Genomic DNA, 56465 nt, shown 5'->3' on the forward strand with positions numbered 1-56465 from the left:
GCAAGCCGTTCGGCAAGGACCGCGCCGGCTTCGAGAAGGTGCTGCAATCAGCGCTCGATCAGCACGGCATCGAGCTGATCTGTCTCGGCGGTTTCATGCGGCTGTTCACGGCTGAATTCACAAAAGCCTGGTACGGGCGGATGCTCAACATCCATCCCTCGCTGCTGCCGTCATTCCCAGGCTTGGACCCGCATGGCCAGGCCTTGCGCGCCGGCGTCAAGCTGTCCGGCGCAACGGTGCACTTCGTCATCCCCGAGACCGATGCCGGCCCAATCGTGATGCAGGGTGCGGTGCCCGTGAGCGATCACGACACGGCGGACACGCTGTCGGAGCGTATCCTCGAAGTCGAGCACCGCATCTATCCCGCAGCGCTGAGCCTGCTCGCGACCGGCAAGGTCCGGATCGAGGGCGACGTGTGCAAGACCGCGGGCAGCGGGCCGTCGGAGAATTTTCTGGTTGCGCCGTTGGTGCGGTGAAGCGCCGTCGCACGAAATACTTCTCATCCCCAAAACAAAAACCCCCGGCAGAGCCGGGGGCAACGTCATGATCTCTTGCGCAGACCGCGAGAGAAGTCAGGAGACCTTGAGATTCTCCGCGGATGCCTTGCCGCGGTTCTCCACGAGGTCGTATTCAACCACCTGGTTTTCATTGAGGGTGGAGAGTCCGGCGCGCTCGACGGCGGAGATGTGGACGAAGACGTCCTTGTCACTGCCGTTCGGCTTGATAAACCCATATCCCTTGGTCGGGTTGAACCATTTGACGGTGCCCTTTTGCGGCATCCTCAGTCTCCTCCGCTAGATACAAAAACGACGCGGCCGCTTTTCGCGTGCCACGCCACAAACGGGCTTCCGGTAGTCTGTTCGAGTCTTGAGTCTCAATGTCGCGAAACGCACAGTCGAGCGGCCAATTCCGATTGTGTCCGATATTGCAACATGAAAATCGCCCGTTAGCAAGCCGCGCGCGAATTTCAAGTCCGGGCCGGGTGCCGTCATCTGCAATTTACGACCTGTGGCCGGGGAACCACAATCGAGGGCAATCGCCTTGGCGATGAGGTCTGGACCGATTGACCCTCGGGGGCAGTTCAGCACAAATCGTCGCATGCAGTGTGGCGCGTGTTGCATTTTTGCGCGCCGCCATTTTGCTTTGGGATTCATTGTCATGCGCTGCACATTGCAGCTTTCCGGGAAGCGGCGGGTGATTGGCGGAGACCGGGTTCGTCGGACGGCGGCCAAGGTCGCGAGTGCCATCGTGCTTGGCTTGGTGACGACGGCTGCTCCCGTTCTCGCTCAGGTCGCCCCGCCGCTGCCACCGCCACCGCCTCCCACGCCGTCGGCCACCTCCACCAATTACGACCAATCGGCCGGCAACAGCGCGCTCAATCTCGGGTCGAACTTCCTGGAGCGGCTCGGCAACCAGGCATCTGGCGGCGTCAACCGGGCGTTCCGAACCAATCCCGGCGGCGGCGGCGGCGCATCGGCCAGCGCGGAAGATCCGCGCTACCGCACCTGGTTCGAGGGCTACGGCATCTCGGTCCGGACCGATGCGCAAGGAGACTTTGTCGGCGACAAGCGGAAGACCTTTGGCGGTGTCGCGGGCTTTGGCGCGCGGCTCGCACCGGGCGTCAATCTCGGCTTCTCCGTCGACCAGAGCCACACCGACATCGACGTTCCGCTCGCGCTCCAGTCCGCGACGCTGGACCTGACTCAACTCGGCTTCAGTGGCTCCGTCGACAAGGGCCCCTGGACCTGGGCTTTCGCGCTGGTGCACGGTTTCGGCAAGGTCCGCTCCAGCCGGGATACCGGCCTCGGCCTTGCGACCGCGGGTTATCGCGCCGCAGTCGACGGCGCGTTGACCGAGATCAGCTATTACTGGACCAAGGACCAGATGCGCATCGTGCCGAAGGGTGCACTGGAATATGTCCGCGCCACCAGCGTCGCGTTCCAGGAGGTTGGCGGCCTCGATCCACTCAATGTCGGCTCGACGGCGCTCTCTCGCGCGCGCGTCATGATCGGAGCCGAGGTCGGACGCTACTTCATCTTCGACCAGAAGATCCTGGACCTGTCCGCCTACGGCAAGTTCGTCGACAATTTCCATCAGAACCTGGGATCGGTGCAGGTCAGCCTCGGGACCCAGAGCATCGTCGTGCCCGGGATCGGCGAGAGCCGCTACGGCATGGATGCCGGCGCCTCGGCCTCGCTCAGTCTGACCAACACGGCGCGGCTCTACGTCAACTACGACGGCAAGTTCCGCAGCGAGCTGACGTCGCATCAGGGCACGGTCGGCTTCGAATATCGGTGGTGAGGCGAAGCCTGCCCACGTCCGCCCAGGGCCGGATCTGGAAAACTGCGAAGCGGTTTTCCGAAGAGATCATGTTCAAGCTTTAAGTCGGCATCGCCGCGACATAACCCGTCAATCCAAAGCCCTCGCGCGCGGCCGTCATCATTGGCGCCAGCGCGTTCGGATGGATGAACTCGTCGCGGAAACAGGGATGGATCTTGGAATCGAAGATCTTCTTCAGCCAATCGACCACGATCTTGTGGCGCTCGGAGGCGCGGAACTCCTTGTGATAGGTGAGCCAGAGATCGGCGTGGTGGCTGACGCCGAGATCGACGGCAACGAGCGGGGCGCCGAGCGCGATCGAGACCGTCGGCAGGAACCCGATGCCGGCGCCGCGCTCCACCGCATAGAGCACGCCGACCGAGGAATTGGTCTTGATCCCAACGATGCCCTCGAGCGACTTCAGTCCGAGCACGCGGGCGTAGGCGCCGTCGTCGACCTGCGGGGCGCTCTGCTTGATGATGCGATGGTTCTTCAGCTCGGCCAGGGTCGCGGGCACGCCGTAGAGGTTTTCGTACTCCTTGGAGACGAAGGGATAGATGTGCAGCCGGCCGAGCTTGGCGACGATCAGATCGGGATTGGTCGGTGGCTCGAGCTGGATCGCGATATCGGATTCGAGCCGCGCGACGTCGGCCTGTTCCATCGCGCAGCGCAGGTCGACGGTGATCTTGCGATAGGTCTTCTGGAAGTCGATCAGTCGCGGCAGGATCCAGAAATTGCCGGGGCCTTCCGTCACCGCGACGCGCACGGTGCCTGACATGTCGTTCGACGATCGCGAAGCACGCCGGAACACGTTGAAGGCATGACGCTCCATATGCGCGACGTCGGCGATCATCGCGCTGCCTTCGTCGCTGAGCGTGAGCCCGCTCTGGTCGCGCAGGAACAGCTTGCAGTCGATGCTCTCTTCGAGCCGGTCGATCCTGCGCATCAGGGTGGTGGAGGTGAGCCCGAGCTCCTCGGCGGCGTTGCGGAAACTTTTATATTTTGCGCAAGCTAAAAACAGTTTCAAATCGTCCCAGGACATATCCAGGGCTTCTTCACGGTGCTGCATCATCGCAGCACCCCGGTGCAATAACTGCTGCATACGCCAGATCCCCAGCCGCTAAGCTCTTGGTCATAGCGGGGCACGAAAGCCGCGAACGATAGAGGGGTGACATGGGTATGGAAAGGGGCTCGTTTGCCGCAAGGCATGATTTCGACGCGCTGCCGCTCAGTCCGGATGTCGACGTCCGCCGCGCCCAATTTTCCGAAATCGCCGCGCTTTCGCAGTTGGCCCACCGGCTGGTGCCGGGCGTTCGGATCGGGGCGGCGGAGCTTGCAAAATATTTCGCCTTCGATCCCGAGAGCATCCTGACTTTCAGCCGGAAGGGCAACCTCGTCGGCGGCATGGCCTTCCTGTTTCTCAACGATCGCGGGCATGATGCGCTGCTGCTCGACGAGATCTGCCTCACCGCGCCGGAGACGCGCCATCTCGCGTCCGCGAAGGAAGACGTTTCCGCCATCTACATCTGGGCGATCGCGGCGACAGGGCGCGGCGTCGCCGGTCTTGGCAAGGCCGCGGCTCATCTGAGGCAGCTAAGGTTTCGCAACGCGGATTGCTATGCGCAGCCGTCAACCGTGGCCGGACGCGACATCATGAAGGCGACAGGATTCGAGCCTGTTCCAAGCTTCCAACCCGACCTCTGGTGCTACGAGCGGCCCTGGCATCGGCAGCCGATGCGCATGCCGGGCGGGATCATTCAAGCAAGGAGTTTTGCAGATGCACGGTACTAGGATTCCTCTCGCGAAGCCCGATTCCCGCGCCATCACCATTCGCCTCGCACGCGATCTTAGCGATCTCATGCTGGTCACCTCGATCCGCTCGGCCGTCTATCTCGCCGAGCAGGATTGCCCGTTCGACGAGGAGTTCGACGGCAACGACATGGTCGCCGCGCATTTCATCGGCTATGTCGGCAACGAGCCTGCGGGCTGTCTGCGGGTGCGGTTCTTCGGCGATTTCGCCAAGGTGGAACGGCTTGCGGTGCGGCACCAATATCGGCGCTCGCGGGTCTCGTTCAAGCTGGTGCAGGCGAGCGTCGACTATGTGAAGCGCAAGGGCTTTCGCAAGATCTACGGCCAGGCGCAGGATCGGCTGGTCGATTTCTGGGCCCATTTCGGCGCCAAGCCGCTCGGCCACAATCGCAAGATCACTTTCTCCGACTTCTCCTACACGGAAATGCTGCTGGAGATCGAACCGGGCCCGGATGCCATTACGCTGGACAGCGATCCGTACGTGATCATCCGACCCGAGGGCGATTGGGACCGGCCGGGCGTGCTCGACGCCTCGGCGGGACGGGCCGTGACGTCGCCGCTGCGGGACGTCGCGCTCGCTGGCCGTTGAAACTGGTGCAGCTGCGCGCAAAAACATGCTGGTTTCCATCACCGACGATCCGCCGATCTTGGTCTGCGCGGATCTCCAGGTCGAATATCTGACCCCCGGACGTCGCCACGTCATCCTCGACGGCGACGCCGCGACAGCGCGCTGCGTGGAACTGTTGACGTTCTGGCGCGACAATCTCTGGCCGGTGATGCATTTGAAGCGCATCGCGCAGGCGGCCTGGTTCAATCCGGCATCCAAGCTGACCGATTGGATCGCGGAGGCGAAGCCACGGCCGGGAGAAATGACGTTCGAGCACCCGCTGCCGTCGGCCTACAGTTCGGCGCGTTTTGTGGACTACATGTCCAATATCCGCAATGTCCGTTGCGTGCTCGCGGGCTTTTCCTTGGACGAAACTGTCCTGGCTACCGCTATTGACGGGTTTCACCGCAGTCATCGCTTCCAGGTGGTGGCTGACGCGGTGGCCTGCCAGCAGCCGGGGACAGGCGATGCTGCCGCCTACAAGCATGCGGTAGTGAATGTGATCGGGAATTTTGCTACAATCCAGTCCAGCGCCGAACTGATCAGAACCAGCGGCGCCGTTGCGGTGTAGGCGGCCGCGATCGACGGATGGAGTGGGACATTGTCACGGGGAGATCAGCTCGAGGAGCTGGCAAGCGACCTGTCGCGTGCCGCCGAGGCGGCGCGCCGTCTCGGTCTGCCCACGACGGTGTATCTGCTCTCGATGGCGCTGGTGGAGGTGCGGGAGGCCGCTGCCGCCGATGGCGATGGAAATGACGACGGCGCGACGTGACAGCTGCCCGATGTGCGGCTTTGTGCAACGCTGCTGAGCGCTTGCTGCCGACGAATTGACGTTGCAAGTTTTGCGCGGTGGCAATAGCCAAGGAGCTGGATCATCGAGTGATGACGCTGGCCGCGCCGGCGACGTGACGCTTTCAAGGATGCCTGCAAATGTCCATGTTGCCCAATTCGCAAGAGGCCCGGGATGTGGCCTATCAGCTCCATCCCTACACCAACGCGCGCGCCCATCAGCAGGCCGGTCCCCTGGTGATCGAACGCGGCGAGGGCCCTTACGTGTTCGACGCCTCGGGCAAGCGCTATTTCGAGGCGATGGCAGGCCTGTGGAGCGTCGGGCTCGGCTTCAACGAGAAGCGGCTGGTCGAAGCCGCGCACAAGCAGATGCAGGCGCTGCCATTCTATCACACCTTCTCCGCCAAATCGCACGGGCCCTCGATTGATCTCGCCGAGAAGCTGGTGGCGCTGTCGCCGGTACCGATGAGCAAGGTCTTCTTCACCAACTCCGGCTCGGAGGCCAACGACACCGTTCTGAAGTTGATTGCCTATCGCTCCAATGCGCTCGGCCAGCCACAGCGTAAGAAGGTGATCAGCCGGATGCGCGCCTATCACGGCGTCACGATTGCGTCCGCCAGCCTCACCGGGCTGCCGAACAACCACCGCTCTTTCGACTTGCCGCTCCCGAACATCCTGCACACGGGCTCGCCGCATTTCTACAAGGACGGCGCGCCCGGGGAGAGCGAGGAAGCCTTCGCGACGCGGCGGGCCGAGGAGCTCGATGCGCTGATCCAGAAGGAAGGCCCGGACACGATCGCGGCGTTCTTCGGCGAGCCGGTGATGGGCGCGGGCGGCGTCATCGTGCCGCCGGCGACCTATTGGGACAAGATCCAGAAGGTATTGAACAAGTACGACATCCTGCTGGTTGCCGACGAGGTCATCTGCGGCTTCGGCCGCACCGGCAAGATGTTCGGTTGCGAAACCTACGGCATCAAGCCCGACGCGATCGTGGTCTCCAAGCAGATCACGTCGAGCTATTTCCCGCTGTCGGCCATCATGATGAACGATCGCATGTTCGAGCCGATCGCCGATGAGAGCAACAAGATCGGCGTGCTCGGCCACGGCTTCACCGCGGGCGGCCATCCGGTCGGGTCGGCGATTGCGCTGGAGAATTTGAAAATCATCGAGGAGCGGGGCCTCGTTGCGCATGCCGCCGAACTCGGTGGCTACATGCAAGGCAAGCTGCGTGAACTCACCAGCCATCCGCTGGTCGGCGAGGTCCGCGGTGTCGGCATGATCGCTGCGATCGAACTGGTGCTGGACAAGGCGCGCAAGACGGCTGCCGCAACGCCGGGCGCCGTCGGCGGCATGGCCAGCCGCATGCTGCAGGAGCGCGGCGTGATTTCGCGCAACATGCTCGACGCCATCGCCATCTGCCCGCCGCTGATCGTCACCAAGGCCCAGATCGACGAGCTGGTTGCGGCGATTTCAGGTGTGCTGGACGACATGAAGCCGGAAGTGGCGAAGCTGACGCCGGCGTAAGGGAAGCGTTTCAACGCGAGCGGAGCGTCTCACCACACTCTCGGTGTCGTCCTGGCGAAAGCCAGGACCCATACCGCGCGATCTAGCGAGACGGGTGGTAGTAGTCCCGAACGACGAGTCTTCGCCAAACTCTTGCATGGAGTAATGGGGACGACGTTGCGGAGGGTTGGCGGCCTATTCCGCCCGCTGAACCCCGATCACGCGGCCTTTCTCCACCGCCAGCGCCAGCTCGCCGCGCTTCAGTTTCAGTGCGGCCTCGCCGAACAGCTCGCGGCGCCAGCCGCGTAGCGCCGGCACGTCGGCCTCGTCGTCGGCCGCGATCTCCTCGAGATCGTCGACGGTTGCAATCACCTTGCTGGCGACCGCGTGGCGCTCCGCGGTCATGCGCAGCAGCACCTTCAACAGCTCGACGATCGCGGCGCCATTGTTGTTGTTGCGCGGCTTTTCCAGCTTCGGCAGCGTGGCGTGATCCCGCGCCAGCCCGCGCTCGACCGCGGCGACGATATCGGCGCCCCATTTGGATTTCTCAAAACCCTTCGGCACCGAGCGCAGGTTTGCGAGCTTCTCGATCGTATTCGGCGCGTGGGTGGCGATGTCGCTGACGGCCTCGTCGCGCAGCACGCGGCCGCGCGGCACGTCGCGGCTCTGCGCCTCCTGCTCGCGCCAGGCGGCGACCTCCATCAGGACTGCGAGGTCCTTGGGCTTGCGCACCCGCGTCTTGAGCCGTTCCCAGGCGCGCTCGGGGTGGAAGTCGTAGGTCTTGGGCGAGGTCAGGACCTCCATCTCGATCGAGACCCATTCGCTGCGCCGGCGCTTCTTGAGGTCGGCATCGAGCGCTGCGAACACGTCGCGCAGATGCGTGACGTCGGACACGGCGTAGTGCATCTGCTCCTTGGTCAGCGGCCGGCGCGACCAGTCGGTGAAGCGATGAGTCTTGTCCGGGCGGTGCCCGGTGACCTTCTCGACCAGCGCGTCGTAGGCGATGCTGTCGCCGTAGCCGAGCACCATGGCCGCGACCTGGGTGTCGAACACGGGGTGCGGGATGATGCCCGCCTGATGCCAGATGATCTCGATGTCCTGGCGGGCGGCGTGGAACACCTTCAGCACGGCCTCATTGGCCATCAGCTCGAAGAACGGCTTGAGGTCGATGCCGGCGGCCAGGGTGTCGATGACGATCGCTTCCTCGGCGCTCGCCATCTGCACCACGCACAGCAGCGGGTAATAGGTGGTCTCGCGCAGGAACTCGGTATCGACGGTAATGACGGGGTGCTTGGCCAGCCGGCTGCAGGCAGCCGCAAGGTCAGCGGTGGTGGTAATCAAATCCATGAACGGCCCATGACAAGTCCATCAGCCGTTCTGCCGAAAGCGCTGTGATGTCAAGGGGCTCGAAGCGAATTCGAGCCTTGCATTTGGGCCGGAATCGCATTTTCCGACGAAAATCCTATTCGTAGCGGACCCGCCGGGAGGGTTTGCGCGCGCAGGGCAGCGCCACCACGACCACGCACATGGCGACCAGCGCCAGCCCCAGGAACTCGAAAACCAACAGATCCACGGCAATGTCCCCCAGCAACATTGCTAAACTTGTCCGGGGGGAATTGAGGGTCTGTTAATTCTCGTGGTTACCGGCGGCGGGCTGGGCCGGATGGTGGACGCGGGGTTAACGGGGGCACCATGCGATGCAGCGCCGCGGCATCCGGCGTCACGTCATGAGCTTCGGCAGGACGGCCGCCAAGGCGTCCACGGCGGCGCGAACTTTCGGCGGCATCCGGGGCGAGCGGGGCCAGAGCGCGTGGCAGTCGTAGAGAAATCCCGGCTGACCGCTCAACAGATTGATGAGCGTACCGGCGCGTAGGCGTTCGCGGACCAGCCAGTATGGCAGCCAGGCCAGCCCCATCCCCTGTGTAGCGGCGTCCGCAATCGCGTCGAGATCGTCGAGCCTGAGCCTTCCCGCCGGCATGATTTCGCTCGGAGGCTGGCCTTCGCGGGGAAACAGCCACGGCCGGACGCGTCCGGAGCGGCGATAGATGATCGCTTGGTGTGCGGCGAGATCGTCGAGCGATTTCGGCTTGCCGTTGGCGCGCAGATAGGAGCGCGAACCGCACACCGCCATGCGCTGGCTTGCGATGCGCCGCGTCATCAGGCCGGATTGATCGTTTAGATCGCCGGTCCGGATCGCAAGATCATAGCGGGCCTCGATGATGTCAGCGATCGGGTCGCCGAACGAGAGATCGAGCTCCAGATGGGGATATCGTCGCGCGAGCTTCATCAGCAAGGGGGCGATGCAGTGCCGGCCCAGCAGGGCGGGCATGGTCACGCGAAGCCGGCCACGCGGCTCGGACAATTCGTCGGAAGCGACGGCATCGGCGGCCTCGGCTTCGGCGAGCACAGTGCGGCAGCGCTCGTAATAGGCTTGGCCTGTCTCGGTCAGGCTCTGGCGCCGTGTGGTGCGGTTGAGGAGGCGGACGCCCAAGCGTTGTTCGAGGAAGCGAACGTGCTTGCCGACCATTGGCCCCGACATTTCGAGCGCATCGGCGGCAGCGGCGAACGAACCCACGTCAACCGCCTTGACGAAGACGGCCATGCTGGTCAGGCGGTCCATGATTGCAAACTCCTGGTTTCGACTGTTTGGCCGTTTGATCGCTTTATCCGCTGCCCTGCGGTTGGCATAGCTCCATTCAATTCAATCGTTTTGGAGTGTGTTCATGGCGCGCGTCGTTCGCTTCCACAGACATGGTGGCCCCGAGGTGCTGCGCATCGAGATCGTTGACGTCGCGCCGCCAGGAAGGTGCGAGGTGCAGATCAGGGTCAAGGCCCTCGGGCTCAATCGCGCGGAAGCGCTCTTGCGAGCGGGGACCTATATCGAGACCGCGACCTTTCCGTCCGGCCTTGGTCTCGAGGCCGCCGGCGTCGTCGAGGCGATCGGCGAAGGCGTGAGCGGCTTCTCGCCGGGCGAGGTCGTCAGCATCGTGCCGCCCGTGTCGATGGTGCGATGGCCGGCCTATGGCGAGCTCGTCACGTTTCCCGCGGAGTTCGTCGTGAAGCACCCGCCCGAGCTCGGCTTCGACGCGGCGGCCGCGACATGGATGCAATATCTGACGGCGTTCGGCGCTCTGGTCGATATTGCTGGGCTAAAGCGAGGGGAGGCAGTGGTTATTACAGCAGCGTCGAGCAGTGTCGGGCTTGCAGCGATTCAGATCGCGAACCGGATTGGTGCGATGCCGATTGCAGTGACGCGAACTTCGATCAAGCGGCAAGCCTTGCGCGATGCTGGCGCCGCCGACGTCATCGCCTCGGTCGAAGAAAACATCCGGTCGCGCCTGGAGGGCATTGTCGGCTCAAACGGCGTTCGTGTGGTGTTCGACGCGGTCGGCGGCCCGATATTTGAGCCGCTCACCGCCGCGATGTCGCCGGGTGGCGTTCTCATCGAATATGGCGGCCTGAGCCCCGAGCCGACGCCATTTCCGCTGGTCAACGTCCTGACCAAGAGCCTGACGCTGCGCGGCTATCTCGTGCACGAGATCATCCGCGACCCCACGCGGCTTGCGAAGGCGAAGGCGTTCATCCTCGATGGGCTTTCGGGTGGTGCCTTGCGTCCGATCATCGCCAAAACGTTTCGCTTTGACGAGATCGTCGAGGCGCACCGTTTTCTGGAGTCAAACATGCAGGTCGGCAAAATCGTGGTGACGATCTGAGCGAACGATCGTCTTGGACAAACGATTTCCGCACCCGCATCACGGATTACGCCTTCGGCTCCTCCACCCTGCGCACCGAGCTCGCCTCACGTCCCGCAGAACGTCTGCAGCACCCGCTGGTCCGGCAGCGGGGGATCGGCGTAGGCGGCGTAGTCCGGCTGGTCATCGAACGGCTTTGCCAGCACCTTCACCAATTCCTCGAACGGCGCGTAGTTGTTATCGTTGACCGCTGCCTGGATCACGGCCTCGATGCGGTGGTTGCGCGGGATGAAGATCGGGTTGACGGCGTGCATGGCTGCTTGCCGTTCGGCTGCGCTCTGCGGCTCCAGCGCCGTGCGCTCGTGCCAGCGCCTGGCCCACTCGTCGAACGCCGCGGGGTCCATGAATTGCGCGCGTGCATAGTCGGCAGCAGGATCGCCAGCGGCGTCACCGAGTTTGCGGAAGGTGAGGGTGAAGTCGGCCTGGTTCTTGGCCATGGCGTCCAGCAGGTCCTGGGTCAGCGCGTCGTCGCCGTCGCGCTCCGTGAACAGGCCGACCTTCTTGCGCAGGCCCGCCTGATAGGCGTCGCTGAACGTCTCGGAGAAGGTGCCGAGAATGTCCTGGGCCTCGGCGACCGCCTTTTCCTGATCGTCGGAGAACAGCGGCAGCAGGCATTCGGCCAGCCGGGTCAGATTCCACAGCGCGATGCGCGGCTGGTTCGCATAGGCGTAGCGGCCCATCTCGTCGATCGAGGAAAACACCTGCGCCGGATTGTAGGCATCCATGAAAGCGCAGGGGCCATAATCGATGGTCTCGCCCGAGATCGAGCTGTTGTCGGTGTTCATCACGCCATGGATGAAACCGACCAGCAGCCAGCGTGCGACGAGATCGGCCTGGCGCGCGACGACGCCACCGAGCAGCGCGTGATAGGGCCGCTCGGCGCCGAGCAGCTCCGGATAGTGCCTCGCGATGACATGGTCGGCGAGCCGGCGAATGGCATCGGTGTCGCGGCGAACGGCGAAGAACTGGAAGGTCCCGACGCGGATGTGGCTCGAGGCGACGCGGGTCAGCACCGCGCCTGGCAGCGCGGTCTCGCGGATGACGTGCTCGCCGGTGACGACGGCAGCGAGTGAGCGCGTGGTCGGAATGCCGAGCGCGAACGTCGCTTCGCTGACGATGTATTCGCGCAGCACCGGCCCGAGCGCGGCACGGCCGTCGCCGCGGCGGGAGAACGGAGTGGGACCCGAGCCCTTGAGCTGGATGTCGCGGCGGATGCCGTCCTTGTCGATGACCTCGCCGAGCAGGACCGCCCTTCCGTCGCCCAGCTGCGGTACGAATTGCCCGAACTGGTGGCCGGCATAGGCCATGGCGATGGGATCGGCGCCGGCCGGAACCGTCTTGCCGGCCAGGATTTCGGCGCCCTCGGGGGTCTCCAGCACATCAGGATCGAGTCCGAGCTGGAGCGCCAGCGGCCGGTTCAGCTTGATCAGCCGTGGGGCTGCGACCGGGGTCGGCGCGACCCGGGCGAAAAAGCTGTCCGGCAGCGCCGAATAGGAGTTCTGGAACGGGAAATGGACTGTCATGGCCTCAAGATAGGCGTGGAACGCCTGATGGCAAAGGCTTGAGCCCAGATTGGGCAAAAATGGGCACTTCCAGCCGAAAACGGGCCGTTCCCTTGGTTGCCGCCCCCGGTCTCGTCGGGTAAACCCTGCCGCAACTTTGGGCCGGCCGTTTCGGCGGTTCGATTCGATCCTCCGACATTGAATTTGGGACGACCATGCATCGCTACCGGTCACATACATGCGGCGCGCTCCGCGAGGGCAACATTGGCGAGACAGTTCGCCTCTCGGGCTGGGTCCATCGCGTTCGCGACCATGGCGGCGTGCTGTTCATCGACCTGCGCGACCATTACGGCCTGACCCAGTGCGTGGTCGATCCGGACTCGCCGGCGTTTTCGCAGGCCGAGAAGCTGCGCTCGGAATTCGTGGTGCGGATGGACGGCAAGGCCCGTCGCCGCCCCGAAGGCACCGACAATGACGATTTGCCGACCGGCAAGATCGAGATCTATGTCAGCGAGATCGAAGTGCTGGGCCCGGCCGGCGATTTGCCGCTGCCGGTGTTCGGCGACCAGGAATATCCCGAGGACATTAGGCTCAAGTACCGCTTCCTCGACCTGCGTCGCGAGAAGCTGCACCAGAACATCATGACGCGTGTCGAAATCATCAAGTCGATGCGTCGGCGCATGGAGGGGCAGGGCTTCTTCGAGTTCAACACCCCGATCCTGACCGCGTCCTCGCCGGAAGGCGCGCGCGACTTCCTGGTGCCCTCGCGCATCCATCCCGGCAAGTTCTATGCGCTGCCGCAGGCGCCGCAGCAGTACAAGCAGCTGCTGATGATGTCCGGCTTCGACCGCTACTTCCAGATCGCGCCGTGCTTCCGCGACGAGGACCCGCGCGCCGACCGTCTGCCGGGCGAGTTCTACCAGCTCGACGTCGAAATGAGTTTTGTGACTCAGGAAGATGTCTTTGCGGCCATGGAGCCGGTGATCACGGGCGTCTTTGAAGAGTTTGCCAAGGGCAAGCCGGTGACCAAGGGCTGGCGCCGGATTCCGTTCGCCGAGGCGCTGCGCAAATACGGCAGCGACAAGCCGGACCTGCGCAACCCGATCGAGATGCAGGACGTCTCCGAACACTTCCGCGGCTCCGGCTTCAAGGTGTTCGCGCGCATGTTGGAGGACCCCAAGAACCAGGTCTGGGCGATCCCGGCGCCGGGTGGCGGTTCTCGCGCCTTCTGCGATCGCATGAATTCATGGGCGCAGGGCGAGGGCCAGCCCGGCCTCGGCTACATCATGTGGCGCGAGGGCGGCGAAGGTGCCGGTCCGCTTGCCAACAACATCGGCGCTGAGCGCACCGCCGCGATCCGCGCCCAGATCGGCGTGAAGGAAGGCGATGCCGCGTTCTTCGTCGCCGGCGATCCCGACAAGTTCTGGAAGTTTTCAGGGTTGGCCCGCAACAAGGTCGGCGAGGACCTGAACCTCACCGACAAGGAGCGGTTCGAGCTGGCCTGGATCGTCGACTTCCCGATGTACGAGTACAATGAGGAAGACAAGAAGGTCGACTTCTCGCACAATCCCTTCTCAATGCCACAGGGCGGTCTCGATGCCATGAAGGGCCAGGATCCGCTGACCATCAAGGCATTCCAGTACGACATTACCTGCAACGGCTACGAGATCGCCTCGGGCGGTATCCGCAACCACGTGCCGGAAGCGATGGTGAAGGCCTTCGAGATCGCCGGCTATGGCGAACAGGAAGTCGTCGATCGCTTCGGCGGCATGTACCGTGCCTTCCAGTACGGCGCCCCGCCGCATGGCGGCATGGCCGCCGGCGTCGACCGCATCGTCATGCTCTTGTGCGGCACCAACAATCTGCGCGAGATCTCGCTGTTCCCGATGAACCAGCAGGCCATGGACCTCTTGATGGGCGCGCCGTCGGAGCCCAGCCCCAAGCAGCTCCGCGAGCTGCATGTGAAGGTGAATCTGCCGCAGAAGTGAGGCTGTCTCCACGGCGTCGTTGCGAGTAGCGAAGCAATCCAGAATCTTTCCGCGGAGGGACTCTGGATTGCTTCGCTTCGCTCGCAATGACGGGGAGGGATTTTCGCCGGTCCAATTGCCGTCCCCGCGCGCAGCGTCGTTCCTTACAGCCCCGTCGACGCCTCGATCCTGAATTGGGCAAGCGCGCTCTGTGGGTCGGTTTGCAAGAGCTGCATCAATTGCATCAGCGGTGCCTTGGCGCGCGGGGACAGCTTGATGGAAAGCGTCTGGCCCGGCGTCTCGACGAAGCGGGCGATCGCGTCCACGGCCGCGTTCGCATCCGGATTGGCGGAAGCAACTTGCTCGCGTTTAGCCGTGATGCTCTCGACGAGCGCCTGGCGTGCGGTATCGCGGCTTACATTCTGCATGCGCGCGAACTGCGCCGCGACGAGATCGACGACGCCGCTATCGCGCAATGAGAATTCGAGTGTGCCCGCCTCGATGCGTGCCGCCTGGCCCATGAGCTGAGCGGGATCGATCGAAAACACCTCACGCGGCACGTTGCCGAGCGCAATACGCAATTGCGCGCTTGCGATCCCGCCGATGTCGAGCGTCGCCGGCGTCAGAACGAAGCTGTTGGACTGTTCGGTCCAGGCAGCGCCGAGATCGAGGTCGACCGCGAGCTTGTCGATCCCGCTGGCAATCAATGGAAGCTGCTTCGGGTCGGATGGATCGGTGGGCGTGACAAATTTGGCAACCACATGCGCCTTGCTCGGGATTGAGCCGACCAGCTGCCCCCAGTCTAGGCTCAGTGTGTCGATCATGACCAGCTTCTTGGTGGTCTTGAACGGCGCCGTCACGCCCTTGATCTCTGCGCCTGCGAGCACGCCGAACAGCCCGAGCATCTGATCCGGCGAGGGCGCCCGCCCGGGAGTGGTGAGGCTTGCTGCCCAGCGCATCAAATTCGCCGTGCTGAAGGATTTCAGCGCGAAGCGCTCCATCTTGAACTGGCCTTGCGGAGATGGTGTGTCGACGCCTTCGACCGCGAACTCGCCGTCGCGATATCGGATGGCATTAACCGTGGCCGTTCCTTGCGGCGTGCCGACCGACATCTTGCCGATTTCGGCCTTACCGATGCGAAGACCCTCATAGACTCCGGCGAGCTTCTCCAGCAGCTCGCGTGCCTGTGCCGGCGTCGGCGGGACCGATTGATCCCGCGGCAGCGCGGCAAATATCTCGGCCAGCCGGAATTTCGACGGCTGCACGGCGATGTCTTCCATGGTGAAGCCGTCGATATCCACTCGCATCCCCTGTGCCGATTTGAGCGCATAGGGACCTGTCGAGACCTGCCGGTAGACCCGGCGATAGCTGTCGTCGCTGGCCGTCTGCGGATCGAGCGCGGCGAGGATCGCGCTTGAATCGAAATCGTTGACGATGATGTTCGACAATTCGCCCGTCAGCTTGTCCGGCTTGCCGGGCTGCTTCACGTCGACCGAGATCACGGCGCGGTCCGACTTCATCGCGTCGATCTTGCCGTGCTTCAGGTTCTGGATCGCCAGTCCGGAATAGGTGACCTCGCCGCTGCCGGCGGCGCCGGAATCGAAGCTGATCGTGAGGGTCGGGGCCGTGAGCGACGATGCAGCGACACTCGCATATTGGCCGAGCACGTAGCGGTACAGGTCGACCAGCGAGCCGTCCGCCGGCACCTGATCCGCGTGAACAGGACCGGCATAGTCGCGCATGACCAATTGCGGGATCTTGTACGCGACCTTGAGCTTGGCAGCGCCGATCTGGTCCAGCGTAACCTCGAGCCCGGTGATGTTGATATCGTCGGCCGAGAACCTTGTCTCGTCGATCTGGCGAACGCCCGTGCCCTTGATAGCGGCGATCCTGATCTGCGCCTGCGGTGCCTTGCCGGGCGTAACTGCGATGTCCTCGATCGTGAGGGTGCGCGTGGGCAGATCGAAGGCGATCTTGCCGTAGCTGGCCTTGCCGCCTTGCTTGCGGATTTGCTCGAACGCGGCCTCCACCTCGGCGGTGGTGCGATGCTGGACGTAGAGATTGAAGCCGAACCATCCGCCCGCGACCACCACGGCCACGACGATCAGGCCGATCAGGATTCGCTTCATTCTCAGCTCCAGTTGCTCGCGTTGCAGGACGCAACTTGCCATATTCGCAAAGCAATGCGGGGTCCAGGGAAAGTGAGCGCTATCAGATATTTGACCGGGCGCCCTGTTGATGGAGCCGCAATCGGATGTTGCCACCGGGGCGCCCGGCGTGCTTCATCCCGTTTCCATGACCCGGAAATACCACCCGAAGGCGGGCCGGTCAGGACAACGTAGTTTGAGGCCGGTAACGCGAGGCGAGACACCGCATGTCGTCTTATTCCGATGATCTCCACCAGGCGGCGCTGGCCTATCACCGTCTGCCGCGCCCCGGGAAGCTCGAGATTCAGGCGAGCAAGCCGCTCGCCAACCAGCGCGACCTCGCGCTGGCCTATTCGCCCGGCGTCGCCGCCGCCTGCCTGGAGATCGCCAAGAACCCGGCGGAAGCGGCGACGCTGACGATCCGCTCCAATCTGGTCGCCGTGGTTTCGAACGGCACCGCCGTGCTCGGCCTCGGCAATATCGGTCCGCTGGCCTCGAAGCCGGTGATGGAGGGCAAGGCGGTCCTGTTCAAGAAATTCGCCGGCATCGACGTGTTCGACATCGAAATCGCGGCCGACACCATCGAGCGCGTGGTCGAGACCGTGGCCGCGCTCGAGCCGACCTTCGGCGGCATCAATCTCGAGGACATCCGCGGACCGGAATGCTTCGAGATCGAGGCGCAGCTCAAGGAGCGCATGAAGATCCCGGTCTTCCACGACGACCAGCACGGCACCGCGATCATCGTTGCCGCCGCCGTCACCAACGCCCTGCGACTCAACGGCAAGAAGCTCTCCGACGTGAAGATCGTAGCATCGGGGGCAGGGGCCGCGGCGATCGCGACCCTGAACCTGCTGGTGTCTATGGGGGCGCAGCGCAAGAACATCTGGGTCTGCGACATCGACGGCCTAGTGCATGAGGGCCGCAACACCACGATGGACCGCTGGAAGGCGGTCTATGCGCAGAAGACCGACAAGCGCACGCTCGCCGACGTCATCGGCGGCGCCGACATCTTCATCGGCCTGTCCGCACCGGGCGTGCTCAAGCCCGAGATGGCCAAGGCGATGGGCGACAAGCCGCTCATCATGGCGCTCGCGAATCCGACGCCGGAGATCATGCCGGAGGAGGCGCGCAAGGTGCGCCCCGACGCCATGATCTGCACCGGCCGCTCCGACTTTCCGAACCAGGTCAACAACGTCCTCTGCTTCCCCTTCATCTTCCGTGGCGCGCTCGACGTCGGCGCCAGCGCCATCAACGAGGAGATGAAGCTCGCCGCCGTCGAGGCCATCGCGCAGCTCGCGCGCGAGGCGCCGTCCGACGCGGTCGCGCAAGGCTTTGATACCGGCGAGACGCAAGGGTTTGGCCCGGGCTCGCTGATCCCGTCTCCGTTTGATCCGCGGTTGATTTTGCGAATCTCGCCGGCGGTCGCCAAGGCTGCGATGGATTCCGGCGTCGCGACCCGGCCCATCACCAATTTCGACGAGTACACCGCGCTGCTCGAGCGCTTCGCTTTCCGCTCCGGCCTCGTCATGAAGCCGATGTTCGCGAAGGCCAAGACCCAACCGGTGCGCGTGATCTACGCCGAAGGCGAGGACGAGCGCGTGCTGCGCGCCACCCAGGTGGTGCTGGAGGAGAAGCTGGCGACGCCGATCTTGGTCGGACGTCCGTCGGTGGTCGAGGCCCGCATCGAGCGCTTCGGCCTGTCGATCAAGGCCGGCAGGGACTTCGATCTCGTCAATCCCGAGGACGATCCGCGCTACCGCTCCTACGTGCAGTCCTATGTCGAGGTCGCCGGCCGCCGCGGCGTGACGCCCGATGCGGCGCGCACGGTGGTGCGCACCAACAACACCGTCATCGCGGCGCTCGCAGTGGTGCGCGGAGAGGCGGACGCCATGCTTTGCGGCGTCGAGGGCCGCTACATGAGCCATCTGCGCCATGTCCGCGAGATCGTCGGGTTCACACCGGGGATCAGCGACTATGCGGCGCTGGCGCTGCTGATCACCAGCAAGGGCGCCTTCTTCATCGCCGACACCCAGGTGCGGCCCAATCCGAGCGCCGAAGAGCTCGCCGAGATCGCCTCGCTCGCGGCGGTCCACGTCCAGCGCTTCAACATCAAGCCGAAGATCGCCTTCGTCTCGCATTCGGATTTCGGCAGTTACGACACGGAATCCTCGCGCAAGATGCGCCGGGCGACCCAGCTCCTGAAGGAGAAGCATCCGGAGCTCGAGGCTGACGGTGAGATGCAGGGCGACACCGCGCTCTCGGCCGCGGCGCGCAAAATGGTGCTGCCGCACTCCAACCTCGAGGGCGAGGCCAACATCATGATCATGCCAAGCCTCGACACCGCCAACGTCGCCTATCAGATGATCAAGTCGCTGGCGGACGCGCTGCCCGTCGGTCCGATCCTGATCGGGCCGGCGCGTCCAGCCCACATCCTCACCCCGTCCGTGACGGCGCGAGGCATCCTCAACATGACCGCAGTGGCTGTGGTGGAAGCGCAGGAGCGCGCGTCGCGGCAGCAGCCGACGTTGTTTACGTAGGGGCGGGGCTCTTCACCTCGCCCCGCTTGTGGGGAGAGGTCGAATTCGCGCGCAGCTCGAATTCGGGCGAGGGGGGACTCTCCGCGAGTCCAACTTTCACCGTCCCGGCCGAGGCTCCCCCTCACCCCAACCCTCTCCCCGCAAGCGGGGCGAGGGAGCGCACCTGCCGCGCGTCGGCAATTCAATGCTTTCAAAACGACTTTCGCCATTTCCCCGTTTGTAAACCGGCGAATGACTCTCCATAATCCTTCAGTGCTTTCGCGAAAATTCCGGTTTCAAAAAGCCTGAGCAAAGAGGCCGATCATGCCAGCGTTCGTGACTTTCGGGCGGATTCTGTTCGCCGTGCTGTTCATCTACACGGGCGCGGCAAGACTGTTTGCCATGCAGGCGACCGTTGATTTCATCGCCGCCAAGGTCGTGGTGCCCGACATGATCGCGCCTTACGCCAAGCAGGTCGAGACGGCGACGGCCATGACGACGCCGCAACTGCTGGCGATCGCGGTCGGTGTCCTCGAGATCATCGCTGGGGTGATGATCGCGCTGAATTTCGGCGCGCGGTTCTTCGCGATGCTGATGATCATCTATGTCGCGGTCGCGACCTTCCTGTTCTACGACTTCTGGAACCAGGTGCCGCCTGACAACGGCAAGATGCTGCTGGACGCGCTCAAGAACCTGTCGATCATCGGCGCGCTGTTCATGATCATGGGCTACGGCCGCGCCACGCGTCCGGCGGAGGCGGCCTACGGGGACGTATAAAAGTTAAACCGCTACGTCCTGCGCCACGGCGTGACGGTCACCCCGTGCGCGGCGTCGAGCAGATACGGCGCGCCCGGTTTCATCCCGTGTGAGGCCAGCACCTGCTGAGGCGTCCGCGCCGGCACTTCCACAAAACAGCCTTCGCCGCCGGGCAGCCGCAGATGCTGGGCTTCCGACAGCCAGAACGTGTCGTAGCGGTTCATGAACATGTCGAACACGACGGGGCCGCCGATGATTGCGACCGTGCCGGAGGCGACATCGGCAAACGCACAGGCGTCTTCGAAGCTGACGTGATCCGGATTCCACAAGGTCGCGTTCGGCATTTCGGGATCGACGGTCAGAGCCTTGATCTTGCGGGTCAGGATCAGGCGCTTGCGCTTGGGTGAATTCGGCTGCTGCTCGTGCGAGTGACGGCCGTGCACGATCAGCGCAGCGCGATCGAGCGCCTGCTCGAAGAACAGCTTGTCGCCTTCGAATTTCAGGCTGTCGGGCATGACATGCGCCGCGTCGGCGAGCATGCCGTCCGCGGAGACGATGACGTAGCCTTCGATGCGAAAGGACAAGGCGCGGCTATTCGGAAACCGTCGTCACGACGCTGTTGACCGGCCGGGTGCTCACCGTCGGCAGCTTGACGTCCTTGAGCAGCTCCTGATCGTATTCCGGCAGCGTAGAGGCCGGGAACTTGGCGCGCATCGCCACCACCTTGTAGCCGCCGGCCTTCAGGCGCTTGAGCAATTCGGGCAGGGCCTCCGCGGTGTGCTTCTGGAAGTCGTGCATCAGGATGATGCCCTTGCCCTTGCTGTCCAGCTTCTTCATGACGGTCTCGACCACCTTCTCGGGCTTTGAGGCCTTGAAGTCGAAGGAGTCGATGTCGCAGGAGAAGATCGCCGTGTTGCGATTGCCGAGATAGGTGACCATCTCCGGCGGATGCTGGAGCGCCGGGAAGCGGAAGAAAGGCGAGGGCGAAATGCCGCCGAGCGCCCATTTCACTGCGGAAAGGCCCTTCTCGATCTCTTCCTTGCGCTGCGCTTCCGTGAGCTTCTTGTTGTTGAGATTGGCGTGCGACCAGGTGTGGGTGCCCACGGTGTGGCCGGCCGCGTAGACCTGCTTGAGGATCTCCGGCTCGTACGTCGCGTGCTTGCCGATCGAGAAGAAGATGCCGGTGGTGCACTCGTCGGCGAGCGCCTTCAGCACCGCAGGCGTGTTCTTGGGCCAGGGGCCGTCGTCGAAGGTCAGCACGACCTCCTTGTCGCGCAGGAAATCGAGCTCCTTGAAATGCTCGAAGCCGAAGCCGGGACCGCCCGTGGTGTCGATCTCGACGGTGCGGGCGACGCCCAAGGCGCCCGGCGTGTTGCAAGCCGCGCGCGCGGGCTGCGGCGCCTGTTTAGGCGCGGGAGGATTGACGAAGCCCGCCGGCGCGGCGGCTGCTGCAGGAGCGGGTGCCGGAGCCGCAGCGGGCGCAGCCGCAGCCGGTGTTGCCGCCGGTGGGGCTTGCGTCGCGGCAGCGGGCTTTGCAGCCGGGGTCTGCGACCATGCCGCGCTCGTCATCGCCAGAGACATCGCGCTTGCCAAAATCAGTCCTGCCGCGACACGCATGGTGTTGTCCTCGAGGTTGATCCCGTTGTTCCGCCGCGGCTTTTCGCCTCCGGCAAAACCATCCTGCCCCTAACGATCCTAGCCTAGATGGTGGGCCCTCGCCATTGCAACGGCTGTTTGGCGCCCCACCGCAATTGTGCCCAACCGGGTTGCGGGACATGCGCCGTCAAGTGTCGGCCAGCGCCTTGGCGATCGCCGTCTTGATCCGCGTGTCGGCCGGCTCGACCGTGGATGCAAAGACGTCGGCGATATAGCCGTCCCGGCCGATCAGATATTTGTGGAAGTTCCAGCGTGGAACATCTTTGGGGCGCGCCTCTGCCGCCCATTTGTAGAACGGATGCGCTTTCGCACCGACCACGACAGCCTTGGCCGCGATCGGGAAGGTAACGCCGTATTGGTGGTGGGCGGTCTCCGAGATCTCGCTGGTGCCGCCGGGCTCCTGTCCGCCGAAGTCGTTGGAGGGCACGCCAATGACGGTGAGGCCGCGTTGGCGAAACTCGCCCCAGATGTCTTGCAGGCCAGCGTATTGCGGCGTGTAACCGCAGAGCGAAGCGGTGTTGACCACCAGCAGCGGTTTGCCGGTGAAGGCCGCAAGGCGGATGTCGCCGCCTGACAATGCCGGGAAAGAGAAGGCGTAGGCGGAGATTCGGCTCATGCCGCCATCCGCCAGTGCACGCGTCACCGGCGCCAGCGTGCCTGCAAAGGCGGCGATGAGCATCGTCCTGCGGTTCATCATGACGGCGTCCCCCGAAATGATACGAGGCACATGTTACCCCGCCGCTGCGAGCGGCCTCGTCAACACCGCGTTATCTGCCGCGATAAAGCCCGCTAGTACAGGCGGACGATGAAATCGGTGCCTTCGCCAGTCTCGCCCTGGTTGATGCCCTGGTCGGAGACGATGATCGAGCCGCCTGACGTCAGCATTTCGTTGATCTTCGTGATCGTGTCGGCCGGGACCGAGATGCGGTCGAGGGCTTCGGCCGGGCTGTCCGGCGTGACCACAGGCTTGGCAGCGACGGGAATCACGGCTGCGCCACGCTGGTGGCCTGTCATGCGGCGATCATCCTCGCGCGCGGCAGAGCGGACGGACACCGGCAAGGACACCACCGACCAATGCAGTGCATTGGAATCGGCCTTGTCGACTTCGGCGGTAAAGACATGCGTGCCGAGCGGTCGGTCGCTCGCGGCGATCGTGACAGGCACCTCGAACAGCGGCGCAAAGTTCTGCCGCACGTAGAGCTTGGAATCCTTGCGGCTGATGAAGACCGCGATCTGGCCCGCGCGCTTGGGCGCTTCAGGTTTCGCCACGGGCGCCGGATCGGCAACGCGGGTTTCGTCCTTCTTGACGTCGGGCGTGGCCGCCTGCGCTGGAGCCACGGCCGGTGCATCGGGCGTCTTCGCGGGTTCGGCGGTTTCGGACTTCGGCGTCTCCGCGGCCTCGACAGGCTTCGCTTCAGTGTTCGCGGGCTGCGCGGCATCTCCGGCCTGGGGCTTGGCCGCGTCCGCCGCCTCAGCGGTCTTGGTCTCGGGCTTTGCGGTGGTCTCGGTCTGGTCGGCCGAGGCCTCCTCGCGGACCGGGGCATATCCGGTGGTCACGTCCGACAACACGGTGTGGCCGACCGACGAGCGCAGCTCGAGCACGCCGTCCGCGCTGGCAGTCTTCGTTTCAACCGGCTTTGCTTCGGTGGCCCCGGTATTGGCCGCGCCCTTGTCGGCCTTCTCGGCGGCATTGGTCTGCGGCTCCAGGCTGGCCGCGGGTTGCGGCGGAACGCGCATCGAGGCAAGCAGCGGATGTGAGAAGTTCTGCGGTGACATCTGCCCGGGCGAAACGATCACGCGCGCGCCCATCCTGGTCCAGTTCCACATCTTCACAGCGAACGCCATCGGCATGCGGATGCAGCCGTGCGAGGCCGGATAGCCCGGCAGCACACCGGCATGCATGGCAACGCCCGACCACGTGATCCGCTGCATGTACGGCATCGGCGCGCCGCTATAGATGTTGGAATGGTGGAATTTGTGCTTCTGGATGACGCTGAACACACCCATCGGCGTCGAATGGCCCTTCATGCCCGTCGACACCGGGGATTCCGCGAACACGCCCTTGGTGTCGTAGACCGTGACCTTCTGCCGGTCGATCGAGACGACGATGACGAGAGGACCCTGCGGTTTCGTGCCGGCTTCTTTTTCGGCAACGAGGTCTTTCTTGCCGGCCGCACCACGCTTCTGCGGCTTCTGGCGCGGGACTTCGGGATGGCGCTCCTGGCGCCCGTAGGACCCGTCGGAATAATCCGTCCAGTAATAAAACGCTGCGTCCGCCTGGCTCGCCGTGCCGATCGCACCCGCCGCCGTCAAAATGGCGACCTGCCAGAATCGCGCCGGCTTGGCAGAAAAACCAGACCCGTTCACGCTGTTCATCATCGAATCCATAATCCAAATCAGATGTTAGTCTCTCAGAGGGGATACGCGTTCACCAGCACGGCGGTTCTGCGATCAGCTACTTTTGTCCAAAGCGTAGCAAAAAAGCCTCACGGAGCGGTAAACGGCGGCCGTATCGGCCTGCCGATCGTCTTCCTGATCGGTCGCCTCATACCTACATTGCTGGGACTTGTTACTGGAGAACTTCATGTCATCTCGTTTCCCCAGTCTTTCCAGCATCCGCTTGAAAGGCCTCGCTTTATTTCTCCTGGCGCTGACCGTGCCTGCGGCGTCCGCATCCGCCGCGGACGAGCCGGATCTGATCTTCCGCCGCTCGACCGTGTTCAAATGGATGAGCCCGAACGACAAGCTTGCGACCTATGGTCTCGACGATCCTGAAGTCGAGGGCGTGGCCTGTCATTTCACGGTGCCGGAGAAGGGCGGCTTCAAGGGCTGGCTGGGCCTTGCCGAGGAGGTCTCGGACATTTCGCTCGCCTGCCGTCAGGTCGGCCCGATCAAGTTCAAGAACAAGATGGAGCAGGGCGACGACATGTTCCGCCAGCGCCGCTCGCTGTTCTTCAAGAAGATGCAGATCGTGCGCGGCTGTGACGCCAAGCGCAACGTGCTGGTCTACATGGTCTATTCGGACAGGCTGATCGAGGGCTCGCCGAAGAACTCGACCTCGACCGTCCCGGTCATGCCGTGGGGACCGGCGGACGCAAACGTCCAGAAGTGCGGAGAGTTCTTCACTCAGTGACGCTCTTGCGTTCACTCACTGACGCGTTTGCGTTCACTCGGTGATGTCAGCGCGGCTGGCGCGCGGTTTTGCAAGATGCGAGCCGGTCAGCCGCACGAATGATTGCGGTGTGGCCTCAAACCCACGGCTCGATTGCAGCGCCATTTCGCCAGGCGAATTGGCGCTGCTGCGAACAGACCGTTGCTCCCGGCGGTCCGTTCGTTGGTCCGCATCGCGCGTCGTTGCGCGATTCTGCGCCGTCATGATGGCCGTTCCTCACATGAACGCGCTCGGTGATTCCGGGCGTCTCGGTCTCGATAGCTTGGGTCGCCGTCGAAGCGCCCCCGGTTCGACGGGGCCCAGCCGTCGTTCGGCTTCTCTTCAGCACAAAAACGTAAAACGCATGTGAAGGGTGTGAGGCGGGATCATGACGGCGCCAGCATTCCGGCGCGCAGTCGAGCGCGCACGGAACCTGCCAAGCCACATTGGGCGGCCGCACGACCCATCTGAAAAGATTGAGATTTTCCCTCGAATATGTCGTCGCCCCGAGCGGGACGAAACAATTCTCACGGAGATGAAACCATTTTCCGGCTTTGGCGCATCACGCGCGAAACCGCCCATGGTTATCAACCTCACAACGACGACGGCGCACGCCGGCCAGAGAATTAGGAGACAAGTCCATGCGCACGCTCAGCCTCATCCTTGCTTTCGCTTTCGTGCTCGCCGGCTCCTCGTTCGCGGGCTCGCCGGACGGCAATGTCCCAGGCATCGGTACTTTCCAGTACAGCGGCTCGCCGATCATGACCCCGGCGCCGCAGCCGATCGTGGTTGCCGCGCGCTTCTGATCGCCAACAAGAAAAATCAGCCGATAAAGGCCATCATGATTGTTCGTACCTTAGCTGCGGCGTTCATATTCCTTCTGACGATCAGTGCCGTTCAGGCGCAGGTGCGCTCTCCCTCCAGATTACCCGATCCCCGTACCGAGTTCGTGAGGCAATGCGCGCCGCGCATGCTCGGGCGATGGGAGCATCCGGAAGAGGTCTGCGGCTGCCTGCACGATCATGCTGCCGCCGTCGTCGAGGATCGCGATCTCCGCGAGGCCCTGCTGCGCGGCATCAGCGAGACCGGGGTGCCGACGATCGAGACCGACTGGGTGCCGGCCGCAAAGCAGACCGAAATCGGCCCGACCTTCACCAAGATCGCCAAGCCGACCCTGCAATGTATGTTCGATCCGGCGAAGTAGCGCTCATCGCTTTGATTTCGGACCAAACCGCGACACGCAGGTGCTCGTCCGTGCGACGCCCTTGTCGGTCATCTTGGCGCCGCGCACTTCCTTGACCTGTCCGGCGGGACAGGTTCCGTCGTCCACTTGCACGCGCTGGCCGAGCTTGAGATCGACGATGTCCTGCTCGCGTCCGACCGTGCCTGCGCGCGCGGTCGCGGCGAGTGCGATGAAGATCAGGAGCGAGAGGCAAGTCGCGCGGCGTAGCAGCATGGTGTGAGCTCCCGGCATCGATGCCGCAATGTAGAGAGCGGCAGCCGATTCTCATAGTGAGCGTTCGTCATGCCCGCCGGGCACGCAAGGCCGCTCGCGATTCCCGCGCGAGCCGCTCGGCGGATGCGACGAGCTTCGGAACCGCGTGGCCGGAAAATCCCAGCACGAAACCGGGAAGAGGACGCGCGCGTGAATAGGTGTCGGCCAACAGCCAGCCTTCGGCGCCGGCGGCCTGCTTGGCGTCTGCCGCCACAGCCAGATCGACCGAGGGATCGAACCGAGCGACAAGATGCAGACCCTGTGATGGGACCGGCACCGACAGCACGCCCTCGGATTCGGCTTCGAGCGTCCCGGCCAGCGCGTCGCGCGCCTCGCGGTAAAGCTTGCGCACGCGCTTCAGGTTCGCCGCGAACGCGCCGGAATTGAGCATGTCGGCCACCGCGCCCTCCATCAGCGTGCCGGGAAAGCGGTCGAGCGCGGCCCGCGCGGCGGTGACATCCGCAATCAAGCGCTCGGGCAGGGCGCAATAGCCGATGCGCAGGCCCGGAAACAACGTCTTGGCGAACGTGCCCATGTAGATCACCCGCTGGAGGTGATCGATGCCGGCCAGCGACATCAGCGGCGCGCCGTCGTAACGGAATTCGCTGTCGTAATCGTCTTCCAGCACGAAGGCGCCGGCCTGCCTGGCCCAGTCCAGCAGCTCGAGCCGCCGCGGCATCGACATCTGCACACCCAGCGGAAACTGGTGCGACGGGGTCACATAGGCTGCGCGCGCGGACGGCGCCGCTGCGCGGCCTTTGGCGACACGCATGCCGTGCGCGTCGACGGGAACGGACACGGCACGATAGCCGCAATGCGCGATGGTTTTCCGCGCAGCGGGGTAGCCGGGGTCTTCGCACCAGACCTGGTCGTTGGGCTTCAGGATCGCGCTCAGCACGATGCGCAGCGCGTGCAGCGTGCCCGACGTCAGCATGATCTGATCGGGATCGCAGCGCAGGCCCCGCGCCGACAACAGATGATCGGCGATCGCCGCACGCAGCTCGCGGCTGCCACGGGGATCGCCATAGTGCAGATGCTCCGCGCCGAAGGCGCGCATGCGACGGCCGACAAAAGCCCGGAAACGCTGCACGGCGCGCGCGTCGATATGGGTGCAGCCGAGCGAAAACGCGCCTTGCCCCGGCGTTTCGACGCTGACCTTCGGCCGCTTCGGCTCGGCTGCGCGCGCGGGGATGCGCGCGGCGACGAAGGTGCCGGAACCGACGGTGGCGTCGGCAAAGCCGTCGGCAATCAGCCGCTCATAGGCGGTGACGACGGCATTGCGCCGAAAGCCAGTCTGTTTGGCCAGCGTGCGCGACGGCGGCAGCGGCTCGCCGGGTTTCACCAGACCGCCGACGATCATCTCGCACAGCGCCTGATACAGCCGGTGCGCCGACGAGGCGCCAGCCGTGATGTGCGGGCCTGCGAGGTCGAGCGGCAGCTCGGCTTTGGCCGGCGAGGAGACGGAATTGGTCGGAATTTTTCGCATGGAATTGGCACTATCGCAGACCAAATCCGTGGCTACAACTGCGCTGGAAGTGATCCAATCCGACAGGAGCGGCCGTGAGCCAGACCGAGAACCAAAATTCCTATCCGACATCCGCGCGCAACCAGGTGAAGCGCCGTCACGACCGCGGCTTCTACGATCACGACACCGTTCATCGCATCCTGGATTCCTCGATGCTCTGCCACGTCTCCTACGCGATCGACGGCCAACCCTATTGCACGCCGACCTTCTTCTGGCGTGAAGGGACGAAGCTGTACTGGCACGGCTCGAGCGCCAGCCGCATGCTGCGCAACCAGACCCGGGGCGAGCGTGTGTGCCTGACGGTCGCCCATCTCGACAGCCTGGTGCTGGCGCGCTGCGGATTCAATCACTCGGCTGACTACCGCGCGGTGATGGCATTCGGCACCGCCTATCTCGTCACCGATCCCGAGGAGAAGGATCGCGCGGTGATCGCCATGGTCGATCGCTTCTTCCCGGACCGCACCGCGAGCCTGCGGGCGAGCAACACGCAGGAGATCAAGGCGACCTCCTTTATCGCGATGGAGATCGAGGAGGCCTCCGCGAAAGTCCGCGCCAAGGGTGTCGCCGACGACGACGAGGACTATGAATTGCCGATCTATGCCGAGCGCATCCCGGTACGCACCGTGCTCGGCGCGCCGGAGCCTTGCCCGCGGCTGCTTGAGGGCGTGCGCCGACCGGCGACACTGAATGGCTATTCGGAGGGCCGGCTGCTCGAAGATGCATTGCGGGATGCCTATTTTGCAGAGTACCCGAACGGCTGAAATCGGCTAGCTTGCGCTCCATCGATGATCTCAATGCCCGATTGGAGTTGCCTGATGAATGCCGAAACGCAGCAGAGGATTCTTGACGCCGTTGATGCCGGCTTCGAAGCCCAACTCGCGACCACACGCGATTTCGTCGCGATCCCCTCGACTCGCGGTGCGGAGGGACCGTGCCAGGACATGATCGGCGACCTCCTGCGCGTGCGCGGCTACGAGGTCGACGACTGGCACATCGATGTCGACGACCTCAAGGATCTGCGCGGCTTCGGGCCCATCGAGCACGATTTTTCGAAGGCGCGCACTGTGGTCGGCACGTACCGGCCCAAAACTGAGGCGGGCAAATCGCTGATCCTCCAGGGCCATTGCGACGTCGTACCGGCCGGCCCGCTAGAACTGTGGGACACCCCGCCGTTCTCGCCCGTCATCAAGGACGGCAAGATGTTCGGTCGCGGTGCCTGCGACATGAAGTCGGGCACCATCGCAGCTCTCTCCGCGCTCGATGCGATCAAGGCCGCGGGCCTCAGGCCGACGGCGCGGATTCACTTCCAGTCCGTGATCGAGGAGGAGAGCACCGGCGTCGGCGCGCTCTCGACGCTTCAGCGCGGCTATCGCGCGGATGCTTGCTTCATTCCTGAGCCGACCGGCGGCAAGATGGTGCGCTCGCAGGTCGGCGTGATCTGGTTCCGCCTGCGCGTGAAGGGCCATCCGACCCACGTCGCCTTCGCCGGCTCCGGCGCGAACGCAATCATGGCGGCCTATCATTTGATCCAGGCGCTGCAAAAACTCGAGATCGAGTGGAACGAGCGGGCGAAAGCCGATCGTCACTTCAAGACGCTGAACCATCCCATCAACTTCAACCCCGGCATCATCAAGGGCGGCGACTGGGCCTCCAGCGTGCCGGCCTGGTGCGACGTCGATTGCCGGATTGCCGTGTTGCCGGGCTGGTCGATCGCCGATCACCAGAAGGAGATCATGGCTTGCGTTGCGGCTGCCGCGCGCAACCATCGTTTCCTCGCCAATAATCCCCCGGAGGTCGAATGGTCGGGCTTCTTGTCGGAAGGCTATGAGCTGACCGACGCCGCCGCGCCGGAAGCCGCGTTCGGGAAGGCCTTCAGCGCCGTCTATGGCGGCCAAATCGAAGACCTCGTCTTCACCGCGCTCACCGACACGCGCTTCTACGGCCTCAATCACGGTATCCCGAGCCTGTGCTTCGGCGCGAGTGGCGGCGAGATGCACGGCTTCAATGAATATGTCGATCTGCAATCGCTGAAGAAGACGACCAAGGCCATGGCGCTGTTCATCGCGGATTGGTGCGGGGTGGAGAAGGGGTAGGGGCCTTCCGTCGTCATTGCGAGGAGCCCTTGCGACGAAGCAATCCGGACTGCCACCGCGGAGGCAGACTGGATTGCTTCCGCCTTCGCTAAAGCTTCGGCGGACAAGTCGCTGCCCTCGCAATGACGGGAGCTGCCCAATCCACCGGCGTTCCAAAATCCTTTAAGCTTAAACTAAAGACTAGGACGCCGCCCGCGCCGGTGGCAGACTGGCGCCAGGTCCACAAGGTCTTGAGTCCGTCGAGGAAGTCACGATGCGCGATTGGGATGACGCTTACGCCAATTCGGCCCATATCCCGGGCTCGGACAAGATACCGGCGCTGTGGGCGGAGCGCGCGGCGGCTTATCGCGCCGGACTGAAGGAGTTTCGCGCCGACATCGCCTATGGCCCCGGCGAGCGCCAGCGCCTCGACCTGATCTTGCCCGACGGCGACAGCAAGGGCCTCGTCGTCTTCGTCCACGGCGGCTATTGGATGCGCTTCGACAAATCGGCGTGGACTGATCTCGCCGAAGGCGCGCGGCATCACGGCTGGACGGTGGCACTGCCAAGCTACACGCTGACGCCGGCCGCGCGCATCTCCGACATTACGGCGGAAATCACCGTAGCGATCGCCAAGGCGGCCGCGCTCGTCGCGGGACCGATCCGGCTCGCCGGCCATTCCGCGGGCGGGCATCTCGTTACGCGCATGCTGTGCGACGACAGCCGGCTGGAGCCCGCCGTCTTCAACCGCATCGCCGGGACGCTGTCCATCAGCGGCCTGCATGATCTGCGTCCGCTGCTCAAGACCAGGATGAACGACACCCTGCGCATGACGATGGAGGAGGCGACGCTGGAAAGCGCGGCGCTGCATCTGCCGCGCGGGCCTTCACCCGTGACCGCCTGGGTCGGTGGCAACGAGCGGCCCGAATTCATCCGCCAGTCCGATCTGGTGGCCAATGTCTGGACTGGATTCGACGTGCCGACGCGTCTTGTCGTCGATCCCGGGCTGAACCATTTCACCGTGATCGACGCCCTCAAGGAGCCGTCGTCGCCAATCACCGCGCGCCTGATCGGCCTCGACTGAGGAGGCCTTAAAGATCGATCGAAAGGGCATGCCATGACGTCCAGCGAATACGATCCCGCAAGCGAAGGCGCCGAGACCGATTTCGCCCGGCGCATGTCCTACGGCAACTATCTGGCGCTGGACGCGATCCTCGGTGCGCAGCATCCGCTGTCGGAAGCGCATGACGAGATGCTGTTCATCATCCAGCATCAGACCACCGAACTCTGGATGCGGCTCGCCATCCACGAGCTCAGCGCCGCACGTCGTTCGATCGCGAAGGATGAAGTGCAGCCTGCGATGAAGATGCTGGCACGGATGTCGCGTATCTTCGAGCAGCTCAACGGCGCCTGGGACGTGCTGCGCACCATGACGCCCAGCGAGTATACGCGCTTCCGCTCGCAGCTTGGCCAGTCCTCAGGCTTCCAGTCGCGGCAATACCGGTTGATCGAATTCCTGCTGGGCAACCGCAACCACGCCATGCTCAAGCCGCACGCGCACGATCTGGAAACCACGCAGCTGCTCGAAGCCGAGCTCGCGACGCCAAGCCTCTATGACGAGGTACTGCGGCTCGCCGACCGCAACGGGCTCAAGATGCCTGCGGCCGTGCTGGCGCGCGATGTTCGCGAGACCCATAGCTTCAACGAAGGTGTGCTGCAGGCCTGGCGTATCGTCTACGAAGCGCCGGAAACGCACTGGATGCTCTACGAGCTGGCCGAGAAGCTGGTCGATTTCGAGGATTATTTCCGGCGCTGGCGCTTCAACCATGTGACGACAGTCGAGCGCGTCATCGGCTTCAAGCGCGGCACCGGCGGCACCGGCGGCGTCAGCTACCTCAAGCGCATGCTGGAGGTCGAGCTGTTTCCCGAGCTCTGGCGCGTGCGCACGATCCTGTAGAGATTTCCGTAGAGAATTCGATGACCAAGCTTCGCGTTTACGACGACACCAAAGCGCTGTTCCATATGCCCGACGGCGTCATCTATCTCGACGGCAATTCGCTCGGCGCGCTGCCGCTTGGCGTGGCCGAGCGCGTCAGTCGCGTCATCACCGCCGAGTGGGGCGATGAGTTGATCCGCGCCTGGAACACAGCGGGCTGGTATGCCCAGCCGCGTCATGTCGGGGATCGCATCGCGCGACTGATCGGCGCGGAAGCCGGCTCCATCATGGTCGGAGATACGCTGTCGCTCAAGGTCTATCAGGCGCTCGCCGCCGCGCTCGATATGAACGCATCGCGCAAGGTCGTCCTGTCGGACACCGGTAATTTTCCGACCGACCTCTATATGGCCGAAGGCCTGATCGCGACGCTCGGCCGTGGCCATCAATTGCGCCTGGTCGCGCCGGAGGAGATCGAGGCGTCGTTGTCGGAGGAGATCGCGGTGCTCTACATCACCGAGGTCGATTACCGCACCGGACGGCGCCACAACATGGCGAAGCTGACTGCAAGAGCGCATGCGCTCGGCATCGTCACGGTATGGGACCTCGCGCATTCGGCCGGCGCGCTGCCGGTTGACCTTGCAGGCACCGGCGCTGATTTCGCCGCCGGATGCACCTACAAATACATCAACGCCGGTCCCGGCGCGCCAGCCTTCCTCTACGTCGCGCCGCGCCACGCCGACAGCGTGCGAGCCGCTTTGTCGGGGTGGATGGGGCACGCAAAGCCGTTCGCGTTCGAGCTTGCCTATGCAGCCGCGGGCGGTGTCGAGCGCATGCGCGTCGGCACGCCGCCGGTGCTGGCAATGGCGGCGCTGGAGGCTTCGCTCGACATCTGGGACCGCGTCGATATCAGGGAAGTCCGCGCGCGTTCGCTGGCGCTCGGCGATCTCCTGATTGCCGAGGTCGAACGCCGCTGTCCGTCCTTGAAGCTCGTCACGCCGCGCACGCATGAGCGTCGCGGCTCGCAAGTCTCCTTCGCCTTCGCAGGCGGCTACGCTGCGATGCAGGCCCTCATCGCCCGCGGCGTGATCGGCGATTTCCGCGCGCCTGACATTATGAGGTTTGGCATCACGCCGCTGTATATTGGCGAGGCCGAGGTGATGAAGGCAGCCGAGTTCATCGAGGAGGTGATCGCGGGCGAGATTTGGCGGCGGCCGGAGTATCAGGTGGTGAATGCGGTAACGTGAGGTACGAAGGCTGTCTCCCCCGTCCTTGCGAGCGCAGCGAAGCAATCCAAAATCTTTCCGCGGATACATTTCTGGATTGCTTCGCTGCGCTCGCAATGACGACCTCGGACGTCATTGCTTTGCCGCGCGGAGCAATTCACCCTGTGAGCAGAATGATTTGGGAGGAGATCCGATGACGCCGCTCGAGAAGCTTAAAGCAATGAAGATGCCGTTTGCCGAACTCAAGGGCGTCGAGTTCGTCGAGGCCGGGAAAGATCGCGTGGTGGCGCGGATGACGGTCAGGCCCGATCTCTGCACGCTTCATCACACCATCCACGGCGGCGCGGTGATGGCGCTGGCCGATTCCGTCGGCGCGGCGGCCACCGTGATCAATCTCCCGGAGGACGCCAAGGGCACGACCACGCTTGAGAGCAAGACCAACTTTATCGGGGGGGCCAAGGAGGGAACCACGGTGATCGCGACCGCCACCCCAGTCCACAGAGGCCGGCGAACCCAGGTCTGGACCACCCGGCTGGAGACCGAGGACGGCAAGCTGGTCGCCGTGGTGACGCAGACCCAGCTGGTCCTCGTATGAATACGGGGGCTTGATTTTGTTAACGAATGAGTCGCCTCCCATGCCCGAAACTTTGGCAGGTTCCCGTCTTGAAAAATTTGTTGCGATGCACAATATTGGAGGCCTAGGGATTCGAACGCCTCCTCGAGGGACACCAAGAGGAGTTTTGACTTGTCACTCGCAGCAGATTTTGGACTTGAAGTAACCAGCCGCCCGAAGTCCGTTCAGGGCTACGTGCGCACGTTGAGCCAGCAGGAAGAATTGCCGCTCTTGCGCGATCACCTGCTGAGGCTTGATGCCGAAAGCCGGCACGACCGCTTCAACGGTTTTCTCGACGACAGTTTCATCGAGCGTTACGCCGCCCGTTGCGCCGAGGACGGCACCGTGATCGTCGCCTATATCGTCGACGGCGTGGTCCGCGGGGCGGCCGAGTTGCATCCGCCCGAGGGCGATTCGCTGCCCGAGGTCGCCTTCAGCGTGGAAGCCTCGGCGCGGCGCCAGAACGTCGGCACCGTGCTGTTCAGCCGCCTGATCGCGGAAGCGCGCTGGAAAGGCTACAAGCGCCTGCGTATTACCACCGGCGCCGAGAATCACGCGATGCGGGCGCTCGCCAGGAAGTTCGGCGCGCATCTGCAATTCCGTCATGGCGAATCGACCGGTACGATCGATCTCGCCAAGGCGCCCGAGGACGAACTCGCTGATCTCGCGGCCTCGCCATTCGCGGCCGGCCGCGCTCTGATCAGCTTCAACTCGACCTGCTGGAAGATCATTTCCAGCATCTACGGCAATCGCGCCGCCTGAAAAAGCCGATTGGAATCAAAAAAGCGGACCGGCAAAACCGGTCCGCTTTTGTATTCAGAATAGCGAGCTCAGGTGCCGGTGCGCTTGTCGTTGCCGAAGCGGCGCACGACACGGCGTTCGACCACCACCGAGCGCTGTGCGCCCTGTTCGCCGGCGATCACGCGGGTCGAGGTGATGCGGCTGTTGGTGCGAACCTGTTTCTTGACCTCTGCCTGGACGACATCGAGCGGCATGCCCATCAGGGCTGCGGCGATCTCAGCCTGCTGCTCCTGATCGTCGGTGATGCCGACGGCGGCGAAGATCGCCTCGTCCAGGGTCGGCGGATCGTGGCGCACGCGCCGCGTGCCATATTTGGTATTCCAGTCTGCGTTCATAACGGCCTCGTTTCGATGCCGGGATACCTAGTGCTGTCTATGTTGCATTGCAATATGAAATCGGTGTGGCATCTCAGCTATGCACCGGTCGGGCGTCAGGTGGTGACGCGTCACCGGCAACAACTGGACCCGCTGTTGTGGCCAGCGCTTCAGCGCCGCGTGGCCAGCTTCCGTCAGCCCGTAGATTCCCCGCTCGGTGCGTTCGAACCAGCCATACACATTGTTAAGCATGATCTTGCCGGCATCGGGACAGCGTTGGCGCAATTCGCTCACCCTCCGCGGGCCTACCGCAAGCTCCGAGGCGCAGGCCAGCGCCTGCTGCCGATAGGCCGTCATGATCGGCGCGCGCGTGCTGCCGCCCAGCACCGGATCGCCCTGGCGGCGCTGATGCTCTGCGACGAGGCGCGAACGGACCTTCGGCTCGCGGCGTGGCGCTGCCGTCGGCGGCTTCACCAGCACCTCGACCTGACCGCGGTCGGTCACCCCGAGCATGCCGAAGCCGAGGCGGCGACAGAGATTGCGATAGCGCGCGTCGGTCTCGCGTCCCTTGCCGCGCACCGACATCTTTGCGGCAATCCAGACCTCGTCGCCGGCCGGTGCACGATCGACCGCCTGAAGGATCAGCTCGAGATTGAAGCTCAGCTTGAGCTCGCCGATCACGACTACCGGCGGATCGCCGGCGCTGAGGCCCACGAGATCGCAGCCGCCGATCTCGCCCTTGACCGTGAAGCCGAGCTCTTCGAGGAAGCGTTTGACAGGCAGATAGAGCGTGGTTTCCAAAGAAAGCTTCCGGGTGTCACGTCCGATCGGAGAATCAGTTGCGGCAGTTTAGCCCGGAACGGGCTTGGGGCTCTGCGCCATTTGATCGGGAACCGATGATCCGGCTGTTGGCGAGAAAATCGCACTCACCGGCGAGCAGAGCATCCGTTTCAAAGGCAATCTCCGGCTCTTGGGTGCCGGATTGACGCCTTTAGCCTATGAGACGGTCGCGTGCGAGCCGATCCGGAACCAGACGCAGGCTCCATCAGACTCGATAGCGAGGGCGCGATAACGTAGGCCGACTCTGGCGGACCAAAATCGTCCGACCCGTTTGAATTGAAGCGAGGGATGCGTTGGGTCGTTCTTCAGCAGCTTGAAATTGGCATCGGCGAGCCGCCGAGCATTGACGGGCAATGCCTCATAAGCCTTCCAGAATCTCGTGGAAGCTGTGTGCTTCACAAGTCGCGCGTTTGGGCGGCGCGATAATCGCTCAGCGCTTCCTCGGCAAATTGATCGAGCTTACCCGCCTTGATATCCTGCTCCAGGACCTGATCGAAGCGTTCAGCGTCGAACTGCTCGAACCATGCACGAAACCGGGCCAATTCGTCAGGCGTAAGTCGCTCGACCGCTTGCTCGATATCTTCCGTTGTCATGGTTCGAATATAGCAATGCAGGAAGGTTTAGAAAAGGTGGGCGGCAGTTGAACCTACACCCGCCCGCCGACCGGGATCAGCGCGCCGGTGACGCCGCTGGCGGCATCGCTGGCGAGGAACAGGATGACTTCGGTGAGCTCCTGCGGTGTCACCCATTTGGCGAAGTCGGCTTTCGGCATGTCGGCGCGGTTCGCCTTGGTGTCGATGATCGAGGGCAGCACCGCGTTCACGGTCACCTTGCCTTTCCACTCGCTCGCCAGCGCCTCGGTGAGCCGGTGGACACCGGCTTTCGACGCCGCATAGGGCCCCATGCCGGAGCCGGCCTGAAGCGCTCCCATGGCGCCGATATTGACGATGCGGCCGGCTGTGGACGCGGCCAGATGGGGCAGCGCCGCGTGTGAGGCGTTGAGCGCCGTCAGCAGGTTGAGCGCATGCATGTGCTGCCACGTCTTGACGTCGCCGTCGCCCACGGTCTCGGCGGCGAAGCCACCGGCGATGTTGACCAACACGTCGACCTTGCCAAAGTGTCTTGCCGCCACCGCGACCGCCGTCTTTGCTTGTGCCGCCTCGGACAGATCGACGCCGCCGATCTCGATGCGCTCAGGCGTCGCGGAGATTTGCGATGGCGCATGGTCGATGCCGGCCACGCGCGCGCCGCGCGACTGCGCCGTCTCGGCGACGACTTTTCCAAGTGCGCCGAGTGCTCCGGTCACGATCAGAACCTTGCCTTGCATCATCGTTCTCCCGGCACGGCCGTATAGGATTTATTCCCGCTTACGATTGCAAATAGCGCGCCTTCAGTGCGGTCCGTTCCGCTGTGCCGAGCTTGAGACCGTCGCGCAAGTAGGTTTCGAGATCGCCATACTCGCTACCGACGGCCTCGAAAGCAGCGGCAAGATACGAGGCCTCGACGGTGCCGATCGCGTCGAGAACATCGGCGGGAAGATCGGAGACATTTGATGCGTCGCGCTTGTAGTGCCGGTTGGTCAAGAGGTAGTCCTCGGCAATGATTTCGTCGGCGACGCCGAGCGCATGCAGGATCAGCGCGCTGGCAAAGCCGGTGCGGTCCTTGCCGGCGGTGCAATGAATGACCAGTGGCGCGCGGTCCTCCAGGAGATGTCCGAACAGGTTGCGGAAACTGGCCGTGTTGTGGCGGACGTAGTTGCGATAGGATTCGCGCATGAGTTCGAGCGCGACCGGCGCGGTCAGCCTGCCTCTGGCGACCTCGGCGCGCAGCGCGGCCACGACCGTCGGCTCGATCGGCAGTGAGTGCACGGCGATCTCGCTGACCCCGCAGACACCCGCCGCGCGCTCCTCGACGCCGCGAAAATCGAAGGCGCTGCGCACGCCCAGCGCGCGGACGATCTCGACATCGGCGGCAGTGAGCTGGCCGAGATGGTTGGAGCGGAAGATGTGCCGCCAGCGCGTGGTGCGGCCATCTGCGGTCGGATAACCGCCGAGGTCGCGAAAATTGCTGGCGCCTTGCAGGGCGAGATGGCGGGTAGGGGAGTCTTTCATGGAGGTGTCTTGTCACGCATCTGAAGCGGTCGGTGACCGCCTGTGCGACCATATGATCCCGCAATCAAGTCCGGAATCAAAAAGGGCCGAAACACCGTTGTTTCGACCCTTTTTCGACTGACGCCGGGCATTGAGAGACCGCGGCGGTATTGAACCGAACGCAGGCATCAGCGATCCCATTTCGGCTTGGCTTCATCGACTGCTTCCTGATGGTACCAGCTGCCGCTGCAAATCGTCTCGTTTACGGGGAGCGAGGCGTGGTTGGCGGGAAGGCCGGTCTCACCGTTGCGGCGCCCCCCGAGAGCCGAGCGGCCCCCGACAGGGAATTGGTAGATCTGTGCAGATCCGTGACTCAGTCCATTGTTCATCATTGCGGTATCTCCCGAGATCGCAGCGCTGGCCTCCATGGTGCGCCCGACTCGTTGGCTTGTGGTTACTGGAATCCCCATATCGGCCGTGCATTCCGAAATGCAAAGTGCTGAAAAGGAAATCAGCCTTGGCCTATTTTGTAGGCAGACTGCATTCTGCTTCCTCTAAGGCAGCGCTCGGGTGGCTAACGCGTGGGCCGTTGCGAAGGTTGCGGGCGACGGGCGCAGACTTGGCGAATATTGCCGGACGTTGATGCGCGTTTAGCCGGCAACCTCAGACCCGGGCCTGCCTGCTCCAGAATCGGGCGATTTCCGCGGGATTTTTGCGATGCAGCTTCACCAAAGGTGCGCCGCTATGACGCACGGCGCACTGGCCGATCCGCCGGGAGGGAGAGGGGGCCGGCGGCGGTGGAAAACCTCCCGCGCTGCGGCCTTTTGGCACGTTAAATGCTTGGAAAGGGTCGGCCGATGTTGGCCGGGTAAACAATCGTGCGGGGGCCTGCGGCCCCCACCTTTCGCATCATCTACAGAGAGGCTCAATGACCAAGTATAAGCTCGAGTACATCTGGCTCGACGGATATACGCCGACTCCGAACTTGCGCGGCAAAACTCAGATCAAGGAATTCGCGTCGTTCCCGACGCTCGAGCAGCTTCCGCTCTGGGGCTTCGATGGCTCCTCCACCCAGCAGGCTGAAGGCCACAGCTCCGATTGCGTGCTGAAGCCGGTCGCGGTGTTCCCGGATGGCGCCCGCACCAACGGTGTGCTCGTGATGTGCGAAGTCATGATGCCCGACGGCAAGACCCCGCACTCGACCAACAAGCGCGCCACCATTCTCGACGATTCCGGCGCCTGGTTCGGTTTCGAGCAGGAATACTTCTTCTACAAGGACGGCCGTCCGCTCGGCTTCCCAGCCTCCGGCTATCCGGCGCCCCAGGGTCCGTATTACACCGGCGTCGGCTTCTCGAACGTCGGCGACGTCGCCCGCAAGATCGTCGAAGAGCATCTCGACCTCTGCCTGGCTGCCGGCATCAACCATGAAGGCATCAACGCGGAAGTCGCGAAGGGCCAGTGGGAATTCCAGATCTTCGGCAAAGGCTCCAAGAAGGCCGCTGACGAAATGTGGATGGCCCGCTACCTGATGCTGCGCCTGACCGAGAAGTACGGCATCGACATCGAGTTCCACTGCAAGCCGCTCGGCGACACCGACTGGAACGGCTCCGGCATGCACGCCAACTTCTCGACCGAGTACATGCGTACGGTCGGCGGCAAGGAGTACTTCGAGGCGTTGATGGCGGCGTTCGACAAGAACCTGATGGACCACATCGCCGTCTACGGCCCGGACAACGACAAGCGTCTGACCGGCAAGCACGAGACCGCGCCCTGGAACAAGTTCAGCTACGGAATTGCCGATCGCGGTGCTTCCATCCGCGTGCCGCACTCCTTCGTCAACAATGGTTACAAGGGCTATCTGGAAGACCGTCGTCCGAATTCGCAGGGCGACCCATACCAGATCGCTTCGCAGATCCTGAAGACGATCGCTTCCGTGCCGGCCGACAAGAAGGCCGCCGCCTAAGATCCTCCCGGCCCGGGCTGGGGGGCTGGCCCGGGTTGGACTTCGATCCGCCGAAGCCGAAAGGCTTCGGCGGATTTTTCATTCTGATGACAGCCGTTGCGGAGACCCCTCGGACGTCATGGCGGGAAATTTGTCCATCGCCGCCGAAAGCGGGATAGAGTGCGCCTGGATGCGTGCAGGGCCGGGGACGGCTGGTGTTTGAAGGCTTCTACAAGGTGAGATTTCAGCTCGGCGACGGGGTCGGCCGGAGCGTGATGCATGCTGGCAACGGCAAGATGCTCGGCGGCAATTCGGCCTTCGCCCATATCGGCACCTACGCCAAAACCGAAGCCGGCGTCGACATCGTGATCAACACCGTCCGCCACAACCCCGATCCGACCTATCGCGCCATGGCGGGCACGGACGATGCGACCCTGCTGGCCAAGGGCTGGGCCGACGGCGATCTCTATCGCTTCAAGGGCGAGCTCAAGGAGTTGCCCGGCGTACCCTTTCAGTCGTTGATGACGCCGATCACCGAAGACGAGATGCCGATCGCCGGCGGCGTCGGCGAGGCCGGCATCGCCGACGGGCTTTACTCGGTGCATCTGCGCATGCTCGACGGCGTCGACGGCGGTCTCACCGGCGTGATGCTGCTCAACAAGGGCCGCATCCTCGGCGGCGACGCATCGTTCTACTATCTCGGCAGCTACACCGCCGCCAACGGGCGCTGGAAGGGCCAGATCCTCAATCAGGAGCACACGCCGGCCAACGACGATCCGATCTTCGGCGGCCACGAGGTCGGCATCGGCTTCTCCGGCACTTATGATGCCGAGGAGGCGGTCCTGGAGGCAACGGCGCTCGCCGGCAAGCGCAGCCTGCGCCTGACCGCCGCGCTCAAGCTGATGCACCGCGCCTGATCGCCACGGGAATCGCTGATGGAAACAATTCGCATGCTTTCGACGCTCGGCCTGATGGGCGCGATGCGCAGCCTGTCCTCCGCGCACGAGGCCGCGACCGGCGTCCGCATCGACGCCGACTTCGCGCCGACTCTGGCGCTGCTCAAACGGTTGCGGGACGGCGAGGCCGCCGATCTCGTGATCCTCACCCGCGAAGGGCTCGACGAGATGATCGGCGAGGGCCGCGTCGTCTCAGGGAACGCAGCCGACCTCGCACGCTCCTTCGTCGGCATCGCGGTGCGGGCAGGGCAAGCACATCCCGACATCGCCACCGCATCCGCGCTGCGCGACACGCTGCTGGCGGCGCGGTCCGTGGCCTATTCGCGGCTGGGCGCGAGCGGCGTGTACTTCGCCCAGCTGGTCGTCCGGATGGGGATCGCGGCAGAGATCAACGCCAAAGCCACCATCGTCGAGCAAGGCTTTACCGCAGAGCGGCTCGTGAGCGGCGAAGCTGACCTCGCTGTGCAGCAGATCAGCGAGCTGAAGCAGGTCGAAGGCATCGAGGTGGTCGGCCCGGTCCCGCACGATCTGCAAACGCCGGCCGTGTTCTCCGCCGGCCGGATGGCCAACGCCGAGCACGCCGACGCCGCGGACCGGCTGCTGCGCTATCTGGCATCGCCCGAGGTCATCCCCGTGCTGCGCCAATCGGGGCTGGAGCCTTGAATTTGCCGGGGCCACGACGCAACCTGGCGTCCGTGCGGACTTTCCTCGTTGCCATCCTCCTCACGCTTGCGGCGCCGTTGTCGGCGCATGCGCAATCGGCCGATCTCGTCCTGTGCGACCGGGTCGCCGCCGACCCCAGCGATCCCGACAAGCCGGCCGATATGAGAGGCGTGACGGAGATTGCGGCCGCCGACGTCGCGACCGCCATCAAATTCTGCAAGCAGGCCGCGCCGTCGTCGCGGCGCGCGATGTTCGCGCTCGGCCGCGCCTATGCGGCCAACAGGCAGACGGCGGAAGCGATGGCAGCCTGGCGCAAGGCCGCCGACAAGGGATCGAGTGCGGCGATGGTCGAGCTCGGTGTGGCCTACGGTACCGGCTCCAATGTCGCCAGGGATGAAGCGCAGGCGCGCAAATTGTTCGAGAAGGCGGCGCAGGCCGGCAATCCCCGCGGCATCAGCAATCTCGCCGCGCTCAGTGGTACCGGCGGTGCCGCGCCGGCCGATCCCGCACAGGCGCGCGCATTGCTCGGCAGGGCCGCCGAGACCAATGCCGAGGCGCAGTACCAGCTCGGCGTGATGCTCTCCGAAGGTACCGGCGGGGCGAAGGACGACGCCGCGGCGCGCGCGCTGTTCGAGAAGGCGGCCGCGCAAAACCATCCCGGCGCGCTGGAGCGGATGGGTGCCTTCGCACAGGAAGGCCGCGGCGGGCCAAAGGACAAGGACGCCGCGAAATCCTATTACGAGCGCGCCGCAGCGCTCGGCGATGCGGATGCCAAGCAGGCGCTGGAGCGGCTGCGCTGTCCCTATGCGATCAAGGACAAGCAGGGCAAGCTCGTCACCACGCTGTGCTTCTAAAGCGCGTTGAACGCGCTTTGGATTTATTTGGGAGCATGATCTCTTCGGAAAACCGCTGCGCACTTTGCGCCAACGCGGCCCTGCGGGTCCGGATCATGCTGTAGCTCATTTGTAGCAGTAGGCGACGTTGTTGCGGGCGTCGCGATAGGTCGTCTCGAGAAAATCGGGATATTGCGCGGAGGCCTTCGCCACCGCGCGGACGACGCAGTCCCAGAAATCGCCATCCCAGCTGAAATGCGTGAAGGTCGCGTCCTCGAACCTGACGGCGGTGATGATGGCCTGCCTGATCGCATCGTCACCGGCGCCGGGATGAGCACGCTTCAGATAACCGAACATCGGTCCCTCATGGGCGTGGTCGCGATCCCAGCGGTATTTCGCGCTGATCTGCTCCGGCGTGAGGGTGCGGTTGACGCGGACCTCTTCGGCGGTCGGGCGCCCCTCGACCGAATCCAGCTGGGTGCGTCGGCGCCAAAGCTCGAACGCGGCATCGAGCAGCGGCTGCTTCGCCGCGCTTGCGATGAAGGTTGCGATCTGCGCCTCGGCTGATGGCTCCATGTGATCCATGCCGGTTTGTCGCGCGCCTCAACCGGCGGGTTCGAAGCCGGCTTGGGGGAGTGCGTAAGGGCGGCTCGCGACCGGCCAAACAAAAAACTCGAAAAACAACCCCATGCACAGTAGCCAAGTGTTTGAAATCGCAGGTCCGCAAATGGTGTGAATCGCCTCCTGCGGAATTGCCGAAATTTATTGCGCCGTCGGGCAAAACAGGCGCATGATGGCATCATGGCAGGGTGTGGCTTCGCGAATGCCCCTGCGCGAAAAAGCCCGATGGTCTTGGTGCGATGGCGGTGCTAGGTAGCGCGTGCTTTCCTTCTGATATTCCGGGTCAATTGCGTTGCTGGACGGACTCTACAAGGTTGAATACGGGGTCAACGATGCCTTCGGCCGCAGCATCATGTGCATGCATGACGGCAAGCTGCTGGGCGGCAATTCGGCATTCGCGCATCTCGGAAGCTATTTCGAGCGCGACGGCGAGATCATCGCCGAAGTCATCACCGAACGGCATAACGACGATCCCAACTACAAGCCGCTGATGGGGGCCGACGTCGCCTCGATCGGCGCGCGCGGCCGGCTCGTTGGCAACCAGATCCGTCTCGCGGGCAGCGCGGACACGATGCCGGGCGCCGGTTTCTGGGCCAATCTCACCCGGCTCGATGACGAGGGGTTGCCGCCGCAGGGGACGATTGGTCCGGGCGGGGTGGTGAACGGGCTCTATGCGATCCACCTGCGCGCGCTCGACGGCGTCGATGCCGGGCTCTCCGGCGTCATGCTGCTGATGGACGGTCGCATCCTGGGCGGCGATGCGTTCTTCTACTATCTCGGCTCCTATTCCTCGGCCGACGGCCGCTGGAAGGGCGAAATCCTCAACCAGGAGCACACGCCGGCGAAAGGCGAGAACCCCGTGTTCGGCGGCTATGAGGTCGGGATCGGTTTCTCCGGCACCTGCACAACGGACAGCGGCGAGCTCGAAGGCATCGCACTTGCCGGCAAGCGCAGCTTGCGGCTGGCAGCATCGCTCAAGCTGATGCGAAGGGCGTAGGACGGTTATTCAAAGGTCCGGGGTGTCCGCTTGCGGGGGTAAAGCAGGCCTGACGTGCCACTGAGGACGAGGTCTTCAAGGGACCCATCAGCGGAGTAGCGACCCGCTTCATTGAGGTCTGCTCACCGAGGCATGGCGGACCAGATTTGCTCACGTTGAGTTCTTCGTATTTTGACCCAATTCGGACCTGGACGGGCGCCGCTGTGGTTCAACTACGGAAGTCCTTTTGTCGCCGTAAAGGGATTGAACCCCTGTTCTGCAAGAGCAGCCCACGAAGCAGCTCCTAGGTGTGGCAATCGGAAATAGAGTCGTGGCTTGGCCGGATCGGTATCCAGCATGAACCCGGTCGGTAGCGCTCCAACACTTGTGGCGTAGAACCCGCCATCCGGCGACCTCTGGGATTCGATGACAGCGACCAACGATTTTGCCTCCGCAGTCCTGCCGAGCAATTTCAGCAAGAGAGCCATTTGGCTTGTCCCTTCGGTCCACACACCGTCTCGGTCTTCTCCGTAAGAAAAGCCCTCGTTGACCTTCATCCGCTGGTCGGCGGTATTAATGGCCGATGCAAATCTCATGGCCGCTCCGGGGAGCGCCGTTAAAGGCCAGACTTGAGCATCAAGGGCCAAAATCGGATTGCGCGTGACGCCATCTTCGGCGGTGCCTGCGGCGAAACAGCCGCATGCCGGATCCCACATCGTGTCGACGAAGAGCTCAGCAGCTTTTGCCAGGTCACTCCAGTGCGGATCGCCTGTACGGGTTGCAAGAAGGCCAAACGCGGCGGCGAGGTCAGTGTTGTGTTCAGTCGATTTCCATGTCCGCAACTCGGGCGTCGGTTCGTGCCCAAACGTACCGCCCGTGAAACCGCCAGTCCCGCGCCTGTCGGCCCATTGCGCGACCCAGGTGCCAAGCCTTGCTGCACCATCGCGGAATCGAGAGCCGGTGTTCACATCATCAATCGACAGCAACGCCAACATGGCCCACGCGATGTTACCGTTATCGCTGCCCACCTGATATCGATCCTCTAACCACTTGTTTTGCGTGCTGTCCCACCACCCCGGAAGTTTGACAGGGCCATTTGCCACCACACCCGCGGCGTAAGCGTTCCGGAGCCGCCCATCATTCCAGGTCCGGTCGTTGTCGATGGCCCAGAGAACCGCCGCGCCGATCCGACGTGCTTTATCTTGCTCACCGCAACCGACCAATGCGATGGCGGCCACCGCATTATCATAAAGGTATGCGGCTCCATGCAGAGGCCCTGAGTCCACGGTCGGATAGCTGGGCAAGAACAGTGGCCCCGGCGGTGCCTTATCGATTAGACCAGCGAGATACCCGCATGCAGACGCTTCTGGTGTTGCTAGAGCCCGTCGTGGAGTGGCGACCACAATGATTATGAAAGTCGTTAGAATCCATACGAAGGATGCTGTTCGGGCCATTTGCCGTTCTCAGGGTGGACGCTGATCCTATACCCATTGGCGAGGTGTGGAAGTGGCCCACAGCTGACCTTGGGACTTGTTCCCACGAGGTCTGCTTCTGGGCCCGTTTCCGACATGCCCATAGCCGGACATGGGCCCAAAATTCTGCTATATGAACATTGAACTTTCCCGAGCCCCGGGTGCATCATGAGCAGCGAGCCCGTAGAGCGGCGATTGGCGGCTATTCTGGCGGCGGATGTCGCGGGTTCTTGCCGCTTGATAGGGATCGACGAAGCAGGCACGTTGGCGCAGCTGAAAGCTCTTAGGAAGACGCTTTTGGATCTCAAAATCGCTGAACATCACGGACGTGTGGTCAAGAATACAGGGGACGGCGTCCTCGTTGAGTTCGCCAGCGTGGTCGACGCCGTCCAATCTGCCGACGAAATTCAGCGAGGCTTGGCCGAACAAAATGTCGATGTGCCGCAGGATAAGCGGATCGAGCTCCGCATCGGCATTCACGTCGGCGATATAATCGTCGACGAAAACGACATCTTTGGTGATGCAGTGAATATCGCGGTGCGCCTTGAAGGAATCGCGGAGCCGGGCGGCATTTGCATCTCCGACGACGCGCAACGTCAAATCCGCGGCAAGGTTGGTATCACCTTCGATGACATGGGTTCCCGAAGCTTGAAGAACATCGCCGACCCGATGCGGGCTTGGCGCTCGCGGTTGGGAGACCACGCTCACCCAGCAGAGCCCACAAAAGCTGCGATCACTACGGCTCAACTCGCATTCCCTGATAAACCCTCCATCGCGGTGCTGCCGTTCCACAACATGAGCGACGAGCCCGGGCAGGAACATTTCACCGACGGGATTGTGGAGGAAATTATCACGGGTCTGTCGCGCATGCGCTGGCTGTCGGTTGTCGCGCGCAATTCGAGCCTCGTCTTCAGGGGGCGAAGGGTCGACGTGAAGCAAATTGGACGCGACCTTGGTGTGCGCTATGTGTTGGAAGGCAGCGTCCGCAAAGCCGGGAATCGCGTCCGCATCACCGGGCAGCTCATCGATTCGATTTCGGGGGTGCATCTATGGGCCGATCACTTCGATGGCGGCCTCGAAGATGTCTTCGCTCTGCAGGACAAGGTTACAGCGAGCGTCGTGGGTGCAATCGAGCCGACCGTGATAGAAGCGGAGATCGAACGTATCAAGCGCACGCCGGCCGCTAGTCCTTACGACTATATCGCCAAAGGATTTGCCAGCCAGCGCACCTGGAGCAGGGCCGGCAACGAGGAGGCACTGCGGCTATTTCGATACGCGCTGCAACTCGACCCAAGTTTGGGCGTCGCCTATGTCTTGGCGTCGCAGTGCTACACTTGGAGCAAGTCTTTCGGCTGGCTCACGGACCCCGGCTTGGAGACGGCCGAGGGTGCGCGGCTCGCTCGACGCGGGCTCGAGCTCGGCAGAAACGATCCTCCAACTCTTACAATGGCCGGATTTGCTATCGCCTACCTCGAAGGTGGTCTCGATGTTGGTGGAGCTGCAATCGACCGGGCGCTTGAGCTTAATCCAAACTATGCCGGGGCCTGGGGCCTTAGCGGCTGGATCAGGGTTTTCCGCGGGGAGCCCGACCTCGCGATCGAGCACCTCAAGCGCGCCATGCAATTGAGCCCAGGCGATCCGCTGATGTTCGCTTGGCAGAGCGCCGGCGCGTATGCGCATTTCTCTTTAGGCCGCTACGAGGATGCGCTGGCGTGCGTGGAAAAGGCGCTGCGGGAGCGTGCGGAGTACCTTCCAGCCGCACGGATGATCGTGGCCAGCGCCGCGATGGCCGAACTGCTCGAACGACCGGAGACCTCGGTGGCCCGCTTGCGCGAACTCGAGCCGAGCCTGCGCATTTCCAATCTCAAGGATCAGATCCCGTATCGCCGGCCCCAAGACCTCGCCAAATTGGCGGATGGTTTGCGCAAGGCTGGGCTCCCGCAGTGAAGCTCACGAGCGATCCCAATCTCGTCGAGACCGCCAAGCCGGGCTCTACGTCGGGCGCATTCTGAACGGTGAGAAGCCGGCCGATCTCGTACAAAGACGAGCAAAATTCGAGCTGGTCATCAATCTAAGTATGCCATGGCTCAGTTTGAGCGTCCAAATGCAATGCAATTGCTCGCCGAGGAGGTGGTCGAGTGAGGGTTGTTTGCTGCGGTTCATGAGTCCGCTCATGGGCCCATGACGGACCTTAGCTCAGAACCTCGCTACGGCCGCTTTCGGTATGTGACCCGATGTGCAAGCTGCGCGAGGGCTGCTTGCCGATAGCGGCAGTCAATGCGGCAACACAGTTCGGCCAAGTTTGATCCGATAGTTCGCTGGCGAAATGGGGGCGCCGATGGTCAGATTGTATTGTATCTATGCCGCCGTACTCGGCTGTTTGGTCTCGTCTGCGCAGGCTGCCGGTGTTCAGCTTCTGGATACCGATCCAAGTTTGGCCGGCGCTATATGGTATCCTTGCGCAGCAGCGGCGCAACGAGTGCCCCTCGGCCAACTCACTGTCCAATTCATTAAATCGATTGAAGGTACGAAGGACTGTCCCGTCACAGGAACGAAATTGCCGCTCGTGATTGTCTCACACGGACGCGGGGGCTGGTTCGGACAACATGATGACACGGTGCAGGCCCTGGCGAGCGCCGGATTTGTCGTCGCTTCGATCAACCTTCCGGGGGACAATGGAAACGATTCCTCGCAACGAGACAGCCTTTCCATTTTGGCATCCCGGCCCGCCAGCATTATCCGACTGCTCGATTTCATCTTGAATGATTGGAAAGACCGGGCTGCGATTGATTCCTCCAGGATCGGCTTCTTTGGGTTTTCGCTCGGCGCCTATACCGGATTGGTTTTGGCGGGCGGCAATCCCGATCTCCGGAGATTTGCGCTTTTCTGCTCGGATGCGAACCGAACGCGGGCATGCGAGCAACTCCGTAGCGGCGACATACCAAGCAGCTTGCCTCACGAGCCTCGGATCCGAGCCGCAGTGCTCGCCGATACGGCAATTAACTTTGCCTTTCCCGCCGACCGCTTGGCCGACATAAAAATCCCGCTGCTGATGTGGCGATCGGAGTTTGGGGGCGCAGGCGTAGACCCGAAAAACTCAGCGCTCGTTGCTGAGTCGCTGCCCGGCAAAAAGGAAGTGCGCGTGGTGCCTGCCGGTCATTTTGCTTTCCTGTCGCCGTGCTCGGCACAGTTCGCGGAGAAGCTTCCTCGCTTCTGTGCTGATCCGCCAGGTTTCGACAGGACGGCATTCCATCGAGAGTTCAATGCCAGCATCGTCAATTTCTTTCGTGAAACTCTCGTTCGCCAGGGCGAGAGCCGCTAGCAGCCGATCTTTCAGCGCGACAAACCGGACCATGACCTGCAAATTCCGGGCTCGCGATCACTTCTAAGGTTGCCTCGTTGAGCTTGACTCCCACGCTACCGGCCCAAGTTGATTTAGAAGTGCGCTAAATTCGTTCCTGTATCTGGAACCGAGTATGTGGTTTAGAGTCTCGTGATCGCCACCCGGTCCCTTGGCTTTTATCGGTGACAGAGAGTCCTGCACGCTCCCGCCTTTCACAGTCGCGGTGAGCTATGTGTGAGAAATGTGACGAGATCGACCAGCGCATTGCGCGGTACAAGTCCATGGCATCGCGTATCAACGACCGGATTACGCTCGATGGCATAGCTGAATTGATAGAAGCTGCGCCCGCCAAGAAGGCCGCTTTCCATTGCAAACCCGAGCAACAGTAAGGCCGCCTTGAACCTACACGCCGGCGGTCCCGACCAATGTCCACTGGAGGATTGCAGTTTCCAGTTCCAACGTGGCGCCACTGAGCATTATTGGGCTTGGTGGCGTTTTCGTTTAGGGAGCATTTTGAAACTCCGAGCGGCCTATTTCGGCCCCGATCCGGCGCCGGCCTGTTTCCCGCCCCAGTGCCCGGTTTGATTTCAGCACCGGCCTGCTTTGCTTTGTCGCAATCGCCTACCTCGTCCAGGGCATCACTGGCTTAACCCACAGATAGGGCGTAGACTCATCCGATCACCGCCCCGCCATCGGCATCTATCGGTGACTGAGAGTATCGCGCTCCCGCCTCCTACCCGGAGAGCACCATGCGCACCAAAACCGAACAACCCAAATTGTCGTTGCAGAATAGGCTTATGCTCGAGGCCAACCGCCTCAAGGACGATGCAAACAGGTTGCCCCATGGCCCCCTTCGAGAGGCCATGATCCGCGCGGCGGGACTAACTGAAAGTGCGCATCGAATCGAGAATTGGCTGTCCTCGGCAAGTCTACGAGCGCCAACGTGACCAACGATCGGCAAGCAGCGCCATGACATGATAACGCTCGGCGTGAACGACAAATTCGACTGAACCGTTGGCGGAACGGAGCGCTTCGACGTCGTCACGGCGCCGGGCAGGCCGCTCCGGTCTTTACCCAGGCTTCGACCAGCGCGCCGGCCTGCTCTTGCGTGCCCGGCACGGGTGAGCGGCCGAAGCCGGGCTTCCAGGCCCACCCGACGAGGGTGTCCTTGCCGATATGGTCGATCAGGTCTTCCACCTTGCGCCCGCCATTGCGCGCGGGATCCCTGATCTGCTCGCAGATCTCGCCGACGGTCTTGCCCTCCCAGGCCATCTCGCGCGGCGCCAGATGCCAGTCGGGATGGCCGGGCATGCGGCCGGGCTCGAAATTGGCCTTCTGGTGACAGGTGTTGCAGCGCATCGCCTCGAGCCCATGGCTGTCAGCGCCGCGCGTGACCGGCGGCTGATGCAGACGGGCATTGTCGCCCTGGCGCGGCCTGTCGCCGGCCGGATGACAATTGGTGCAGCGCGGATTCGTCAGCACCTTGCCGAGCTCGGTGAAGATTGCGGCCGAACGCTTCTCTGTGTCGCCGATCGCGGCGAAGCTCTCGGGCGAGGCGAGGGCGTGGCTTGCCGTCTCCGACGCCGCGTAGCCCGCACTGAGACTGCCGGCGAGTGCGGCGACCACGGCAATCATCTTGAACCGCACGTCGGAGATCATGCTGCGTGTCACTTGGTGGCCATGAGGTAGCGCTTCGAGTCGGCGAGGATCACGTCGCGCACCGCCTCGTGATATTTGACGTAGCCGGTGCAGCGACAGAGATGACCGTCGAGCGCATCCGCGATGGTCTGCTCCAGCGCCTCGCGCGCGACCGGTGCCCGCGACAGGCGCTCCAGCAAGACCTGGCCCTCATTGAGGAAGCCCGCGGTGCAATAGCCGCACTGAAAGGCGAAATGCGCGATGAACGCCTTTTGCAGGGTCGAGAGCTCGCCGTCCCTCGCGTGCCCCTCGACGGTGCGGATCGATTTGCCGTCGAAATTCATGGCGGGCGCGACGCAGGTCGGGCTGGTGGTGCTGGTGCCGTCGGGCGCGTCGACGATGACGGCGCAGCTCAGGCATTGCGCGGCGCCGCAGCCGAACTTGGTGCCGGTCATGCCCAGCATCTCGCGCAGAAAATCGTTCATCGAGAGATCGTCGCGGACGTCCATCGGACCGTGCTTCTGGCCGTTGATGGTGAGGCTGAGGGTCGTCACGCGAGCACTCCCTTCAATAGGCTTGCGGTGACCGGCAGCGCGCGGAAGCGATGGCCGGTGGCGTCGTGGATGGCGTTGATCAGCGCCGGCACGATCGGGATCATCACGACCTCCGCCATGCCCTTCGGCGCTTCGTCTGGTACTAGCGGCTTCAGCATCTCGATCTCGAGATCGCGGAGCGGCAGGTCGGAGCCGCGTGCGACCAGATAGCGCCCGAGATTCCATTCGCCGTTGCCGGGGCCGCCCTCGAACGGGGGCAGGGTTTCGAGCAGCGCGTAGCCGACGCCCATGGCGAAGCCGCCCTGGGCCTGGCCCATCACCACCTCGGGCACCAGCGCGGTGCCGCATTCGAAAACGCTATAGGCCTTGGCGATGCGAAGCGCGCCGGTTGCGCGCTCGATCTCGACGCGGACGACCGTGCCGCACATCGAGGTGTAGGCGGTGCCGATCCGGTTGTTGTCGGTCGGCGGAAACTTGACGCTGGTGCGGTTGATCCGCTCGAACTTGCCGTTGCCTTTGCGGATCGCCAGCGCGTCGATCTCGGCGCGGTATTGCTCGCCGGACAGCGGGAAGCGTGCCCGCGACCACGCCCAGCGCGAGAAGCTGTGCGCAACCGCACCGGTGACGAAGCCGCGCGCGTGAGCTGCCGCCGCGAGCGCAGGGAGGGCGAGCGGTTCGAGGCCGGGCATGGTGAGCTGGCCGTTCTGCCAGCTTGCGCTGGCCCATTGCCCCGCGCGCGGATCGGTCTTTGCGATCCGCCACAGCTCAAGCGCCGCGGGCCACAGGCCGAAGCGGAAAATCACGCGGGCGGCTTCCGCGGCGGAATGCGTGCCGACATGCGCGCCGATCGAGGAGCTCGTTGGCGAGCTGATCGCGGGCACCCAGCGCGGGTTCTTCTCCGCGGCATCCTGGGTCTTCTGGTCCATGGTGGAGGGATCGCCGGATGTGACCAGCCCGAGTACGTCATAGCTGTCGACGCGGGCGACCGAGACCTCATCGGCGATGGCGCCGAGATGGCCGGCGACCCGGTTGGCCAGCGCCGTCCCGATGCCGTTGCCCATCTCGACATGATCGCAATAGATGACGATCCTGCCGTCAGGTCCAAGCTCAACGCGTCCGAGCGAGCCGTCCGCACCGGAGCCATAGTCTTTCGTCACGCAGGCAACGCCGGTGCCGACCAGCCGATCCGACGAGGTCTGCTTGAACTGCGCCCGCTGCTGCCAGATCGGATGCTTCTCGAGCTTGTCGAGGATTTCGGGCGTGCGCACCGAGACGATGTAGGGATTGCCCGTCATGGTCCGACCGTTCTGCGGCAGCGCGTTACGCCGCCGGAAATCGATCGGATCGCGCTTGAGCTCGGACGCGGCTTCGTCGATCAGGACCTCCAGCGCTGTCATGGCTTGCAGGATGCCATAGCCGCGCATCGAGCCTGCGCTCACGCCGCGCGAGTGCACCGCGACGGTCCTGACGTCGACCTTCGGAATGTCGTAGATGCCGATCGCGCCGGTGGCCGCGACGATTGCGACGCTGGCCGAGAAATGGGCGAGCCCGCCGCCGTCGAGCACGTGATCGGCGGCGAACCCCTTGATCTTGCCGGTCGCGCGATCGATGCCGATGCGCGAGCGCATCTTGATCGCGTGGCGTTTGATGCCGGCCTGAAATTGCTGGTAGCGGTCATGCGCCAGCCGCACCGGCTTGCCGGGAAAGCAGACCGCCGCGAGCGCAACATAGAGAATGAAGGGCGTGTGATCGCGGCCACCAAAGCCGCCGCCGACATGGGCGAATTGCGCGTTGATGTGCGCCGGCTTGTAGGGCGCGCGCGCCTTGCCGAACAGATGCGCGATCGACTCCGCCGCCTCGTAGGGCGACTGGACGCCAAGCAGCAGTTCGAGATTGCCGCCCTTGCCCTCGTACCAGGCGAGCCCGCATTCCGGCTCGAGGAACATCGGGTCGACCGATTGCGTCTCGAACTCGCGGTCGAGCACCAGCATCGAGGCGTCATTCGCTGCAAGCTCGGCGCGGATCTGCTCGCCATGTCTCGCCGCCTTGGCGTAATCCGCCGGCATGTCCTTCGCGAGCGGCGACCACACCGGTAGCGCCGCGCTCTGCACCTTCTTGGGCGAGACCCAGCCGGCCTGGAGCGGCGAATAGACATCCGGCTTGTCAGGCGGGGGACCTGCCACGCGGGTGAAGCGGAAGGCCCCGTAATCGGGGACGACGACAGGCCCGGTCTCCTCGCCGAATTGGACGAACGTGCCGTCGCGCAGCGCGAGACGCGCCTGGTCGAAGGCGTCGAACTTTTCGAAGATCAAAAGCGCGACCGGCTGTCCCAGATAAAGCGGCGTCTTGCCGATCGGACAGAACAGGTCGCCCGCATAGAATTCCGGCACCTGCGTCCCGATCCGGTCGAGATCGGCGGCTGTCACCACCACCGACGGCTTGAGCGCGCCGCCGAGGCGGGCGAGGTCCAGTCCGGTATAGACATGCGTGGCGTCGTTGGCGCGGACCAGGATCGCGCGCGAGGTGGTCTGTGGCCAGCCCTGCAGATCGTTGGCGCGGAAGTCGGAAGCGTAGAGCTTTGCGCCGGTGACCTTGGCGACGCCGTCGACACGGCCGGCGCCCGTTGCCGCCGGATTGAACTTGCCGCGTCCGGGCAGCGTCTCGTGCGCCGCGAAGGGCACGCCCGTCGCGGACGCCAGATGTGACAGGCTGACCGAGATGCCTCCCGCCGACAACCACTTCACGAACTCACGTCGCGAAGGCCCCATGATCATATCCTTGTACAGAGTTTCGAGAACATCGGGATGCGGCCAGCATGCGATGTCCGGAGGGCATAGGTCAGCGCCAGCGCGAATCCGTCACGATGCATCATGCGACGATAGAACGGGTGAGAAGGTTTACAACCGCTGAATGTCGTGCGCTCGCAGATCGAATTGTGGTTTCGTGCTTGCTTTGAAATCGAATCGAACGGAAGACGGTCCGGCAACAGGGGGCGCGATTCAAATGCAGCACGATCCGAACGGTGCGTCTTCAGTCACCAGCACCATGGGCACGACGAAATTGTCGCGCCGCCAATTGCTGGATTGCGGTCTCAAAGCGGGCGCTTTGTCGCTGTTCGCAGGTGCAGCGAATGCCCAGCACGCCGTGCACGACCATGCAGGCAGGTCCCACACCGCGGACATGTCGCCGACCATGGGAATGATCGCTGATACGCCCGTTCCCGCCATGGACCAGCCGCTGCTCGAGCCCGAGGTGCGGCGGTCCGTCAATGGCGTGCTGAGCACGACCTTGCGCGTCGGCTATGCCTATCGCCAGATCGGCGGCGTCCGGCTCTATGTCAGGTCCTATGAGGGCGGCAGCCCCGGCCCGACCTTGCGCATGAAGCCCGGCGATACCCTGCGCATCAAGATGATCAACGATTTGCCGCCGAACCGCGATGGATTGCCGGCCGACATCAGTCATCCGCACCAGTTCAACAACACCAATTTCCATTTCCACGGCGCGCATACCAGCCCAAGCGGGATTTCCGACAACGTCATGCGCTCGATGGCTCCGGGCCGCAGCTACAACGTCGAAATCACCCTGCCGGCCGATCACACCAGGGGCACCTACTGGTATCACCCGCATCACCACGGCAGCGCCGACATCCAGATGTCCTCCGGCATGGTCGGCGCCGTCGTCATCGAGGGCGATTTCGCCGAAATTCCAGAGATCGCGACCGCCCGCGAACGCCTCATGGTGCTGACCCAGGTGGTCTACGATGCCAGCGGCATGGTCGAGAATTTCGAGACGCTGTTTCCCGAGACTGCGACGCGCTTTCTCGCCATTAACGGCCAGCGCCGGCCAATGATCGAGATGCGGCCCGGCGAGGTGCAGCGCTGGCGCATCCTCAATGCCGCCTATCAGGACGACATGCTGCTCGACCTGGAGAAGCACGATCTGCAAGCGATCGCCTATGACGGCATCCAGCTCGGCGCCATGCAGCCGCTCAAGCAGGTCCTGATCGCGCCCGGCCAGCGCGCGGACATTCTGGTGAAAGCAGGGAGCCCCGGCACCTATGCCTTCAACGCGGCGCAGTACGACCAGGGCCATCCTTCGCCAGTGGGACCGCTGGCGCGGGTTGTGGTCTCAGGCGCGCCGATGGACATGAAGCTGCCGCGGGCCCTGCCGCCGGCGCCGCTCGCGACCATCAAGGATTCCGAGATCACCAACCGTCGCAAGGTGGTGCTGTCGGCGACCGCGCCGGAGGCCGATGCCGCCGGCCATTGGCAGGAATTCGAGTTCTTCGTCGACGGCAAGAAGTTCGACCCCAGCCGTATCGATCAGCGGGTCAAGCTGGGTGCGGTCGAGGAGTGGACCATCGTCAACACCCATGAGCATGACGACCACGTGTTCCACATCCATACCAACCCGTTCCAGGTGATCTCGGCCAATGGCAAGGCGCTGGCGGTGCCGGAATGGCGGGATTCCGTGATCGTGGAGCGCAAGGGCGGCCAGGTCGTGTTCCGCTCGCGCTTCATCGATTTCACCGGCGTCTACATGCTCCACTGCCACATGATGAACCATGAGGAGATGGGCATGATGCAGACCGTGGAGGTCTACAAGGCCTAAGCTGCGGGTCGAATTGCGCGAATTCGGCGGCGCCCGGGGCTGATCCGGGTCCGGCCGGGCTTCCCCTGGCGGCCCGCATGGCCTATGACGCTGCAACGCAACAATCCCCCCAAAAGACCCCATGATCCGCCTCGACAACGTCAGCAAGCAAGCCGGCCACCAGATCCTGTTCATCGAAGCCTCCGCCGCCCTCAACAAGGGCGAGAAGATCGGCCTCGTTGGCCCGAACGGTGCGGGCAAGACCACGCTATTCCGGATGATCGCCGGCGAGGAACTGCCCGACGAGGGGCAGGTCTCGACCGACCGCGGCATCACCATCGGCTATTTCAACCAGGACGTCGGCGAGATGGCCGGCCGCAGCGCCGTGGCCGAGGTCATGGACGGGGCGGGACCCGTGAGTGCGGTGGCGGCCGAGCTGCGCGAGCTCGAGACCGCGATGGCCGATCCCGACAAGGCCGACCAGATGGACGAGATCATCGCGCGCTACGGCGAGGTGCAGCACGCGTTCGAGGAGCTCGACGGCTATGCGCTCGACGGCCGCGCGCGCGAGGCGCTGTCCGGCCTCGGCTTCAGCCAGGAGATGATGGACGGCGACGTCGGCAAGCTCTCCGGCGGCTGGAAGATGCGCGTGGCGCTCGCCCGCATCCTCTTGATGCGGCCCGACGTCATGCTGCTCGACGAGCCGAGCAACCATCTCGATCTCGAAAGCCTGATCTGGCTCGAGAAGTTCTTGCACGATTACGAAGGCACGTTGCTGATGACCTCGCACGATCGCGAGTTCATCAACCGCGTGATCTCCAAAGTGGTCGAGATCGATTCCGGATCGCTCACCACCTACGCCGGCAATTACGAGTTCTACGAGCAGCAGCGGGCGCTGAGCGAGAAGCAGCAGCAGGCGCAGTTCGAGCGCCAGCAGGCCATGCTCGCCAAGGAGATCAAGTTCATCGAGCGTTTCAAGGCGCGCGCGTCGCATGCGGCTCAGGTCCAGAGCCGGGTGAAGAAGCTCGACAAGATCGAGCGGGTCGAGCCGCCGCGCCGCCGCCAGACGGTGGCATTCGACTTTCCGCCGGCGCCGCGGTCGGGCGAGGACGTCGTTGCGCTCAAGAAGGTGTTCAAGGGCTACGGCAGCAAGCGCATCTATGACGGGCTCGATTTCATGATCCGCCGCCGCGAACGCTGGTGCGTGATGGGCGTCAACGGCGCCGGCAAATCGACGCTGCTCAAGCTCGTCGCCGGTGCGAGCGAGCCGGACGAGGGCACGGTCGCGGTCGGCGGCAGCGTCAAGATGGGTTATTTCGCCCAGCACGCGATGGACCTGCTCGACGGCGAGCAGACGGTGTTCGAGTCACTCGAATACGCGTTTCCGACCGCAGGGCAGGGCTCCCTGCGCGCGCTCGCCGGCTGCTTCGGCTTCTCCGGCGACGACGTCGAGAAGCGCTGCCGCGTGCTCTCAGGCGGCGAGAAGGCGCGCCT

At 63.7% G+C, this 56465-nt stretch carries 54 protein-coding genes (2 of these 54 cut by a window edge); 30 read left to right on the forward strand and 24 right to left on the reverse strand.

Features of this window, described 5'->3' with window-relative positions:
* Positions 1 to 476 carry the 3' portion of a phosphoribosylglycinamide formyltransferase gene (gene purN, locus IVB41_RS20030; RefSeq protein WP_247286372.1) on the forward strand. The gene continues 178 nt to the left of window position 1, outside the view, so the window shows 476 of its 654 coding nt (coding positions 179–654); its start codon lies beyond the left edge, outside the window; it ends in the stop codon at positions 474 to 476.
* A gap of 96 nt (positions 477 to 572) precedes the next feature.
* On the opposite strand, the gene IVB41_RS20035 is transcribed toward purN, so the two are convergent.
* The gene (locus tag IVB41_RS20035) at positions 573 to 779 is read right to left on the reverse strand and encodes a cold-shock protein (protein ID WP_007591938.1); all 207 of its coding nucleotides are present in this window, start codon (positions 777 to 779) and stop codon (positions 573 to 575) included.
* A 379-nt stretch (positions 780 to 1158) separates the two neighbouring features.
* Between IVB41_RS20035 and IVB41_RS20040 the strand changes: the two genes are divergently transcribed.
* The gene (locus IVB41_RS20040) at positions 1159 to 2301 is read left to right on the forward strand and encodes an autotransporter outer membrane beta-barrel domain-containing protein (RefSeq protein ID WP_247434151.1); all 1143 of its coding nucleotides are present in this window, start codon (positions 1159 to 1161) and stop codon (positions 2299 to 2301) included.
* 79 nt (positions 2302 to 2380) lie between these two features.
* Here IVB41_RS20040 and IVB41_RS20045 read toward each other — a convergent pair whose 3' ends face one another.
* Complete coding sequence (locus IVB41_RS20045; protein ID WP_247434155.1) at positions 2381 to 3421, reverse strand: LysR family transcriptional regulator; 1041 nt, start codon at positions 3419 to 3421, stop codon at positions 2381 to 2383.
* A 71-nt stretch (positions 3422 to 3492) separates the two neighbouring features.
* Here IVB41_RS20045 and IVB41_RS20050 point away from each other — a divergent pair, with 71 nt between their 5' ends.
* From IVB41_RS20050 to IVB41_RS20070, 5 genes are all read left to right on the forward strand, one after another.
* Positions 3493 to 4110, forward strand: a complete 618-nt coding sequence (locus IVB41_RS20050) for a hypothetical protein (RefSeq protein ID WP_247434159.1) — start codon at positions 3493 to 3495, stop codon at positions 4108 to 4110.
* Positions 4097 to 4717, forward strand: coding sequence for a GNAT family N-acetyltransferase (locus IVB41_RS20055; RefSeq protein WP_007591919.1), 621 nt, complete (start codon positions 4097 to 4099; stop codon positions 4715 to 4717). The genes IVB41_RS20050 and IVB41_RS20055 overlap by 14 nt, the downstream gene beginning before the upstream one ends.
* A gap of 25 nt (positions 4718 to 4742) precedes the next feature.
* A complete protein-coding gene (locus IVB41_RS20060; protein ID WP_247434161.1) occupies positions 4743 to 5306 on the forward strand; it encodes an isochorismatase family protein in 564 nt (187 codons plus the stop codon).
* 30 nt (positions 5307 to 5336) lie between these two features.
* Entirely contained in the window at positions 5337 to 5507 is a 171-nt protein-coding gene (locus IVB41_RS20065) for a hypothetical protein (protein ID WP_197031195.1), read from the forward strand.
* 158 nt (positions 5508 to 5665) lie between these two features.
* Positions 5666 to 7048 carry an aspartate aminotransferase family protein gene (locus tag IVB41_RS20070; RefSeq protein ID WP_027569703.1) on the forward strand — a complete coding sequence of 461 codons (1383 nt, stop codon included), beginning with the start codon at positions 5666 to 5668 and terminating at the stop codon, positions 7046 to 7048.
* A gap of 174 nt (positions 7049 to 7222) precedes the next feature.
* Here IVB41_RS20070 and rnd read toward each other — a convergent pair whose 3' ends face one another.
* On the reverse strand, positions 7223 to 8374 hold the full coding sequence (gene rnd, locus IVB41_RS20075) for a ribonuclease D (protein WP_007591909.1): 1152 nt from the start codon (positions 8372 to 8374) through the stop codon (positions 7223 to 7225).
* 373 nt (positions 8375 to 8747) lie between these two features.
* Positions 8748 to 9647: a LysR family transcriptional regulator gene (locus tag IVB41_RS20080; protein WP_247434164.1), complete on the reverse strand. Its 900-nt coding sequence runs from the start codon at positions 9645 to 9647 to the stop codon at positions 8748 to 8750.
* 103 nt (positions 9648 to 9750) lie between these two features.
* On the opposite strand from IVB41_RS20080, the gene IVB41_RS20085 reads away from it, so the two are divergent.
* Positions 9751 to 10740, forward strand: coding sequence for a zinc-dependent alcohol dehydrogenase family protein (locus IVB41_RS20085; protein WP_247434167.1), 990 nt, complete (start codon positions 9751 to 9753; stop codon positions 10738 to 10740).
* Positions 10741 to 10826: 86 nt separating this feature from the next.
* On the opposite strand, the gene IVB41_RS20090 is transcribed toward IVB41_RS20085, so the two are convergent.
* Complete coding sequence (locus IVB41_RS20090) at positions 10827 to 12302, reverse strand: YdiU family protein (RefSeq protein WP_247434170.1); 1476 nt, start codon at positions 12300 to 12302, stop codon at positions 10827 to 10829.
* A gap of 194 nt (positions 12303 to 12496) precedes the next feature.
* Here IVB41_RS20090 and aspS point away from each other — a divergent pair, with 194 nt between their 5' ends.
* Positions 12497 to 14269, forward strand: coding sequence for an aspartate--tRNA ligase (aspS, locus tag IVB41_RS20095; protein WP_247434173.1), 1773 nt, complete (start codon positions 12497 to 12499; stop codon positions 14267 to 14269).
* Between the two features lie 143 nt (positions 14270 to 14412).
* On the opposite strand, the gene IVB41_RS20100 is transcribed toward aspS, so the two are convergent.
* Positions 14413 to 16377 carry a hypothetical protein gene (locus tag IVB41_RS20100; RefSeq protein ID WP_247434177.1) on the reverse strand — a complete coding sequence of 655 codons (1965 nt, stop codon included), beginning with the start codon at positions 16375 to 16377 and terminating at the stop codon, positions 14413 to 14415.
* A 245-nt stretch (positions 16378 to 16622) separates the two neighbouring features.
* On the opposite strand from IVB41_RS20100, the gene IVB41_RS20105 reads away from it, so the two are divergent.
* Positions 16623 to 18932 (forward strand): NADP-dependent malic enzyme, encoded by a 2310-nt coding sequence (locus tag IVB41_RS20105; protein ID WP_027569709.1) that lies wholly within the window; start codon positions 16623 to 16625, stop codon positions 18930 to 18932.
* 303 nt (positions 18933 to 19235) lie between these two features.
* On the forward strand, positions 19236 to 19688 hold the full coding sequence (locus IVB41_RS20110) for a DoxX family protein (protein ID WP_247434180.1): 453 nt from the start codon (positions 19236 to 19238) through the stop codon (positions 19686 to 19688).
* Positions 19689 to 19699: 11 nt separating this feature from the next.
* Here IVB41_RS20110 and IVB41_RS20115 read toward each other — a convergent pair whose 3' ends face one another.
* The 4 genes from IVB41_RS20115 to IVB41_RS20130 all read right to left on the reverse strand — a co-directional run bounded on the left by IVB41_RS20115 (position 19700) and on the right by IVB41_RS20130 (position 23699).
* Positions 19700 to 20251: a dihydrofolate reductase gene (locus IVB41_RS20115; RefSeq protein WP_027569711.1), complete on the reverse strand. Its 552-nt coding sequence runs from the start codon at positions 20249 to 20251 to the stop codon at positions 19700 to 19702.
* Positions 20252 to 20258: 7 nt separating this feature from the next.
* Entirely contained in the window at positions 20259 to 21284 is a 1026-nt protein-coding gene (locus IVB41_RS20120; RefSeq protein ID WP_027569712.1) for a polysaccharide deacetylase family protein, read from the reverse strand.
* Between the two features lie 166 nt (positions 21285 to 21450).
* Positions 21451 to 22020, reverse strand: coding sequence for a glutathione peroxidase (locus IVB41_RS20125; protein WP_247286354.1), 570 nt, complete (start codon positions 22018 to 22020; stop codon positions 21451 to 21453).
* A 92-nt stretch (positions 22021 to 22112) separates the two neighbouring features.
* Positions 22113 to 23699 (reverse strand): L,D-transpeptidase family protein, encoded by a 1587-nt coding sequence (locus IVB41_RS20130; protein ID WP_247434844.1) that lies wholly within the window; start codon positions 23697 to 23699, stop codon positions 22113 to 22115.
* Positions 23700 to 23907: 208 nt separating this feature from the next.
* On the opposite strand from IVB41_RS20130, the gene IVB41_RS20135 reads away from it, so the two are divergent.
* The 3 genes from IVB41_RS20135 to IVB41_RS20145 all read left to right on the forward strand — a co-directional run bounded on the left by IVB41_RS20135 (position 23908) and on the right by IVB41_RS20145 (position 25678).
* A complete protein-coding gene (locus IVB41_RS20135) occupies positions 23908 to 24456 on the forward strand; it encodes a CreA family protein (protein WP_027569715.1) in 549 nt (182 codons plus the stop codon).
* Positions 24457 to 25115: 659 nt separating this feature from the next.
* On the forward strand, positions 25116 to 25280 hold the full coding sequence (locus IVB41_RS20140) for a hypothetical protein (protein WP_007591870.1): 165 nt from the start codon (positions 25116 to 25118) through the stop codon (positions 25278 to 25280).
* Positions 25281 to 25315: 35 nt separating this feature from the next.
* Positions 25316 to 25678: a hypothetical protein gene (locus tag IVB41_RS20145; protein ID WP_247434183.1), complete on the forward strand. Its 363-nt coding sequence runs from the start codon at positions 25316 to 25318 to the stop codon at positions 25676 to 25678.
* Positions 25679 to 25681: 3 nt separating this feature from the next.
* Here the strand turns inward: IVB41_RS20145 and IVB41_RS20150 are convergent, their stop codons facing one another.
* Together IVB41_RS20150 and IVB41_RS20155 are read right to left on the reverse strand one after the other, a co-directional pair.
* Positions 25682 to 25930, reverse strand: a complete 249-nt coding sequence (locus IVB41_RS20150) for a DUF6719 family protein (RefSeq protein WP_027517580.1) — start codon at positions 25928 to 25930, stop codon at positions 25682 to 25684.
* A gap of 67 nt (positions 25931 to 25997) precedes the next feature.
* On the reverse strand, positions 25998 to 27455 hold the full coding sequence (locus IVB41_RS20155) for a PLP-dependent aminotransferase family protein (protein WP_247434187.1): 1458 nt from the start codon (positions 27453 to 27455) through the stop codon (positions 25998 to 26000).
* 74 nt (positions 27456 to 27529) lie between these two features.
* Here IVB41_RS20155 and IVB41_RS20160 point away from each other — a divergent pair, with 74 nt between their 5' ends.
* The 7 genes from IVB41_RS20160 (at position 27530) to IVB41_RS20190 (ending at position 34100) form a co-directional block, all read left to right on the forward strand.
* The gene (locus tag IVB41_RS20160) at positions 27530 to 28255 is read left to right on the forward strand and encodes a pyridoxamine 5'-phosphate oxidase family protein (RefSeq protein WP_247434190.1); all 726 of its coding nucleotides are present in this window, start codon (positions 27530 to 27532) and stop codon (positions 28253 to 28255) included.
* 54 nt (positions 28256 to 28309) lie between these two features.
* Positions 28310 to 29587, forward strand: coding sequence for an ArgE/DapE family deacylase (locus tag IVB41_RS20165; protein ID WP_247434195.1), 1278 nt, complete (start codon positions 28310 to 28312; stop codon positions 29585 to 29587).
* A gap of 253 nt (positions 29588 to 29840) precedes the next feature.
* On the forward strand, positions 29841 to 30650 hold the full coding sequence (locus IVB41_RS20170; RefSeq protein ID WP_247434198.1) for an alpha/beta hydrolase: 810 nt from the start codon (positions 29841 to 29843) through the stop codon (positions 30648 to 30650).
* A 33-nt stretch (positions 30651 to 30683) separates the two neighbouring features.
* The gene (gene kynA / locus IVB41_RS20175; RefSeq protein WP_027569723.1) at positions 30684 to 31523 is read left to right on the forward strand and encodes a tryptophan 2,3-dioxygenase; all 840 of its coding nucleotides are present in this window, start codon (positions 30684 to 30686) and stop codon (positions 31521 to 31523) included.
* A 20-nt stretch (positions 31524 to 31543) separates the two neighbouring features.
* On the forward strand, positions 31544 to 32746 hold the full coding sequence (gene kynU / locus IVB41_RS20180; protein WP_247408481.1) for a kynureninase: 1203 nt from the start codon (positions 31544 to 31546) through the stop codon (positions 32744 to 32746).
* Between the two features lie 172 nt (positions 32747 to 32918).
* A complete protein-coding gene (locus IVB41_RS20185; protein ID WP_027569725.1) occupies positions 32919 to 33320 on the forward strand; it encodes a PaaI family thioesterase in 402 nt (133 codons plus the stop codon).
* Between the two features lie 150 nt (positions 33321 to 33470).
* Entirely contained in the window at positions 33471 to 34100 is a 630-nt protein-coding gene (locus IVB41_RS20190) for a GNAT family N-acetyltransferase (RefSeq protein WP_007609461.1), read from the forward strand.
* Between the two features lie 68 nt (positions 34101 to 34168).
* Here the strand turns inward: IVB41_RS20190 and IVB41_RS20195 are convergent, their stop codons facing one another.
* The 7 genes from IVB41_RS20195 to IVB41_RS20225 form a co-directional block, all read right to left on the reverse strand.
* The gene (locus tag IVB41_RS20195) at positions 34169 to 34474 is read right to left on the reverse strand and encodes a hypothetical protein (RefSeq protein WP_007591844.1); all 306 of its coding nucleotides are present in this window, start codon (positions 34472 to 34474) and stop codon (positions 34169 to 34171) included.
* A gap of 27 nt (positions 34475 to 34501) precedes the next feature.
* A complete protein-coding gene (locus tag IVB41_RS20200) occupies positions 34502 to 35254 on the reverse strand; it encodes a DUF2161 domain-containing phosphodiesterase (protein ID WP_247434201.1) in 753 nt (250 codons plus the stop codon).
* A 195-nt stretch (positions 35255 to 35449) separates the two neighbouring features.
* A complete protein-coding gene (locus IVB41_RS35910; protein WP_247434205.1) occupies positions 35450 to 35692 on the reverse strand; it encodes a hypothetical protein in 243 nt (80 codons plus the stop codon).
* Positions 35689 to 35886: a hypothetical protein gene (locus IVB41_RS20210; protein ID WP_027569729.1), complete on the reverse strand. Its 198-nt coding sequence runs from the start codon at positions 35884 to 35886 to the stop codon at positions 35689 to 35691. The genes IVB41_RS35910 and IVB41_RS20210 overlap by 4 nt, the downstream gene beginning before the upstream one ends.
* A 53-nt stretch (positions 35887 to 35939) precedes the next feature.
* Entirely contained in the window at positions 35940 to 36620 is a 681-nt protein-coding gene (locus IVB41_RS20215; protein WP_247434872.1) for an SDR family oxidoreductase, read from the reverse strand.
* Positions 36621 to 36660: 40 nt separating this feature from the next.
* Positions 36661 to 37404 carry a tyrosine-protein phosphatase gene (locus tag IVB41_RS20220; protein ID WP_247286341.1) on the reverse strand — a complete coding sequence of 248 codons (744 nt, stop codon included), beginning with the start codon at positions 37402 to 37404 and terminating at the stop codon, positions 36661 to 36663.
* A gap of 167 nt (positions 37405 to 37571) precedes the next feature.
* Complete coding sequence (locus tag IVB41_RS20225) at positions 37572 to 37853, reverse strand: DUF2735 domain-containing protein (protein WP_407062488.1); 282 nt, start codon at positions 37851 to 37853, stop codon at positions 37572 to 37574.
* Positions 37854 to 38311: 458 nt separating this feature from the next.
* Here IVB41_RS20225 and IVB41_RS20230 point away from each other — a divergent pair, with 458 nt between their 5' ends.
* The 4 genes from IVB41_RS20230 to IVB41_RS20245 all read left to right on the forward strand — a co-directional run bounded on the left by IVB41_RS20230 (position 38312) and on the right by IVB41_RS20245 (position 41798).
* A complete protein-coding gene (locus tag IVB41_RS20230) occupies positions 38312 to 39346 on the forward strand; it encodes a glutamine synthetase beta-grasp domain-containing protein (RefSeq protein WP_007591833.1) in 1035 nt (344 codons plus the stop codon).
* Positions 39347 to 39540: 194 nt separating this feature from the next.
* Positions 39541 to 40242, forward strand: coding sequence for a GrlR family regulatory protein (locus tag IVB41_RS20235; protein WP_247434208.1), 702 nt, complete (start codon positions 39541 to 39543; stop codon positions 40240 to 40242).
* 18 nt (positions 40243 to 40260) lie between these two features.
* Positions 40261 to 40944, forward strand: a complete 684-nt coding sequence (locus tag IVB41_RS20240) for a substrate-binding domain-containing protein (RefSeq protein WP_247434211.1) — start codon at positions 40261 to 40263, stop codon at positions 40942 to 40944.
* Between the two features lie 32 nt (positions 40945 to 40976).
* Positions 40977 to 41798, forward strand: coding sequence for a tetratricopeptide repeat protein (locus IVB41_RS20245; protein ID WP_247434874.1), 822 nt, complete (start codon positions 40977 to 40979; stop codon positions 41796 to 41798).
* Between the two features lie 105 nt (positions 41799 to 41903).
* Here the strand turns inward: IVB41_RS20245 and IVB41_RS20250 are convergent, their stop codons facing one another.
* Entirely contained in the window at positions 41904 to 42353 is a 450-nt protein-coding gene (locus IVB41_RS20250) for a hypothetical protein (protein ID WP_247434214.1), read from the reverse strand.
* A 337-nt stretch (positions 42354 to 42690) separates the two neighbouring features.
* On the opposite strand from IVB41_RS20250, the gene IVB41_RS20255 reads away from it, so the two are divergent.
* On the forward strand, positions 42691 to 43395 hold the full coding sequence (locus IVB41_RS20255) for a GrlR family regulatory protein (RefSeq protein ID WP_247286332.1): 705 nt from the start codon (positions 42691 to 42693) through the stop codon (positions 43393 to 43395).
* A 212-nt stretch (positions 43396 to 43607) separates the two neighbouring features.
* Here the strand turns inward: IVB41_RS20255 and IVB41_RS20260 are convergent, their stop codons facing one another.
* Positions 43608 to 44612, reverse strand: coding sequence for a hypothetical protein (locus tag IVB41_RS20260; RefSeq protein ID WP_247434216.1), 1005 nt, complete (start codon positions 44610 to 44612; stop codon positions 43608 to 43610).
* 402 nt (positions 44613 to 45014) lie between these two features.
* Here IVB41_RS20260 and IVB41_RS20265 point away from each other — a divergent pair, with 402 nt between their 5' ends.
* Both IVB41_RS20265 and IVB41_RS20270 read left to right on the forward strand, forming a co-directional pair.
* Complete coding sequence (locus IVB41_RS20265) at positions 45015 to 46793, forward strand: adenylate/guanylate cyclase domain-containing protein (RefSeq protein ID WP_247434219.1); 1779 nt, start codon at positions 45015 to 45017, stop codon at positions 46791 to 46793.
* Between the two features lie 391 nt (positions 46794 to 47184).
* Entirely contained in the window at positions 47185 to 48168 is a 984-nt protein-coding gene (locus tag IVB41_RS20270) for a dienelactone hydrolase family protein (protein WP_247434224.1), read from the forward strand.
* A 1062-nt stretch (positions 48169 to 49230) separates the two neighbouring features.
* On the opposite strand, the gene IVB41_RS20275 is transcribed toward IVB41_RS20270, so the two are convergent.
* The 3 genes from IVB41_RS20275 to IVB41_RS20285 are packed head-to-tail and all read right to left on the reverse strand — an operon-like array spanning position 49231 to position 53149.
* Positions 49231 to 49848, reverse strand: a complete 618-nt coding sequence (locus tag IVB41_RS20275; RefSeq protein ID WP_247434227.1) for an Isoquinoline 1-oxidoreductase subunit — start codon at positions 49846 to 49848, stop codon at positions 49231 to 49233.
* A gap of 8 nt (positions 49849 to 49856) precedes the next feature.
* On the reverse strand, positions 49857 to 50381 hold the full coding sequence (locus IVB41_RS20280; RefSeq protein WP_247408502.1) for a (2Fe-2S)-binding protein: 525 nt from the start codon (positions 50379 to 50381) through the stop codon (positions 49857 to 49859).
* Positions 50378 to 53149, reverse strand: a complete 2772-nt coding sequence (locus IVB41_RS20285) for a xanthine dehydrogenase family protein molybdopterin-binding subunit (RefSeq protein WP_247434231.1) — start codon at positions 53147 to 53149, stop codon at positions 50378 to 50380. Before IVB41_RS20285 ends, IVB41_RS20280 begins: the two co-directional genes overlap by 4 nt.
* Positions 53150 to 53384: 235 nt before the next feature.
* Here IVB41_RS20285 and IVB41_RS20290 point away from each other — a divergent pair, with 235 nt between their 5' ends.
* Both IVB41_RS20290 and IVB41_RS20295 read left to right on the forward strand, forming a co-directional pair.
* A complete protein-coding gene (locus tag IVB41_RS20290) occupies positions 53385 to 54992 on the forward strand; it encodes a multicopper oxidase family protein (RefSeq protein WP_247434234.1) in 1608 nt (535 codons plus the stop codon).
* 121 nt (positions 54993 to 55113) lie between these two features.
* A protein-coding gene (locus IVB41_RS20295; protein ID WP_247434237.1) for an ABC-F family ATP-binding cassette domain-containing protein crosses the window boundary here: on the forward strand, positions 55114 to 56465 show its 5' portion. Its footprint extends 271 nt past the window's final position; 1352 of the gene's 1623 nt are visible here — the first part of the coding sequence; its start codon is at positions 55114 to 55116; the stop codon falls past the right edge of the window.

Origin of the sequence: Bradyrhizobium sp. 44, from assembly GCF_023073095.1 — a bacterium.
Classification (GTDB): domain Bacteria; phylum Pseudomonadota; class Alphaproteobacteria; order Rhizobiales; family Xanthobacteraceae; genus Bradyrhizobium.

Bases quoted from the DNA above. Each gene is read 5' to 3' on its own strand.
- IVB41_RS20035 (WP_007591938.1), bottom strand. From the start codon at position 779: ATGCCGCAAAAGGGCACCGTCAAATGGTTCAACCCGACCAAGGGATAT.
- IVB41_RS20040 (WP_247434151.1), top strand. From the start codon at position 1,159: ATGCGCTGCACATTGCAGCTTTCCGGGAAGCGGCGGGTGATTGGCGGA.
- IVB41_RS20045 (WP_247434155.1), bottom strand. From the start codon at position 3,421: ATGCAGCAGTTATTGCACCGGGGTGCTGCGATGATGCAGCACCGTGAA.
- IVB41_RS20050 (WP_247434159.1), top strand. From the start codon at position 3,493: ATGGGTATGGAAAGGGGCTCGTTTGCCGCAAGGCATGATTTCGACGCG.
- IVB41_RS20055 (WP_007591919.1), top strand. From the start codon at position 4,097: ATGCACGGTACTAGGATTCCTCTCGCGAAGCCCGATTCCCGCGCCATC.
- IVB41_RS20060 (WP_247434161.1), top strand. From the start codon at position 4,743: ATGCTGGTTTCCATCACCGACGATCCGCCGATCTTGGTCTGCGCGGAT.
- IVB41_RS20070 (WP_027569703.1), top strand. From the start codon at position 5,666: ATGTCCATGTTGCCCAATTCGCAAGAGGCCCGGGATGTGGCCTATCAG.
- rnd (WP_007591909.1), bottom strand. From the start codon at position 8,374: ATGGATTTGATTACCACCACCGCTGACCTTGCGGCTGCCTGCAGCCGG.
- IVB41_RS20080 (WP_247434164.1), bottom strand. From the start codon at position 9,647: ATGGACCGCCTGACCAGCATGGCCGTCTTCGTCAAGGCGGTTGACGTG.
- IVB41_RS20085 (WP_247434167.1), top strand. From the start codon at position 9,751: ATGGCGCGCGTCGTTCGCTTCCACAGACATGGTGGCCCCGAGGTGCTG.
- IVB41_RS20090 (WP_247434170.1), bottom strand. From the start codon at position 12,302: ATGACAGTCCATTTCCCGTTCCAGAACTCCTATTCGGCGCTGCCGGAC.
- aspS (WP_247434173.1), top strand. From the start codon at position 12,497: ATGCATCGCTACCGGTCACATACATGCGGCGCGCTCCGCGAGGGCAAC.
- IVB41_RS20100 (WP_247434177.1), bottom strand. From the start codon at position 16,377: ATGAAGCGAATCCTGATCGGCCTGATCGTCGTGGCCGTGGTGGTCGCG.
- IVB41_RS20105 (WP_027569709.1), top strand. From the start codon at position 16,623: ATGTCGTCTTATTCCGATGATCTCCACCAGGCGGCGCTGGCCTATCAC.
- IVB41_RS20110 (WP_247434180.1), top strand. From the start codon at position 19,236: ATGCCAGCGTTCGTGACTTTCGGGCGGATTCTGTTCGCCGTGCTGTTC.
- IVB41_RS20120 (WP_027569712.1), bottom strand. From the start codon at position 21,284: ATGCGTGTCGCGGCAGGACTGATTTTGGCAAGCGCGATGTCTCTGGCG.
- IVB41_RS20125 (WP_247286354.1), bottom strand. From the start codon at position 22,020: ATGATGAACCGCAGGACGATGCTCATCGCCGCCTTTGCAGGCACGCTG.
- IVB41_RS20130 (WP_247434844.1), bottom strand. From the start codon at position 23,699: ATGAACAGCGTGAACGGGTCTGGTTTTTCTGCCAAGCCGGCGCGATTC.
- IVB41_RS20135 (WP_027569715.1), top strand. From the start codon at position 23,908: ATGTCATCTCGTTTCCCCAGTCTTTCCAGCATCCGCTTGAAAGGCCTC.
- IVB41_RS20140 (WP_007591870.1), top strand. From the start codon at position 25,116: ATGCGCACGCTCAGCCTCATCCTTGCTTTCGCTTTCGTGCTCGCCGGC.
- IVB41_RS20145 (WP_247434183.1), top strand. From the start codon at position 25,316: ATGATTGTTCGTACCTTAGCTGCGGCGTTCATATTCCTTCTGACGATC.
- IVB41_RS20150 (WP_027517580.1), bottom strand. From the start codon at position 25,930: ATGCTGCTACGCCGCGCGACTTGCCTCTCGCTCCTGATCTTCATCGCA.
- IVB41_RS20155 (WP_247434187.1), bottom strand. From the start codon at position 27,455: ATGCGAAAAATTCCGACCAATTCCGTCTCCTCGCCGGCCAAAGCCGAG.
- IVB41_RS20165 (WP_247434195.1), top strand. From the start codon at position 28,310: ATGAATGCCGAAACGCAGCAGAGGATTCTTGACGCCGTTGATGCCGGC.
- IVB41_RS20170 (WP_247434198.1), top strand. From the start codon at position 29,841: ATGCGCGATTGGGATGACGCTTACGCCAATTCGGCCCATATCCCGGGC.
- kynA (WP_027569723.1), top strand. From the start codon at position 30,684: ATGACGTCCAGCGAATACGATCCCGCAAGCGAAGGCGCCGAGACCGAT.
- kynU (WP_247408481.1), top strand. From the start codon at position 31,544: ATGACCAAGCTTCGCGTTTACGACGACACCAAAGCGCTGTTCCATATG.
- IVB41_RS20185 (WP_027569725.1), top strand. From the start codon at position 32,919: ATGACGCCGCTCGAGAAGCTTAAAGCAATGAAGATGCCGTTTGCCGAA.
- IVB41_RS20195 (WP_007591844.1), bottom strand. From the start codon at position 34,474: ATGAACGCAGACTGGAATACCAAATATGGCACGCGGCGCGTGCGCCAC.
- IVB41_RS20210 (WP_027569729.1), bottom strand. From the start codon at position 35,886: ATGACAACGGAAGATATCGAGCAAGCGGTCGAGCGACTTACGCCTGAC.
- IVB41_RS20215 (WP_247434872.1), bottom strand. From the start codon at position 36,620: ATGCAAGGCAAGGTTCTGATCGTGACCGGAGCACTCGGCGCACTTGGA.
- IVB41_RS20220 (WP_247286341.1), bottom strand. From the start codon at position 37,404: ATGAAAGACTCCCCTACCCGCCATCTCGCCCTGCAAGGCGCCAGCAAT.
- IVB41_RS20225 (WP_407062488.1), bottom strand. From the start codon at position 37,853: ATGGGGATTCCAGTAACCACAAGCCAACGAGTCGGGCGCACCATGGAG.
- IVB41_RS20230 (WP_007591833.1), top strand. From the start codon at position 38,312: ATGACCAAGTATAAGCTCGAGTACATCTGGCTCGACGGATATACGCCG.
- IVB41_RS20240 (WP_247434211.1), top strand. From the start codon at position 40,261: ATGGAAACAATTCGCATGCTTTCGACGCTCGGCCTGATGGGCGCGATG.
- IVB41_RS20250 (WP_247434214.1), bottom strand. From the start codon at position 42,353: ATGGAGCCATCAGCCGAGGCGCAGATCGCAACCTTCATCGCAAGCGCG.
- IVB41_RS20265 (WP_247434219.1), top strand. From the start codon at position 45,015: ATGAGCAGCGAGCCCGTAGAGCGGCGATTGGCGGCTATTCTGGCGGCG.
- IVB41_RS20270 (WP_247434224.1), top strand. From the start codon at position 47,185: ATGGTCAGATTGTATTGTATCTATGCCGCCGTACTCGGCTGTTTGGTC.
- IVB41_RS20275 (WP_247434227.1), bottom strand. From the start codon at position 49,848: ATGATCTCCGACGTGCGGTTCAAGATGATTGCCGTGGTCGCCGCACTC.
- IVB41_RS20285 (WP_247434231.1), bottom strand. From the start codon at position 53,149: ATGGGGCCTTCGCGACGTGAGTTCGTGAAGTGGTTGTCGGCGGGAGGC.
- IVB41_RS20290 (WP_247434234.1), top strand. From the start codon at position 53,385: ATGCAGCACGATCCGAACGGTGCGTCTTCAGTCACCAGCACCATGGGC.